This window comes from Streptomyces sp. NPDC057682, assembly GCF_042799575.1.
In the GTDB taxonomy this organism is placed as follows: domain Bacteria; phylum Actinomycetota; class Actinomycetes; order Streptomycetales; family Streptomycetaceae; genus Streptomyces.
This window is the reverse complement of the sequence record NZ_JBHVIN010000016.1, coordinates 25,053-81,257: the sequence shown is the minus strand read 5'-3', so window position 1 is coordinate 81,257 and position 56,205 is coordinate 25,053. Positions and strand designations below refer to the sequence as shown.

The 56,205-nt window shown below is 72.6% G+C and carries 52 protein-coding genes and 1 pseudogene; 17 read left to right on the top strand and 36 right to left on the bottom strand.

Annotated features, from left to right (window positions below):
* Positions 1 to 20: 20 nt before the first annotated feature.
* The 7 genes from pheT to infC all read right to left on the bottom strand — a co-directional run bounded on the left by pheT (position 21) and on the right by infC (position 7,448).
* The gene (gene pheT, locus ACFVDM_RS27510; RefSeq protein WP_383645643.1) at positions 21 to 2,531 is read right to left on the bottom strand and encodes a phenylalanine--tRNA ligase subunit beta; all 2,511 of its coding nucleotides are present in this window, start codon (positions 2,529 to 2,531) and stop codon (positions 21 to 23) included.
* Positions 2,531 to 3,658, bottom strand: a complete 1,128-nt coding sequence (gene pheS, locus ACFVDM_RS27505) for a phenylalanine--tRNA ligase subunit alpha (RefSeq protein ID WP_383645641.1) — start codon at positions 3,656 to 3,658, stop codon at positions 2,531 to 2,533. Before pheS ends, pheT begins: the two co-directional genes overlap by 1 nt.
* Before the next feature lie 124 nt (positions 3,659 to 3,782).
* Entirely contained in the window at positions 3,783 to 4,934 is a 1,152-nt protein-coding gene (locus ACFVDM_RS27500; protein WP_383645638.1) for an ATP-binding protein, read from the bottom strand.
* Positions 4,935 to 5,042: 108 nt separating this feature from the next.
* Complete coding sequence (locus ACFVDM_RS27495) at positions 5,043 to 5,885, bottom strand: TrmH family RNA methyltransferase (RefSeq protein ID WP_383645634.1); 843 nt, start codon at positions 5,883 to 5,885, stop codon at positions 5,043 to 5,045.
* Positions 5,886 to 6,013: 128 nt separating this feature from the next.
* Positions 6,014 to 6,397 (bottom strand): 50S ribosomal protein L20, encoded by a 384-nt coding sequence (gene rplT, locus ACFVDM_RS27490; protein WP_003970214.1) that lies wholly within the window; start codon positions 6,395 to 6,397, stop codon positions 6,014 to 6,016.
* 106 nt (positions 6,398 to 6,503) lie between these two features.
* The gene (gene rpmI / locus ACFVDM_RS27485) at positions 6,504 to 6,698 is read right to left on the bottom strand and encodes a 50S ribosomal protein L35 (RefSeq protein ID WP_003970213.1); all 195 of its coding nucleotides are present in this window, start codon (positions 6,696 to 6,698) and stop codon (positions 6,504 to 6,506) included.
* Between the two features lie 120 nt (positions 6,699 to 6,818).
* On the bottom strand, positions 6,819 to 7,448 hold the full coding sequence (gene infC / locus ACFVDM_RS27480) for a translation initiation factor IF-3 (RefSeq protein WP_383646147.1): 630 nt from the start codon (positions 7,446 to 7,448) through the stop codon (positions 6,819 to 6,821).
* 387 nt (positions 7,449 to 7,835) lie between these two features.
* On the opposite strand from infC, the gene ACFVDM_RS27475 reads away from it, so the two are divergent.
* Positions 7,836 to 8,198: a DUF1844 domain-containing protein gene (locus tag ACFVDM_RS27475; RefSeq protein WP_383645630.1), complete on the top strand. Its 363-nt coding sequence runs from the start codon at positions 7,836 to 7,838 to the stop codon at positions 8,196 to 8,198.
* A gap of 78 nt (positions 8,199 to 8,276) precedes the next feature.
* Here ACFVDM_RS27475 and ACFVDM_RS27470 read toward each other — a convergent pair whose 3' ends face one another.
* Positions 8,277 to 9,005 (bottom strand): SseB family protein, encoded by a 729-nt coding sequence (locus ACFVDM_RS27470; protein WP_383645627.1) that lies wholly within the window; start codon positions 9,003 to 9,005, stop codon positions 8,277 to 8,279.
* An 86-nt stretch (positions 9,006 to 9,091) separates the two neighbouring features.
* Here ACFVDM_RS27470 and ACFVDM_RS27465 point away from each other — a divergent pair, with 86 nt between their 5' ends.
* The gene (locus ACFVDM_RS27465) at positions 9,092 to 10,021 is read left to right on the top strand and encodes a serine hydrolase (protein ID WP_383645624.1); all 930 of its coding nucleotides are present in this window, start codon (positions 9,092 to 9,094) and stop codon (positions 10,019 to 10,021) included.
* 171 nt (positions 10,022 to 10,192) lie between these two features.
* Here the strand turns inward: ACFVDM_RS27465 and mycP are convergent, their stop codons facing one another.
* Together mycP and ACFVDM_RS27455 are read right to left on the bottom strand one after the other, a co-directional pair.
* Complete coding sequence (gene mycP / locus ACFVDM_RS27460) at positions 10,193 to 11,392, bottom strand: type VII secretion-associated serine protease mycosin (protein WP_383645621.1); 1,200 nt, start codon at positions 11,390 to 11,392, stop codon at positions 10,193 to 10,195.
* Positions 11,389 to 12,315 carry a hypothetical protein gene (locus tag ACFVDM_RS27455; RefSeq protein ID WP_383646142.1) on the bottom strand — a complete coding sequence of 309 codons (927 nt, stop codon included), beginning with the start codon at positions 12,313 to 12,315 and terminating at the stop codon, positions 11,389 to 11,391. The genes mycP and ACFVDM_RS27455 overlap by 4 nt, the downstream gene beginning before the upstream one ends.
* A gap of 1,338 nt (positions 12,316 to 13,653) precedes the next feature.
* On the opposite strand from ACFVDM_RS27455, the gene ACFVDM_RS27450 reads away from it, so the two are divergent.
* Positions 13,654 to 14,856, top strand: a complete 1,203-nt coding sequence (locus ACFVDM_RS27450; RefSeq protein ID WP_383645618.1) for an amino acid deaminase/aldolase — start codon at positions 13,654 to 13,656, stop codon at positions 14,854 to 14,856.
* Positions 14,857 to 14,884: 28 nt separating this feature from the next.
* Here ACFVDM_RS27450 and ACFVDM_RS27445 read toward each other — a convergent pair whose 3' ends face one another.
* Complete coding sequence (locus ACFVDM_RS27445) at positions 14,885 to 15,805, bottom strand: DUF2510 domain-containing protein (RefSeq protein WP_383645615.1); 921 nt, start codon at positions 15,803 to 15,805, stop codon at positions 14,885 to 14,887.
* A gap of 30 nt (positions 15,806 to 15,835) precedes the next feature.
* Positions 15,836 to 16,975 (bottom strand): hypothetical protein, encoded by a 1,140-nt coding sequence (locus ACFVDM_RS27440; protein WP_383645614.1) that lies wholly within the window; start codon positions 16,973 to 16,975, stop codon positions 15,836 to 15,838.
* 158 nt (positions 16,976 to 17,133) lie between these two features.
* Between ACFVDM_RS27440 and ACFVDM_RS27435 the strand changes: the two genes are divergently transcribed.
* The 4 genes from ACFVDM_RS27435 (at position 17,134) to ACFVDM_RS27420 (ending at position 21,365) form a co-directional block, all read left to right on the top strand.
* The gene (locus tag ACFVDM_RS27435; RefSeq protein WP_383645612.1) at positions 17,134 to 17,955 is read left to right on the top strand and encodes a hypothetical protein; all 822 of its coding nucleotides are present in this window, start codon (positions 17,134 to 17,136) and stop codon (positions 17,953 to 17,955) included.
* A 12-nt stretch (positions 17,956 to 17,967) separates the two neighbouring features.
* Positions 17,968 to 19,365, top strand: a complete 1,398-nt coding sequence (locus tag ACFVDM_RS27430; protein WP_383645611.1) for an ethanolamine ammonia-lyase subunit EutB — start codon at positions 17,968 to 17,970, stop codon at positions 19,363 to 19,365.
* Entirely contained in the window at positions 19,365 to 20,114 is a 750-nt protein-coding gene (gene eutC, locus ACFVDM_RS27425; protein WP_383645608.1) for an ethanolamine ammonia-lyase subunit EutC, read from the top strand. Before ACFVDM_RS27430 ends, eutC begins: the two co-directional genes overlap by 1 nt.
* Positions 20,115 to 20,300: 186 nt before the next feature.
* Entirely contained in the window at positions 20,301 to 21,365 is a 1,065-nt protein-coding gene (locus tag ACFVDM_RS27420; protein WP_383645605.1) for a class I SAM-dependent methyltransferase, read from the top strand.
* A gap of 16 nt (positions 21,366 to 21,381) precedes the next feature.
* Here the strand turns inward: ACFVDM_RS27420 and ACFVDM_RS27415 are convergent, their stop codons facing one another.
* Together ACFVDM_RS27415 and ACFVDM_RS27410 are read right to left on the bottom strand one after the other, a co-directional pair.
* Complete coding sequence (locus ACFVDM_RS27415) at positions 21,382 to 22,341, bottom strand: aminoglycoside phosphotransferase family protein (protein ID WP_383645602.1); 960 nt, start codon at positions 22,339 to 22,341, stop codon at positions 21,382 to 21,384.
* A 63-nt stretch (positions 22,342 to 22,404) separates the two neighbouring features.
* Entirely contained in the window at positions 22,405 to 23,337 is a 933-nt protein-coding gene (locus tag ACFVDM_RS27410) for a LysR family transcriptional regulator (protein ID WP_383645599.1), read from the bottom strand.
* Between the two features lie 71 nt (positions 23,338 to 23,408).
* On the opposite strand from ACFVDM_RS27410, the gene ACFVDM_RS27405 reads away from it, so the two are divergent.
* Complete coding sequence (locus ACFVDM_RS27405) at positions 23,409 to 24,557, top strand: TDT family transporter (RefSeq protein WP_383645596.1); 1,149 nt, start codon at positions 23,409 to 23,411, stop codon at positions 24,555 to 24,557.
* Between the two features lie 15 nt (positions 24,558 to 24,572).
* On the opposite strand, the gene ACFVDM_RS27400 is transcribed toward ACFVDM_RS27405, so the two are convergent.
* From ACFVDM_RS27400 to ACFVDM_RS27390, 3 genes are all read right to left on the bottom strand, one after another.
* Positions 24,573 to 25,118: a helix-turn-helix domain-containing protein gene (locus ACFVDM_RS27400; protein ID WP_383645593.1), complete on the bottom strand. Its 546-nt coding sequence runs from the start codon at positions 25,116 to 25,118 to the stop codon at positions 24,573 to 24,575.
* Positions 25,119 to 25,271: 153 nt separating this feature from the next.
* Positions 25,272 to 27,905, bottom strand: coding sequence for an ABC transporter permease/substrate binding protein (locus ACFVDM_RS27395; protein WP_383645590.1), 2,634 nt, complete (start codon positions 27,903 to 27,905; stop codon positions 25,272 to 25,274).
* Entirely contained in the window at positions 27,898 to 28,962 is a 1,065-nt protein-coding gene (locus ACFVDM_RS27390) for a glycine betaine/L-proline ABC transporter ATP-binding protein (protein ID WP_383645587.1), read from the bottom strand. Before ACFVDM_RS27390 ends, ACFVDM_RS27395 begins: the two co-directional genes overlap by 8 nt.
* Positions 28,963 to 29,281: 319 nt before the next feature.
* On the opposite strand from ACFVDM_RS27390, the gene ACFVDM_RS27385 reads away from it, so the two are divergent.
* Positions 29,282 to 30,190 carry a 5'-3' exonuclease H3TH domain-containing protein gene (locus ACFVDM_RS27385; RefSeq protein ID WP_383646139.1) on the top strand — a complete coding sequence of 303 codons (909 nt, stop codon included), beginning with the start codon at positions 29,282 to 29,284 and terminating at the stop codon, positions 30,188 to 30,190.
* Between the two features lie 80 nt (positions 30,191 to 30,270).
* Positions 30,271 to 31,113 carry a siderophore-interacting protein gene (locus tag ACFVDM_RS27380; RefSeq protein ID WP_383645584.1) on the top strand — a complete coding sequence of 281 codons (843 nt, stop codon included), beginning with the start codon at positions 30,271 to 30,273 and terminating at the stop codon, positions 31,111 to 31,113.
* 108 nt (positions 31,114 to 31,221) lie between these two features.
* On the opposite strand, the gene ACFVDM_RS27375 is transcribed toward ACFVDM_RS27380, so the two are convergent.
* Positions 31,222 to 31,860, bottom strand: coding sequence for a MerR family transcriptional regulator (locus ACFVDM_RS27375; protein WP_383646135.1), 639 nt, complete (start codon positions 31,858 to 31,860; stop codon positions 31,222 to 31,224).
* A 156-nt stretch (positions 31,861 to 32,016) separates the two neighbouring features.
* Between ACFVDM_RS27375 and ACFVDM_RS27370 the strand changes: the two genes are divergently transcribed.
* Positions 32,017 to 32,955: a hypothetical protein gene (locus ACFVDM_RS27370; RefSeq protein WP_383645582.1), complete on the top strand. Its 939-nt coding sequence runs from the start codon at positions 32,017 to 32,019 to the stop codon at positions 32,953 to 32,955.
* A complete protein-coding gene (locus tag ACFVDM_RS27365) occupies positions 32,952 to 33,443 on the top strand; it encodes an ABA4-like family protein (protein ID WP_383645579.1) in 492 nt (163 codons plus the stop codon). The genes ACFVDM_RS27370 and ACFVDM_RS27365 overlap by 4 nt, the downstream gene beginning before the upstream one ends.
* Positions 33,444 to 33,453: 10 nt before the next feature.
* Here ACFVDM_RS27365 and ACFVDM_RS27360 read toward each other — a convergent pair whose 3' ends face one another.
* From ACFVDM_RS27360 to ACFVDM_RS27350, 3 genes are all read right to left on the bottom strand, one after another.
* The gene (locus ACFVDM_RS27360) at positions 33,454 to 34,233 is read right to left on the bottom strand and encodes an ABC transporter permease (RefSeq protein WP_383645576.1); all 780 of its coding nucleotides are present in this window, start codon (positions 34,231 to 34,233) and stop codon (positions 33,454 to 33,456) included.
* Positions 34,230 to 35,240, bottom strand: coding sequence for an ATP-binding cassette domain-containing protein (locus tag ACFVDM_RS27355; RefSeq protein ID WP_383645573.1), 1,011 nt, complete (start codon positions 35,238 to 35,240; stop codon positions 34,230 to 34,232). The genes ACFVDM_RS27360 and ACFVDM_RS27355 overlap by 4 nt, the downstream gene beginning before the upstream one ends.
* 213 nt (positions 35,241 to 35,453) lie before the next feature.
* A complete protein-coding gene (locus ACFVDM_RS27350) occupies positions 35,454 to 36,116 on the bottom strand; it encodes a PadR family transcriptional regulator (RefSeq protein ID WP_383645570.1) in 663 nt (220 codons plus the stop codon).
* A 677-nt stretch (positions 36,117 to 36,793) separates the two neighbouring features.
* On the opposite strand from ACFVDM_RS27350, the gene ACFVDM_RS27345 reads away from it, so the two are divergent.
* From ACFVDM_RS27345 to ACFVDM_RS27330, 4 genes are all read left to right on the top strand, one after another.
* Positions 36,794 to 38,341, top strand: a complete 1,548-nt coding sequence (locus tag ACFVDM_RS27345) for a molybdopterin-dependent oxidoreductase (RefSeq protein WP_383645567.1) — start codon at positions 36,794 to 36,796, stop codon at positions 38,339 to 38,341.
* A gap of 171 nt (positions 38,342 to 38,512) precedes the next feature.
* Positions 38,513 to 39,157, top strand: coding sequence for a fasciclin domain-containing protein (locus ACFVDM_RS27340; protein ID WP_383645564.1), 645 nt, complete (start codon positions 38,513 to 38,515; stop codon positions 39,155 to 39,157).
* Between the two features lie 59 nt (positions 39,158 to 39,216).
* On the top strand, positions 39,217 to 40,206 hold the full coding sequence (locus ACFVDM_RS27335; RefSeq protein ID WP_383645560.1) for an ADP-ribosylglycohydrolase family protein: 990 nt from the start codon (positions 39,217 to 39,219) through the stop codon (positions 40,204 to 40,206).
* A 98-nt stretch (positions 40,207 to 40,304) separates the two neighbouring features.
* Entirely contained in the window at positions 40,305 to 40,754 is a 450-nt protein-coding gene (locus ACFVDM_RS27330) for an SPW repeat protein (protein ID WP_383645557.1), read from the top strand.
* Positions 40,755 to 40,899: 145 nt separating this feature from the next.
* Here the strand turns inward: ACFVDM_RS27330 and ACFVDM_RS27325 are convergent, their stop codons facing one another.
* The 12 genes from ACFVDM_RS27325 to ACFVDM_RS27270 all read right to left on the bottom strand — a co-directional run bounded on the left by ACFVDM_RS27325 (position 40,900) and on the right by ACFVDM_RS27270 (position 52,942).
* Complete coding sequence (locus ACFVDM_RS27325) at positions 40,900 to 43,734, bottom strand: DEAD/DEAH box helicase (protein ID WP_383645554.1); 2,835 nt, start codon at positions 43,732 to 43,734, stop codon at positions 40,900 to 40,902.
* Between the two features lie 44 nt (positions 43,735 to 43,778).
* Positions 43,779 to 44,687 (bottom strand): diacylglycerol kinase, encoded by a 909-nt coding sequence (locus tag ACFVDM_RS27320; protein WP_383645551.1) that lies wholly within the window; start codon positions 44,685 to 44,687, stop codon positions 43,779 to 43,781.
* Positions 44,688 to 44,704: 17 nt separating this feature from the next.
* A complete protein-coding gene (gene tatC / locus ACFVDM_RS27315; protein WP_383645548.1) occupies positions 44,705 to 45,661 on the bottom strand; it encodes a twin-arginine translocase subunit TatC in 957 nt (318 codons plus the stop codon).
* Positions 45,662 to 45,710: 49 nt separating this feature from the next.
* On the bottom strand, positions 45,711 to 46,004 hold the full coding sequence (tatA, locus tag ACFVDM_RS27310) for a Sec-independent protein translocase subunit TatA (RefSeq protein ID WP_383646132.1): 294 nt from the start codon (positions 46,002 to 46,004) through the stop codon (positions 45,711 to 45,713).
* A gap of 223 nt (positions 46,005 to 46,227) precedes the next feature.
* The gene (locus ACFVDM_RS27305; protein ID WP_383645545.1) at positions 46,228 to 46,428 is read right to left on the bottom strand and encodes a hypothetical protein; all 201 of its coding nucleotides are present in this window, start codon (positions 46,426 to 46,428) and stop codon (positions 46,228 to 46,230) included.
* Between the two features lie 44 nt (positions 46,429 to 46,472).
* On the bottom strand, positions 46,473 to 46,742 hold the full coding sequence (locus tag ACFVDM_RS27300; protein WP_383645542.1) for a hypothetical protein: 270 nt from the start codon (positions 46,740 to 46,742) through the stop codon (positions 46,473 to 46,475).
* A gap of 5 nt (positions 46,743 to 46,747) precedes the next feature.
* Positions 46,748 to 47,725: a helix-turn-helix transcriptional regulator gene (locus ACFVDM_RS27295; protein WP_383645539.1), complete on the bottom strand. Its 978-nt coding sequence runs from the start codon at positions 47,723 to 47,725 to the stop codon at positions 46,748 to 46,750.
* A 13-nt stretch (positions 47,726 to 47,738) separates the two neighbouring features.
* Positions 47,739 to 48,692, bottom strand: coding sequence for a helix-turn-helix transcriptional regulator (locus ACFVDM_RS27290; RefSeq protein WP_383645536.1), 954 nt, complete (start codon positions 48,690 to 48,692; stop codon positions 47,739 to 47,741).
* A gap of 114 nt (positions 48,693 to 48,806) precedes the next feature.
* Positions 48,807 to 49,181: an FKBP-type peptidyl-prolyl cis-trans isomerase gene (locus ACFVDM_RS27285; RefSeq protein ID WP_383645533.1), complete on the bottom strand. Its 375-nt coding sequence runs from the start codon at positions 49,179 to 49,181 to the stop codon at positions 48,807 to 48,809.
* A 44-nt stretch (positions 49,182 to 49,225) separates the two neighbouring features.
* A complete protein-coding gene (locus tag ACFVDM_RS27280) occupies positions 49,226 to 50,182 on the bottom strand; it encodes an FKBP-type peptidyl-prolyl cis-trans isomerase (protein ID WP_383645530.1) in 957 nt (318 codons plus the stop codon).
* Between the two features lie 126 nt (positions 50,183 to 50,308).
* Positions 50,309 to 51,670: a Pup--protein ligase gene (gene pafA / locus ACFVDM_RS27275; RefSeq protein WP_383645526.1), complete on the bottom strand. Its 1,362-nt coding sequence runs from the start codon at positions 51,668 to 51,670 to the stop codon at positions 50,309 to 50,311.
* A 9-nt stretch (positions 51,671 to 51,679) separates the two neighbouring features.
* Positions 51,680 to 52,942, bottom strand: a complete 1,263-nt coding sequence (locus tag ACFVDM_RS27270; RefSeq protein ID WP_383645523.1) for an MFS transporter — start codon at positions 52,940 to 52,942, stop codon at positions 51,680 to 51,682.
* A 133-nt stretch (positions 52,943 to 53,075) separates the two neighbouring features.
* On the opposite strand from ACFVDM_RS27270, the gene ACFVDM_RS27265 reads away from it, so the two are divergent.
* Positions 53,076 to 54,113, top strand: coding sequence for a LacI family DNA-binding transcriptional regulator (locus ACFVDM_RS27265; RefSeq protein WP_383645520.1), 1,038 nt, complete (start codon positions 53,076 to 53,078; stop codon positions 54,111 to 54,113).
* Between the two features lie 57 nt (positions 54,114 to 54,170).
* Here the strand turns inward: ACFVDM_RS27265 and prcA are convergent, their stop codons facing one another.
* The 3 genes and pseudogenes from prcA to ACFVDM_RS27250 all read right to left on the bottom strand — a co-directional run.
* Positions 54,171 to 55,025 carry a proteasome subunit alpha gene (prcA, locus tag ACFVDM_RS27260; RefSeq protein WP_383645518.1) on the bottom strand — a complete coding sequence of 285 codons (855 nt, stop codon included), beginning with the start codon at positions 55,023 to 55,025 and terminating at the stop codon, positions 54,171 to 54,173.
* 59 nt (positions 55,026 to 55,084) lie between these two features.
* Complete coding sequence (prcB, locus tag ACFVDM_RS27255) at positions 55,085 to 55,933, bottom strand: proteasome subunit beta (protein ID WP_383645514.1); 849 nt, start codon at positions 55,931 to 55,933, stop codon at positions 55,085 to 55,087.
* Positions 55,885 to 56,076 (bottom strand): annotated as a pseudogene (locus tag ACFVDM_RS27250) (endonuclease domain-containing protein); the annotation flags it as partial. The gene prcB and the pseudogene ACFVDM_RS27250, both read right to left, overlap by 49 nt.
* Positions 56,077 to 56,205 lie beyond the last annotated feature (129 nt).

Genomic DNA, 56,205 nt, shown 5'->3' with positions numbered 1-56,205 from the left:
CTTCGCTCTCCGCGTGGGTGCTACGCGCCGCGCAGCACCGCGCCGGTGCGCTCGGCGGCCAGCGCGACCGCCGCGTCGCGCGCGGCGCTCGCCTCGTCGACGGTCAGCGTGCGGTCGCCCGCGCGGAAGCGCAGCGCGTACGCCAGGGACTTGCTGCCCGCGCCGATCTGCTCGCCGGTGAACACGTCGAACAGCCGCAGCGATTCGAGGAGTTCACCCGCGCCCTCGCGCAGGGCCCGCTCCACGTCGGCGGCCGGGACGGACGCGTCGACGACGAGCGCGACGTCCTGGGTCGCCACCGGGAAGGTGGAGATCCGGGGCGCCTGCAGCGCGCCGTCGGCGGCCTGCTCCAGCAGGTCGAGCCGCAGCTCCATGGCGCAGCTGCGGGCCGGCAGGTGGAGTTCCTTGATGACGCGCGGGTGCAGTTCGCCCGCGTGCCCCACGAGGGTCTCCGTTCCGTCGGCCGTCACGTACAGCGCGGCGCAGCGGCCCGGGTGCCAGGGCGCGTGCCGGTCGGCGCGGACGGTCAGCTCGACACCGGCCTCCCGTGCGACGGTGCGGGCGGCCTCGATGGCGTCCGCCCAGTCCGCCGGGCGGCCCTTGCCCCACCAGCCGGCCTGCTCGCGGGCGCCCGCGAGGACCACCGCGACCTGGCGCGGCTGGTACGGCAGGGCGGCGTCGAGCGTGGCGAGCTCCTCGTCGGAGGGGCGCCGGTCGACGGGCAGCCGGACGGGCTTCGTCTCCCGGCCGGTGGGCCGGAAGACCAGGCCGGTCTCGAAGAGCGCGAGGTCGTGGCTGCCCCGGCCGTCGTTGCGCCGCAGCGCGCCGAGGAGGCCCGGCAGCAGCGTGGTGCGCAGCGAGGGCTCCTCGTCGGAGATCGGGTTGACCAGCTTGACCGTGCGGCGGCGGTCGTCGTCCGCCTCCAGGCCGAGCTGGTCGAGGACCGCCTCGCCGATGAACGGGTAGTTCAGCGCCTCGACGTATCCGGCGCCGGCCAGGGCGCGGCCGACGCGGCGGTGCAGCCGCTGGCGGTCGGTGAGCCCGCGGCCGGAGGGCGGGGTGGGGAGGGTGGAGGGCAGGTTCTCGTAGCCCTCCAGCCGGATGACCTCTTCGGCCAGGTCGTTCGGCTCGTTCAGGTCGGGGCGCCAGGAGGGCGCGGTGACCAGCAGCTCGTCCTGCCCGTAGACGTCGCAGCCGACCTCCTGGAGGCGGCGTACGACGGTCTCGCGGCCGTAGGCGACACCGGCGACCCGGTCGGGGTGGTCGGCCGCCATGGTGATGGTCCGGGGCGCGGACGGGGCGCTGATCTCGGTGACGCCCGCCTCGGCGGTGCCGCCGGCGAGCAGCACCAGCAGGTCGACGGTGCGCTGCGCGGCAGCGGCGGCGGCCTGCGGGTCGACGCCGCGCTCGAAGCGCTTGGACGCCTCGGAGGACAGCTTGTGGCGGCGCGCGGTCCGGGCGATCGAGATCGCGTCGAAGTGCGCGGCCTCGATGACGACCTCGGTGGTGTGCGCCTCCTCCGAGGCGTCGGCGATCTCGGTGTTCGCCCCGCCCATGACGCCCGCGAGGCCGATGGGGCCCCGGTCGTCGGTGATGACGAGGTCGGCGGCGTCCAGGACGCGGACCTGCCCGTCGAGGGTGGTGAGCTTCTCGCCCTGCTCGGCGCGGCGCACGCCGATCGGGCCCTCGATGCGGCTGCGGTCGTAGGCGTGCAGCGGCTGGCCCAGTTCGAGCATCACGTAGTTGGTGACGTCGACGGCGAGCGAGATCGGGCGCATGCCGGCCTTCTGGAGGCGGCGCTGCATCCAGATCGGGGACCGGGCCTCGGGCTGGAGGCCGGTCACGGTGCGCGCGGTGAAGCGGTCGCAGCCGATCGGGTCGGAGACCTTCACCGGGTAGCCGTACGCGTTGGGCGCGGGCACGTCGAGGAGCGCGGGGTCGCGCAGCGGCAGCCCGTACGCGGTGGCGGTCTCGCGGGCGACACCGCGCATCGACAGGCAGTAGCCGCGGTCCGGGGTGACGGCGATGTCGAGGACCTCGTCGACGAGCTGGAGCAGCTCGATCGCGTCGGTGCCCGCCTCGTGCTCCGGCGGGAGCACGATGATGCCGTGCGTGCCGTCGTCGCCCATGCCGAGTTCGTCGGTGGAGCAGATCATGCCGTGCGAGGTCCTGCCGTACGTCTTGCGCGCGGCGATGGCGAAGTCGCCGGGGAGCACGGCGCCGGGCAGGACCACGACGACCTTGTCGCCGACCGAGAAGTTGCGGGCGCCGCAGACGATCTCCTGCGGCTCGCCGGTGCCGTTGGCGGTGCCGACGTCGACCGTGCAGAAGCGGATGGGCTTCTTGAAGCCCTCCAGCTCCTCGATGGTCAGCACCTGTCCGACGACCAGCGGGCCCCGGAGGCCGGCGCCGATCCGCTCGACGGTCTCGACCTCCAGGCCGACCCCGACGAGCTTGGCCTGCACGTCGCGGCCGGTCTCGGTGACCGGCAGGTCGACGTATTCCCGCAGCCAGGAAAGCGGGACGCGCATCAGATCTCCATCCCGAAGGGCCGGGTGAACCGGACGTCTCCCTCGACCATGTCTCGCATGTCTTCAACGTGGTGGCGGAACATCAGCATCCGCTCGATGCCGAAGCCGAAGGCGAATCCGCTGTACTTCTCCGGGTCGACGCCGCAGGCGATGAGCACCTTGGGGTTGACCATGCCGCAGCCGCCCAGCTCGATCCAGCCCTCGCTGCCGCAGGTGCGGCAGGGGCGGTCGGGGTTGCCGACGGACTCGCCGCGGCAGACGTAGCAGACCATGTCCATCTCGGCGGACGGCTCGGTGAACGGGAAGAAGTTCGGCCGCAGCCGGGTCTTCATGTCCGGGCCGAAGAGCGCCTGGACCATGTGGTCGAGGGTGCCCTTCAGATCGGCCATGGTCAGGCCCTCGTCGACGGCGAGCAGCTCGATCTGGTGGAAGACCGGGGTGTGCGTGGCGTCGAGCTCGTCGGTGCGGTAGACCCGGCCCGGACAGACGACGTAGACCGGGGGCTCGCGGTCGAGCAGGGTGCGGGCCTGGACCGGGGAGGTGTGGGTGCGCAGCACGACTCCGGACTCGTCGGTCTTCGCGCCGTCGGCGCCCTCGACGAAGAAGGTGTCCTGCATCTGGCGCGCGGGGTGGTCGGGCACGAAGTTCAGCGCGTCGAAGTTGAACCACTCGGCCTCGGCCTCGGGGCCCTCGGCGATCTCGTAGCCCATGGCCACGAAGACGTCGGCGACGCGCTCCATGATGGTCGTCAGGGGGTGGCGGGCGCCGGCCGGGGTGCGGTCGTAGGGCAGGGTGACGTCCACCGCTTCCTCGACCAGGACCCGGGCGTCCCGCTCGGCCTCCAGCTCCGCCTGGCGCGCGGCCAGGGCCTTGGCCACGGCGCCGCGGGCCTGGCCGACGCGCTTGCCGGCCTCGGCCTTCGCCTGCGGGGGCAGCGCGCCGATCTCACGGTTGGCGAGCGACAGGGGGGAGGTACCACCGGTGTGCGCGGTCTTCGCCTGGGCGAGCGCGTCGAGGTCACCGGCGACGGCGAAGGCGGCGAACGCCTCGTCCCGCATGCGCTCGATCTCTTCCGGTTTCAGTGCCTCGACCTCGACTGGGTCGTACGACTTGTTCGGTGCCGACATCTCTTCCCGTACTTCCGATTGGCTGGTGGCGCGACCCCGCTCGACGACCGGAGGACGCAAAGGTGCCAATGGTCGAGTCTAAGGGTCACAAGATGAAGGAGGCGCCCGTGGGCCGCCGGGGCCGCTACTTCAGGTAGGCCGGCGCAGCCACGGGCAGCATAAATCGGAACTCGGCGCCGCCCCCGGGCCCGCGCCCGACCGTGATCGTGCCGCCGTGGGCCTCGACGATGCCCTTGACGATGTAGAGGCCCAGGCCGGTGCCGCCGCGCTTGCTCCCCCGCCAGAAGCGGGTGAAGACACGGCCCATCGACTCCTCGGGAATGCCGGGACCTTCATCACTCACGGTGACCGCCGTTCCCTTCTCGTCGATCGATGCCGTCGCGGGGGCCACTTCGATGGTGACGGTTCCCTCGCCGTGGCGCACCGCGTTTTCCAGGAGGTTGCCGAGGACCTGGTCGACCTTGTCGGGGTCGGCCCAGACCTGGGGCAGCGGCTGGCAGGTGCGGACGAGGAAGCGGCCGGGGTCCTGGCCGGTGGCGGTGAGGGCCTGGACGTGGCGTTCGACGGCGGCGGAGAGGTCGACGGGCTGGCGGCGGAGTTCCAGCCGGCCGGAGTCGATCCGGGAGATGTCCAGCAGTTCGGCGATCAACCGGGTGACGCGGTTGGCGTCGGCGTCGACGGTCTCCAGCATCAGCCGCTTCTGGTCGTCCGTGAAGCGTTCCCACTTGGCCAGCAGGGTGGCGGTGAAGCCCTTGACGGAGGTGAGCGGCGAGCGCAGTTCGTGGGCGACGGTGGCGATGAGTTCGGCGTTGCTGCGTTCGTTGCGGCGGCGGGCCTCGGTGCCGCGCAGGCTGATCACCAGCCGGCACACCGGTCCGGTCGGACTCTCCCGTACGTAGCGCGCCGAGACGAGGACCTCGCGGCCGCCGGGCAGCAGCAGATTGCGCTCGGGCTGGCCGACGCGGGTGGCGAGGCCGCCGTACGGGTCGGTCAGCTCCCACCAGCGGCGGCCCTTGAGGTCCTCCAGCGGCAGGACGTGCTGGAGCGGGCGGCCCAGCGCGGCCGCCGGGGACTGTGCGGTGATCCGGGCGGCGGCGGCGTTGAAGCAGATGACCCGGCCGGTCCCGTCAGCGACGACGAGCCCGTCGGGAAGGTCGTCCGGGTCCAGTGCGCGGCCGCCGGGGCCGATGCCCGCGACGGTCACCCCGTCCGGGTCCCCGGCGGGGCGTGCCACGGCCGCCCCTGTCGCCCGCGACCCGCTCATGCCGACAGCCATTTCCCGTACCCCACCTCTCGAACCGGTGCAGTGGGCCCCCGAGTCCGTCACCCTACTAGCCCGCGGTGACGGAGCGACACCCTGCGACGCCGGGGTGGAGCGGGCGGGTCAGCCCGTGGTACGGCGGGGGCGCTGGGCGCGGGCGGAGGCGTAGAGGCAGACCGCGGCGGCGGTGGCGAGGTTGAGGCTCTCGGCCCTGCCGTGGATGGGCACCCGGACGACGGCGTCGGCCAGGGCGCGGGTCTCCTCGGGCAGGCCCCAGGCCTCGTTGCCGAAGACCCAGGCGGTGGGGGTGCCCATGGTGCCGGCGTCGAGTTCGTCGTCCAGGTCCCTCTCGCCCGCCCCGTCGGCGGCGAGGATCCGTACGCCCGCCTCCCGCAGTCCTCCTACCGCCGTCTCGACGGGTACGCCGACGGCGACCGGCAGATGGAAGAGGGAGCCGACGGAGGCGCGGACCGACTTGGGGTTGTACAGGTCGACGGAGGCATCGGTGAGGACGACCGCGTCGGCGCCCGCGGCGTCGGCGCAGCGCAGCACGGTGCCGGCGTTCCCGGGGTCGCGGACGTTCGCGAGGACGGCGACGAGCCGGGGCCGGGCGGCGAGGACGGCGTCGAAGGGCGAGTCCAGGAAGCGGCAGACGCCGATCAGGCCCTGCGGGGTGACGGTCTGCGACACATCGGCCAGGACCTCGCCGTCGGCGAGGTGCACACGGGCGCCGGCGGCGAGGGCGGCGTCGACGATGGCGGTGTGGCGCTCGGCGGCCTCGACGGTGGCGAACAGCTCGATGAGGGTGGGTTCGCCGTCGCTGCCGCGGTGGTCCGCGGCCTCGCGCACGGCCTGCGGCCCCTCGGCGATGAACCTGCGCTCCTTGCCGCGGAAGTTGCGCCTGGCCAGCCGCCTCGCGGCGGCGACCCGGGGCGAACGCGGGGAGATCAGTTCGGGGGTGCCCATGTCGGCGGCGCGCCTCTCTTGCGGGACGAAAAAGGTCCGGACGAAAGGGTCCGGGGGTGCAACGCACCGGACCCGCAGACGGCGCGCGCCTGCGGGTCCGGCTCAGAAGCCAAGAAATGCGGCCTGGATCAGGCGGCCTTCGGGGCGTTGACGTCGCTCGGAAGGGCCTTCTGGGCGACCTCGACGAGGGCGGCGAACGCGTTGGCGTCGTTGACCGCGAGCTCGGCCAGGATCTTGCGGTCCACCTCGATGTTGGCGGCCTTCAGACCCTGGATGAGGCGGTTGTACGTCATGCCGTTCTGGCGGGCAGCGGCGTTGATGCGCTGGATCCACAGCTGACGGAAGTCGCCCTTGCGCTTCTTGCGGTCGTTGTAGTTGTAGACCAGGGAGTGGGTGACCTGCTCCTTGGCCTTGCGGTACAGGCGCGAGCGCTGACCGCGGTAACCGCTGGCGGCCTCGAGGATCGCCCGGCGCTTCTTGTGGGCGTTGACTGCCCGCTTGACGCGTGCCACTTGTTAACTCCTTGTAGCGGGGCCGTGGGTGTCCTCACACGGCCCGGAAACGAATTGGTCCCGGTCGGATCGAGGGCGCGTCCCGGGTGTCACCCGGAACGACGCCTCACTTGCCGAGAAGCTTCTTGATCTTCTTGGCGTCGGCCGGAGCCACGACGACCGTGCCGGTCAGCGAGCGGGTCTTCTTGGACGACTTGTGCTCGAGCAGGTGGCGCTTGCCGGCCCTCTCGCGGAGCACCTTGCCGGAGCCGGTGATCTTGAAGCGCTTGCTGGCACCGCTGTGCGTCTTGTTCTTCGGCATCGCGCCGTTCTCTCCTCGTCAGTGGCGCCCCTCTCGGTGCGGGCACCGGATAGCAGGGGCGTCAGATCTTCATGGGTTCCGGGGTGGACCCGGGGGCGCCTGGATGGCGGCCCCCGGAGGTCACGCCTCGGAAGGTGTCTCGGCCGGAGCCTCGTCCGCGGCCGGGGCGTCGGACGTACCCTGACGCTCGGCCTTGCGGGCGGCCTGGGCCTCGCGGGCCTCGGCCATGGCTTCGGTCTTCTTCTTGTGCGGGCCCAGAACCATGATCATGTTCCGGCCGTCCTGCTTCGGGTTGGACTCGATGAAGCCGAGTTCCTCCACGTCCGAAGCCAGACGCTGGAGCAGTCGGAAGCCCAGCTCGGGGCGGGACTGCTCACGACCACGGAACATGATCGTGATCTTGACCTTGTCACCCTGCTTGAGGAACCGGACGACGTGACCCTTCTTGGTGTCGTAGTCGTGCGGGTCGATCTTCGGCCGGAGCTTCATCTCCTTGATGACCGTGTGCGCCTGGTTCTTGCGCGCCTCACGGGCCTTCATGGCCGACTCGTACTTGAACTTCCCGTAGTCCATGAGCTTGCACACGGGCGGACGGGCGGTAGCCGCCACCTCGACCAGGTCGAGGTCGTACTCCTGTGCGAGTTCCAGGGCCTTGGCAAGCGGCACGATTCCGACCTGCTCGCCACTGGGACCGACAAGTCGCACCTCGGGCACGCGAATCCGGTCGTTGATGCGGGGCTCGGCGCTGATGGATCCTCCTCGGTAGCACCACGCGACCGCCTGGCGGACAGCCGCGTAACGTCTGTTTCAGACAAGACCAACCGCGCAAGGCCATGAAAAATGCCCCGCCGGGACACATGCGGGGCTCCTGGACAACCGGAACACCGCCACGGTCAACCGCGGGGCGCATCGGGCGGCTCCATCGTCCGTACGGAACGATGGGCGCCACCTGACCGGTGACCCGCCGTCCCGGAGGACGGTCAGGTGGGAGATCGGAGCCTCCACTTGTGGGCCGGGCGCATAGGCACCCAGCCGGTCGTTACACAAGGTTAGCAGCTCGCCCGTGCAAGCGCGAACCGGTGTGCGCATCCGCGCCCGGGGACGGAGGGGGCGGGCCGGGGGCCTATCGTATGGCGCATGAGTGACGCGACCCCCACCAGTGAGACCCCCGGCTTCGACGACATGGCCCGCGACATCGCGGAGGTGCCCGCCGTCGAGGTGATCGTGACGGTCGCCGTCAACCTGATGAGCGCCGCCGCCGTGAAGCTCGGGCTGACCGAGGACGGCGACGACCACAAGGACCTGGACGAGGCCCGCAAGCTGATCCACGCCCTGGCCGGGCTGCTGGACGCGAGCACCACGGAGATCAGCTCCTTCCACGCGGCCCCGCTCCGCGACGGTCTGAAGTCGCTCCAGCTGGCCTTCCGCGAGGCGTCGGTGGTGCCGGACGAGCCCGGTCACGGACCCGGCGAGAAGTACACCGGCCCCGTCTTCGGCTGAGCAGCCGCCCGTCCCGACCGTTTCCGTACGTGAGCCCCCCGCCGCACCGGCGGGGGGCTCACGGCGTACGGGGGCGGTTCAGCGCGTGAACAGGGCCTCGCCTGGTGCCGGCGCGTCGGCCGGGAGCAGCGCGAGGTCCAGTCCGCGCACCAGCCGGGCGCGCAGCACCTCGTCGGCCGCCAGGGCGCGCGCGACGCGGCCCGCCGCCTCAGCGGGGTCGGCGCCGGCGGCCAGCACCAGAGCGAGAGTGCCGTCGGCGCGGCCGGGGCCCAGATGGGCGCGGAGCACGGCGGGCTCGGCGGCGACGGCCGCGCGCACGGCGGTGGTGACGGCCGGGTCGTCGAGCGGATCGGCGCTGGTCCGGCCCTCGGCCAGGGCGAGCAGGGCGGAGCCTGTCAGTTCGAAGGCCACGGGGCCCGCGAGATCGAGCACCACGGTGTCGGCCTTCTCGTGCGCGGCGGCCTGGAGGGCCTGGTGCAGGGGTACGGCGACGGGGCGCGCCTCGGGGTCCCACAGGGCCAGTGCTGCGGTGGAGGTGAAGGCGGGCAGGGCGCGGCGGTCACCCGCCTGGAGCGTGGGCACCGCCATGTCGCTGGTCTTCTCGCGGCGCAGCCCGTTCTCGTCCTCCTCCACCTCGCCGAGGACCGCGACCACGGGAACCAGGAGCCGGGCCCCCTTGAGGGCTTCGAGCACCGGGCCGACGGCCGCGCGGTCGGTGGACCATGCGGTCAGGGCCTCGGTCAGGGCGGGGTCGGCCGAGCCGTCGTCGTCGGAGTATCCGGGGTCCGGAATGTTCTTCTGCGCCACAGGGCGAGCGTAGTGCCTGGGCTTTCTCATCCGTTCGACAGGTCGGACCCAGGCCGCTGCCAGCCTCGGTTCCTAGCGTCCGGGGCATGGCCCGTCATGCTCTCCGCCGTTCCGCCCTGTCCGTCTCCCTGACCGCCGCCCTCGTCCTGACCGCGTCGGCGGCCGGGGGCGCGTACCTGTCCGGCCGGTCGCCGCGTCAGGTGCCCGCCGCCTCGGCCTCCGTATCGTCCGTGTCGCCGGCGGCGTCCGCCCCGGCGCCGGCGGCGGAGGGCGGGGCAGTGGTGGAGGACCGGGACACGGAGCTGGCGGCGGCCCTGGAACCGCTGCTGGCGGACGCGGACGGGGAGGCGGTGTCGGTGGCCGTGCTGGACCGGGACACCGGGGTCCGCGCGGTGTACGGGGGCGGGGAGGAGACGTACGACACGGCGAGCATCGTCAAGGTCGACATCCTCGCCGCGCTGCTGCTGCGCGCCCAGGAGGAGGGGCGCGCGCTGACCTCGACGGAGCGTGCGCGGGCGGCCGTGATGATCGGGCGCAGCGACAACGACGCGGCGACCGCGCTGTTCGCGGCGGTGGGCGGGGCGGACGGTCTCGACGCGGCCAACGAGCGGTTCGGCCTGACCTCGACGAAGGCCGCGCGGGCGTGGGGGCTGACCCGGACCACGGCGGCCGATCAACTGACGCTGCTGGAGGCGGTGTTCACCGACGACGAGGACGCCGTGCTGGAGCCGGCGTCCCGGACATATCTGCGGGGGCTGATGGCGCGGGTCCAGGCCGACCAGCGGTGGGGGGTGTCGGCGGCGGGCAGCGGCGGGGCACTGAAGAACGGCTGGATGCCGAGGACCGCCACCGGACTGTGGAACATCAACAGCATCGGCCGCGTCACGGTGGACGGCCATCCCTGTCTGGTCGCGGTGCTCGCCGCCGGGCAGCGCACCAAGGAGGCGGGGATCGCGCGGGTCGAGTCGGTGGCGGAGGCGGCCGTGGGTGTGGTCCGGGCCGGGAACGACGGCTGAGCGACGCCGGGGTCGACCGCCGGGGCGGGGCCGGGCGGGCGGAACGCGCGACGGGCGAGGCGCGGTGGCGGTCGGCGGCGCGAGGCAGGACGTGGCGACGGGCAGGGCGCGGTGGCGGCAGTCAGCGGCGCAAGGCAGGACGTGGCGACGGGCAATGGGCAGTAGCGGCGGTCAGCGGCGTGGGGTGCGGGCGCGGGGTCCCCGGCCGCGCCAGAGCAGGACCGCCAGGGCGAGCAGGAGCGCGCCGAGTCCGCCCGCCACCGGGGCGAGCCAGCCGGCCGGGCCGTCGTCCGGGCGGGCCGGGGCGGGGCCGGACCCGAAGTACCGCTTGTGGTAGCCGGCGGTGGAACCGGCGTGAGTGTCCTCGGGGCGCAGCGCGGCGCCCGCCTTGATCGCGGCGGCGGGGTCGACGATGCCGTAGCCGCGTGCGTCGTCGCGGCCGCCGGACGGAGCGGCGCGCGCGGTGTCGGTGAGGAGCTTCCTGATCTGGGCCGGGGTGAGCCCGGGGTGCGCGGCACGGACCAGGGCCACGGCGCCGGAGACGAACGCGGCGGCGGCCGAGGTGCCCCACTCCACGTAGTACTTGCGGTCCGGTGCGGGGACGACGATGTCGACGCCGGGGGCGCTCACGGTGGCGTACCAGCGCCGGGTGGAGAAGGAGGCGTGGGTGCCGTACCGGTCGACGGCGGCGACCGCTATCACGCCCGGGTAGGCGGCCGGGTAGGAGATGTGGTCGCCCTTCTCGCCGCCGTTGCCGGAGGAGGCGACGACGACGGCGCCCTTCTTCAGGGCGTACTGGACGGCCGCGTCCTCACCGGGTTCGGGGTGCGCGGAGGCGCTGTCGTCGCCGAGGGAGAGGTTGATGACGTCGGCACCGTGGTCGGCGGCCCAGCGGATGCCGTCGGCGAGGGCGGTCCCCCTGGTCTTGCGGGCCTTGGCGCGGGCGGGGTCGCCGGCTTCGAGGATGACCCGGACGGGCAGGATCCGCGCCTCGGGCGCCACGCCGAGGACGCCTGCCTCGCGTCCGTCGCCGTGGCCGCGTCCGGCGATGATCCCGGCCATGGCCGTGCCGTGCCGGGCCCAGGAGCGGTCGCCGCGTGCGGCGCCGAAGCCGATCAGGTCCTTGCCGGGGAGGACCTGTCCCGCGAGGTCGGGCAGGGTTCCGTCGACGCCCGTGTCGACGACGGCGACGGTGATCCCCTTGCCCCGGGTGGTCTTCCAGGCCTTCTCGGTGTGCAGGGCGTCCAGCCCCCACTGCTGGGCCCGGATGGTGTCGGCACCCGCGGGCGTCACGGGCAGCAGGGTGAGCGCGGTGGCGGCGCAGACCGCGCCGAGGAGTCCGCGGGAGCGGGCGCGGGCGCGGCGGATCATTCGGGCTTCTCCGTGAGGTCGGCGACGGTGCGGCGCAGTCCGCGTTCGATCCGGTCGGCCACGCCCCGGGCCTCGTGGCCCAGACCGGCCTGGGCGGCGGCGGTCGTCGCGTTCGGCACCATGGCCTTGTCGGCGGGCTGCGGATCGGCGACCTTCCGCCCGTCGGCGAACCCGGAGACGGAGAACACGACGACGGGCACCTCGGTCAGCACGTGCACGGTCCAGCTGGCCCGCTGCCGGTCGCCGAACCCGGCGGCCGGGGTGTTCTTCACTGCGTACGGGCGGGGCATCAGGTCGGCGCGCGTGTCGAGGTGTTCGGTGGTGAAGCGGGTGCTCAGCGCCCGCATGCCCGCGGCGTCGGCCTCGGTGAACACCATCCCGACCGTGATCACGCTGCTGTGTGTCGCGTCGGTGTACGTCGCGCGCAGCAGCCGGGCGCAGCCGGCCTGCGCCAGGGTCTTGAGGAGCAGCGGGTCGAGCCCTTCCGCGCAGCCGCCGTCCGGCGCGACCGCGATCCGGGTCCAGACCCGGTCGGAGCGGCCCGGCCCCGCCCCGTCGCCCTTGAGCGTGGGCGGGAACAGGGTGTCGACCGGAATGCTGTGCCAGGCCGCGGCGCCCACGGTGTACGCGCTGTGCTCCGCCGGATCGGCCTCCGAGTCGCTGATCAGCCAGCTGCCGGTGGCCGCCCCGCCGATCAGCCCCAGTCCGAGGACGACGCAGACGGCCGCCGCCGCCGTCCTGAACGGGTGCCGCACCCGCACCGGCCGCAGCCGCGCGGTCCGTTCGGCCGGCGTCTCGGCGGGCACGCCGGTGTACGCGGGCCGGTACGCGTACGGCGCGGACGCGCCCCTGGCCGGCGGCCCCCCGAGATCCACCGCGCCCACGGGCCGCCGCCGGGTCGCCGGGGGCGGGGTGCGCGGCAGCGGCGGAAGCGGCGCGGCACCCGGCTGCGCGCTCCTGCCCGGGACCGGCGCCGCCGACGGCACGGGCCGCAGCCGCGCGGTGGTCTCGGCGGGCGACGGCTCACCCGCCCCGTCCGTCATGGAGGCCCGGGGCCCCGGGGGTGCGGCGGGGCCCCTCGGGGCGGGCGGCGGGGGCGACTCGGGAGGGCTGGGCACGTGTGCGGGGGCGGGTGCGGCCGGGCCACCGCTGCCGGGCGCGGGGCTCTGCGCAGGGCCGCCGGTGCCGGACACCGGGCCCTGCCCCGTCGGGGGGCGGGGCTGCGGAAGGGGCGCGCTCGCGGGCGCGGAGGCGGGCGCCCCGGAAGGGACGGCGGGCGCCGGGGCGGGCGTCGCGGGTGCGGCCGACGACGAGGCATGAGGCGCGGCAGGGACGGAGGCGGGTGCCGGAGGCACGGCGGGCGGGGCGGCCTGAGGTATGGGTTTCCGCTGCTCGTTCCCGTCGTCGGGGATACGGGCGGCGCACGCGGCGGGGGCCGCCCCGGAGGCGGGCGCGGGGGTTCCGGCCGGGGTGGGCGTGGCGGCGGACGCGGATGCCGCACTCCGGCTCGGCGCAGCGGCCGGCGACACCGGATCCGAAACGGGCCCGGAAGCTCCGGCCGGGGTAGGCGTAGCGGCGGACGCGGATGCCCGATTCCGGCTCGGCGCAACGGCCGTCGGCACCGGAGCCATAACGGACCCGGAACCTCCGGCCGGGGCGGGCGTCGCGGCGGACGCGGATGCCGGGTTCCGGCTGAGCGGGGCCCCCGGCGACACCGCAGCCGAAACGGGCCCGGAAGCTCCGGCCGAGGCGGGCGCGGGAGTTCCGGTGGAGGCCGGCCCCTCGGCGAACGCAGGGGGCAAGGGGCGGGTGGGTGTGGCGGTGGGCGGTGACGCGGGCGCGGAGGTGGCGGTCGTCGGGGCCTGGTTCGGGACGGGCGGTGCGGGCGCCGGTGCGGCGTCCGGGAAGGGCGTCGCGGCCGGAAGCCGGGCCGGTTCCTCGGCTGCCGGGGCGGATGGCGGGTCCGCGGGGGCCGCAGCGGATGGCGGGTCCGCGGGGGCCGGGGGGACGCGGGGTGGGTGGGTCGGGCGGGGTGGGACGGGAGCGCGCTGCGCCTCGGTACTCATCCGCCCCCCTGGTCCGTTCCGTACCGCCCGTGCGATCCGCCCGCACGGACAGGCGCGTCGCTCGCCGCGTGCCCGTCACTCTACGGGCTGCGGCGGCCCCGGTGGGAGCGGGCGCGGTGCCGGCCGGTCCGGGGCGGCCGATCTGCGCGGATCGTCCCCCTACCCAGCGGTACGGTCGTCTGGCAAGCTGCGGCCATGACTGCCCGTGCCGCTGACCGGACCCGTTACAACCGGGCCACCGCCCATCTCGACGCCCCGATCGCCGTCGTCGACCTCGACGCCTTCGACGCCAACGCCGACGACCTCGTCCGACGGTCGGCGGGGAAGCCGATCCGGGTGGCGAGCAAGTCGGTGCGGTGCCGGGCACTGCTGGAACGGGTGCTGGCGCGCCCCGGGTTCGCCGGGATCATGTCGTTCACGCTCGCGGAGTCGCTGTGGCTGGCGCGGGCCGGCTTCGAGGACGTGCTCCTCGCCTATCCGTCGGCCGACCGGGCGGCCTTCGCCGAACTGGCCGCCGATCCCAAGCTGGCCGCCGCGGTGACCGTGATGGTGGACGACCACGCGCAACTGGAGCTGATCGACGCGGCGCGGGCCGGGGGCACCGAGGAGATCCGGGTCTGTCTGGAACTGGACACCTCGCTGCGGATGCTCGGCGGCCGGGTCCGGATCGGCGCGCTGCGCTCCCCGCTGCGCACCCCCGCGCAACTGACCGAGCTGGCCAGGTCGGTGGCGCGCAGGCCGGGGTTCCGGCTGGTGGGGCTGATGGCGTACGAGGGGCATATCGCCGGGGTGGGCGACTCGGTCGCGGGGCGGCCGCTGCGGTCCCGGGCGATCCGGCTGATGCAGGCCACCGCGCGCAGGGAACTGGCGGCCCGGCGGGCCGAGGTGGTGCGGGCGGTCCGTGCCGTGGCCCCGGACCTGGAGTTCGTCAACGGCGGCGGCACCGGCAGTGTGCAGCACACCGCGGCGGAGGAGGCGGTCACCGAGATCGCCGCCGGATCGGGCCTCTACGTGCCCCGGCTCTTCGACAACTACACCTCGTTCAGCGCCCGTCCGGCGGCCCTGTTCGCGCAGCCCGTGGTGCGGCGGCCCGGTGTGGGCGTGGTGACGGTGCTCGGCGGCGGCTATCCGGCGTCCGGTGCGGCCGGCGCGGACCGGCTGCCGGTCCCGTATCTCCCCGAGGGGCTGCGCTACGACCCGCAGGAGGGGCCCGGCGAGGTGCAGACCCCGCTGCTGGGCGCCCCGGCCGACGATCTGCTGATCGGCGACAAGGTGTGGTTCCGGCACGCGAAGGCCGGGGAGCTGTGCGAGCGGTTCGACACCCTGCACCTGATCGAGGGCGACCGGGTGACGGCGACCGCGCCGACGTACCGGGGCGAGGGCCGCACCTTCCTCTGACCCTGACGGTCCGCCGTCCGCCGGCCCGTCAGGGGGCGATCGAGCTGCCGACGCCCCCGTCGGTCGCGGTGTCGCCGATCGGCCGGATGCCCCGGGTGAGGGTGTCCATGAGGGCGAGCGGCGGCCCGTCCGGGCCGGCGTCGAACGCGTACCGGACGACGACGGGCGACTCGCTGCCGACCGCCGAGGGGAAGGCCGTCGACTGCACATAGCCGCCCGGTCCCTTGCCGGTGAGGACCCGCCAGCGCACCCGGTAGCCGGTGCGGCCCGCGACGGTCACCGGGCCCGCGGCGATCTGCCGGTGCGAGGTGATGCCGCCGTGGATCCGGCGTCCGACGACGTCCTCGTCGTACGCCCGGTTCGCGGCCTCCACGATGTCCTCCTCGGCGATGGCCCGGGGCGTGGTGGCGTCGGTGTTGCCGGCGGTCCGGGTGGTCACGGTGCCGTGGTAGCAGAACGACGAGGAGGCACCCGGGCAGTCGTAGGAGCCGGTGGTGCGCATCGTGAGCATCTCCTCGACGGTCTTCTCGGGGCGCTCCCAGCCGGCGGGGATCGGCAGCGTGATGCCGTTGAGCTGGTCGACGAGGACCGCCGGGTCCGATGCGTCGGGCGAGCCGTCCGGGGCGGGGCCGGACGCGGTGTCCGTCCCGGTCGGCGCGGGCCGCGGCGCGGTACTCGCGGACCCGCTCGCGACAGGGGTGTCGCCGTCGTCGCCGGTCAGCAGCACCGCTCCGGTCACGGCGGCCCCGACGACCACCGCGGCGGCGGCCACCACCGCGACGGTCCGGACGCCACCGCCGCGCGGCGCCCCCGGGGCCACCGGCACGGGTGCGGGCACGGACGCGGCGCCGGGGCGGACGTGGGCGGTCCAGGCCGCGCCGTCCCACCAGCGTTCGGTGCCGGGCGCGGCCGTGTCCGGGTACCAGCCGGGCGGGGTCGGGTAACTCATCGCTCCACCTTAGGACCTGCCCCAGGCGGGTCAGCCGCCGGTCGCGGGGCGGGAGGCGGCGGTGCGCGGGGCGGCGTAGCGGCCGCGGAACCGGGCCCAGCCGGTCCGGGCGCGGCGGGAGGGCGCGGCCTCCTTCACGGGAGCCGCGCCCTTCACGGGAGCCGCCCCGTGCAGGGGCGACGGTTCCTTCACGGGCGGTGGCAGTTCCTCGCGGGCGGCCGGTTCGGGGGTGTGCAGCTCGTCGAACCGGCGCCACCCGTCCCAGGTGCGGATGTCCGCGTCCACCCGTGGTTTGAGCGGGGCGAAGCGGCCGAGTTCGAAGTCGTCGCCGCCCAGGTCGAACCAGCGCTCGCCGAACACCTCGGTCCCCAGTCCGCCCGCCTTGGCGGTCAGCCGGACGAGCATCCGCACCGATTCGGCGCCCGCCAGATCCGTGCCCTGTATCCGGGTCATCGGCAGAGTCGGCACCGCGGCCTCGACGGGGATCCAGATGGTGAAGGGGGAGCCCCGGTCCATGACGAACCAGTTCCGCTCGTCCGCCGGCCGGCCCTGCTGGTCCAGCACCCGCAGCGGCTGCTTGTAGAAGACCGGGGTGCCGTCGTGGGGCGAGGTGCGCAGGTACCAGAGGTAGACGCGGGCGGTCAGGTCGATGATGGAGAGGTTCTCCATCCGGTTGTAGAACCGCACGGCGATGATCCGGTCGTCGCTCCCCGCGTGCGCCTCGGCGAACTCGCGGGCGTCGGCCTGGTGGGCGTAGCTGAGACTGACCTTGCGGCGCCAGACGAAGGGCCGTACCGAGAAGAGCTTGATGAAGACGACACCGATGAGGGTGGCGGGCACGACGGCGCCGATGACGGAGGCGACGGTGGAGAGGACCTCGTGGGCGGTGTTGCCCTCCTGCGGGCTGAGGTTGTCCGTGCCCACACAGGCCCGCAGCGACTGGAGGGTGAGGATGAGCATCTCGTGCCCGTCACCGAGCCGGTCCGCGAGGCCGCGTGGCGAGTTCAGCGTCAGCGTCAGACCTGCGGCCATCGCGGCGGACAACAGCACGAGGCCGCCGATGGCCAGGGCGAACAGCATCGGCACGGTCCGTTCGGCGATCCACCACCGCAGCGAGGTACGGAAACGCGGATGGCCCCGCCCGCTGATCATCGCTCGCGTGAGCATCATCAATGAGCCCCCCGTTCAAGCTACTTGGGCCGTGAGGCGTCAATTCTAGTCACGTCGGGCGGGACTTCCGGGCGGCGTGCCCGCGCGTTCACCGCCGTTGCCGTCGCCCTGTGGCAAGCTCGCCCCAGTCGACCGTGTCGCCGATAAGGAGAAGCAGGGTGCTGAACCGTTCGCTGCAAGCCCTCGGCCTTGCCACCGTTCCCGCCAAGGCCCCGCTCACCTATCCCGGACGCCCGATCACGGAGCCGTCCCTCCTGCACCAGGGGTGTCTGCTGCAACTGGAGGCCGACGACGGCCCCGTCCACGGCTGGAACGTCCTCACCGACGACGGGCCGGTCCCGCTCGACGACCACCTCAAGGCGGAGGGGCTGGCCCCGCTCGCCGAACGGCACCCCGCGGTCTCGGTCGGTTCCAACGCCTCCCCCGCCCAGCTGAACAACAAGCTGGTGAGCCGGGGCCTGTCGGGGACGGTCCCGATGGTGCCGGTGAGCACCCGGGGCATCTCCATCGGTATGTGCGCGCACATCTACCCGGCCGGTTACGTGGCGACCGCCCCGTTCGCCGACCGGACGGCCGAGCGGACACTTGCGGTGACCTGGCTGGACGACGACCAGCTGAAGGCGGTCGACGAGACCGAACTGCCCTTCTACACCCGGGTGGTGCTGCCCCGGGAGGCGTACCCGATGCGGCTGCCGAACGGGACGCTGCTGGACGAGGCCCATCTGTACACCAGCGCGATGGGGGTGCTGGCCGGTCCGGACGGGGCCCCGCGCCCCGCCCAGGGCGACCAGGCCGCCCTGCTCGGCGAACTGCTCGCCGCCTCGCCCCGGCTGCGGGAACTGCTCGGCCCCGATCCGCAGTCCTGGGTGGAGCGGGCGACGGAGGACGCCGCGGTGCGGGACGAGGGCACGCAGGTCTTCCGCGACGAGGGCTGGGTCGTGATGCTCGACGATTTCACGCCGTACGCCGTCGGCGTCTGACCGGTCCGGCCGGTGACGCGTTACGCGGCCTCGGTGGGCCCCGCCGGATTCCGTTTCCCCGATCTGCGCACGGTGCTGGGCCGGGCCTCCCCCGCCCGCTCGGGGGACGAACTGGCGGGGCTCGCCGCCGGCAGCGACGCGGAGCGGGTGGCCGCCCGCCGGGTGCTGGCCGATGTACCGCTGCGGACCTTCCTGGACGAGGCGGTCGTCCCGTACGAGGACGACGAGGTCACCCGGCTGATCGTGGACACGCACGACGCGGCGGCGTTCGCCCCGGTCGCCTCGCTGACCGTGGGGGGCTTCCGCGACTGGCTGCTCTCCCCCGCCGCGACCACGGAGGCGCTGTCCGCCCTGGCGCCGGGCGTCACCCCCGAGATGGCGGCCGCCGTCAGCAAGCTGATGCGCAACCAGGACCTGATCCAGGTGGCGCGCCGGTGCACGGTCGTCACCCGGTTCCGGAACACCATCGGGCTGCCCGGCCGGCTGTCGGTGCGGCTGCAGCCCAACCACCCCACGGACTCCCCACGCGGTGTCGCGGCCTCCGTGCTGGACGGGCTGCTGTACGGCTGCGGCGACGCCGTGATCGGGATCAATCCGGCCTCGGACGCGCTGGGCGCCGTCGTCGATCTGCTGCGGCTGACGGACGACATCCGGCAGCGGTACGAGATCCCCACCCAGAGCTGTGTGCTGGCGCACGTCACCCAGACCCTCCGGGCCATCGAGCGCGGGGCCCCCGTCGATCTGGTCTTCCAGTCGGTGGCCGGGACCGAGGCCGCCAACCGCGCGTTCGGCGTGGACCTCGCCCTGCTCGGCGAGGCGCACGCGGCGGGGCTCTCCCTGGAGCGGGGCACGGTGGGCGATCACGTCATGTACTTCGAGACCGGCCAGGGCAGCGCGCTGTCCTCGGACGCGCACCACGGCGTGGACCAGCAGACGCTGGAGGCGCGGGCGTACGCGGTCGCGCGCCGGTTCCGTCCCCTGCTGGTCAACACGGTGGTCGGCTTCATCGGTCCGGAGTATCTGTACGACGGGAAACAGATCGTCAGGGCCGGTCTGGAGGACCACTTCTGCGGGAAGCTCCTCGGACTGCCGATGGGCTGCGACGTCTGCTACACCAACCACGCCGAGGCCGACCAGGACGACATGGACACCCTGCTGACGCTGCTCGGTGTGGCCGGGTGCACCTTCGTGATGGGGGTGCCGGGGGCGGACGACGTGATGCTGAACTACCAGAGCACCTCGTTCCACGACGCCCTGTACGTACGCGAGACCCTGAATCTGCGCCCCGCGCCGGAGTTCGAGGCCTGGCTGGAGCGGATGGGGATGTACGACGACGCGGGGGCGCTGCGGAGCCCGGTGCCGCACTCCGGGCTGACGGCCGGGATGGCCGCGATGATCGAGGGGGCCTGATGGACGGGGAGGTCCCGCCGGAGCTGTGGGAGCCGTTGCGCCGGCGCACCCCGGCCCGGATCGGGCTGGGGCGGACCGGGGCGGGGCTGCCGGTCGGCCGGCTGCTGGAGTTCCAGGCGGCGCACGCCCTGGCACGGGACGCCGTGCACACGCCGGTGGACTTCTCGGCGCTGCGGGCGGGGCTGACGGGGCACCGGGTCGTGGAGGTGCGCAGCGCCGCCCCCGACCGCGCCACGTATCTGCGGCGTCCCGATCTCGGGCGGCGGGTGCGTCCGGACGATGCGGGGCTGCTCTCCGGGGTCCGGGCGGACGAGCTGGTGTTCGTCGTCGCGGACGGGCTGTCGGCCACGGCGGTCGGGGCGCACGCACTGCCGCTGCTGAAGGAACTGCGGCCGCTGCTGGGCCCGTTGGGCACCGCCCCCGTGGTGCTGGCGTCCCAGGCGCGGGTGGCCCTCGGTGACGAGGTGGGAGAGCGGACCGGTGCCCGGCTCGTCGTCGTCCTGATCGGCGAGCGCCCCGGGCTGAGCGCCGCCGACAGTCTCGGGGTCTATGTGACGTACGGGCCCCGGGTGGGCCGCCGGGACTCCGAGCGCACCTGTCTCTCGAACATCCACCCGCCCGGGGGGCTGGGCCACCGGGCGGCGGCGGTGGCGCTCGCGAACCTGGTGGAGCGCGCGCTGCGGCAGGGCGCGACGGGGCTGGCGCTGGGCGACGCGGCGCTGGGACCGGCCTCGGGCGACGGGGCGTGAACGGGCGGCGCGGCGGTTCGGTGGTCCCGCGGTAAGGGCGGTGGTCCCGGGCGGCCGTGGTCGCCCCCGCGGCGTAGCGTGGCGGACAGGAGCGTATCCGTCGCCGTCTCGTCGGACCGCCGGCCGTGAGCGCGCCGGCCGCCTGTCCCGCCTCCCTCCCGCGGCCCGGCGGCGAAAGGAGGAGCGATGACCGTGACAGCACCGGACAAGGTGAAACAGGAGGCGTTCGCGGGCCGCATGGTCCAGGTGGTCAACGACACCTGCCTGGGGCTGATGGCGGGGCTGGGGCACCAGAGCGGTCTGTTCGACACGATGGCCGGCCGGGCGCCGGGCACCAGTGCGGAGATCGCGGAGGCCGCCGGGCTGAACGAGCGCTATGTGCGGGAGTGGCTGGGCGCGATGGTCGTCGGGGGCGTCGTCGACTACGACCCCGGGGACGGGACGTACGCGCTGCCGCCGGAGCACGCGGCCTCGCTGACGCGGGCGGCGGGCCCCGACAACCTGGCCCGGATCGCCCAGGACTTCGGGATGATGGGCGAGGTGGAGCAGCAGGTGCTGGAGGCGTTCCGCACCGGGCGCGGGCTGCCGTACTCCGCGTATCCGCGGTTCCAGTCCCTCCAGGCCGAGGAGTCCGGGGAGGTCTTCGATCTGGCCCTGGTGAACGCCATCGTGCCGCTGGTGCCCGGTCTGCCCGAGCGGCTGCGGGCCGGGATCGAGGTGCTGGACATCGGCACCGGCCACGGCCACGCGGTCAACGTGCTGGCCGGGGCCTTCCCGGCGAGCCGTTTCCAGGGGATCGACATGTCCGAGGAGGGCATCGCCGCCGCGCGTGCGGAGGCCGCCGCGCTCGGACTGGGCAACACCGCCTTCGACATCGGTGACTGCGCCGAGGTGGACGGTTCCTACGATCTGATCACGGCGTTCGACGTCGTCCACGATCTGGCCCGGCCGGCGCGTGCGCTGGCCGCCGTCCACACCGCGCTGGCCGCGGACGGGGTGTTCCTGATGGGGGACATCGCGGCGTCGAGCCGTCTGGAGGAGAACATCGACCATCCGCTGGGCCCGGCGCTCTACACGTTCTCGGTGTTCTACTGCATGAGCGTCTCGCTGGGCGAGGGCGGTGAGGGGCTGGGCACCGTCTGGGGCGAGCAGACCGCCCGGAGGATGCTCGCCGAGGCCGGTTTCCGCGACGTGGAGACCCGGCGGGTGGAGGGCGACATCCTGAACGTGTACTACGTGGCGCGGCGCTGAGCGGTGGCCGGCGGGGTCAGCCGTCGAGGCCGGACCCCGGCCGGCGCCGCAGCCAGTCCAGCGCGGCAGCGCCCTGTGCGGCCTGGAACGCCCTGACGGTGGGCAGGCCCGGCGGGTCGGGGCGCAGTGCGTGCGCGACGAAGTAACCGGCCAGTGCCGCGAGGACGGCGGTGACCCCGGCGGGTTCGGCGTCCCGGCCGAGCGGGTGCGCGGTGAAGACCGCCTCCGGGTCGGGGCCGCCCTGGGCGGCCACGCTCGGGAGCATGGCCAGCAGGTCGAACCAGGGCGCGGCGCGCCGGGCGTGCGGCCAGTCGACGAAGACGACCCGGTCCTCGGTGAGGAGGATGTTGTCGGCGCGCAGGTCGGCGTGGACGAGGGTGTCGCCGGTGGCGGGTGCCGCCCAGCCCGCCTCCAGGTCCGCGAGGGTGGCGAGGTGCCGGGCCGCCCAGGGGTCGAGGCGGGTGGTGTCCCCCGCCGCGTGCAGGCTCCGCCAGCCGGTGAACATCGAGTCCTCGCGTACGGCGATGTCCGGCGCGTCGAAGGGGGCGGGGGTGAGGAGCGTGCCGAGCCGGGCGACGGCGTCCAGGACGCGGTCGAGTTCCGCCCGGTCCCAGGGGACGCGGGGCTGGTGTCCGTCGATGTCCTCCAGCACGAGCGCGACCGTGGTGCCGTCGTCGTACGAGCCGAGGAGCCCGGGTACGGGGGCGTCCGGCGGCAGGGCGGCGGTGTTGCGGGCCTCCGCGCGGTGCAGACCGGGGCTGCCGGGGTTGGTCTCCGCGCTCACCGCCTTGACGAAGGCGCGGCGGCCGTCCGCGAGGCGGACCCGGGCGGCGACGCCCGGCGAGAATCCGCCGTTCTGGGTGCGGGCCTCGACGACGGGTGCGCCGAGGATGTCCGTGACGGCCTCGCGTACGACGGCGGGCAGATCGGCCCAGTGGTGGCGGAGGCCTTCGGCGGGCGGGGCGGTGACGGTCATGGGCCCATCCTTCCGGTGCGGCGGCCGGACGGGCCAGTGGATTTCGGCGGACTCGGGCGGGGCTCAGTGTGCGGCCGGGCCGGACCGGGTGAGGGAGAGCAGGTCGCGGGCGGGTCCGGTGGGGCGGTGGCCGGAGGGCCAGACGGCGCGGAGCTGGCGGCGGAGCCGGACACCGGCGATGGGCACGGTGACCAGGCGGCGGGCGGAGAGTTCTTCGCCGAGGGCCAGTTCGCTCAGGACGCAGGGGCCGGCGCCGCTCTCCGCGGCGCCCTTCACGGCGGTCGTCGAGGAGAGTTCGAGCAGCGGCGGGGCGAGCGGGCCGTGGACGGCGAGGGCGGCGTCCAGGACCTGGCGGGTGCCGGAGCCGTGCTCGCGCAGGATGAGGGGGGTGGCGGCCAGCTCCCGGGGGGTCAGCGCGGTGCGGCGGCGGGCCCAGGCGTGCGCGGGGGCGACGGCGACGACCAGGCGGTCGTGGGCGATGACGGTCCCGTCGAGCCCTTCGGGGACGGACAGGCCCTCGACGAAGCCGAGGTCCGCCTCGCCGCTCGTCAGCCGGCGGGCGACGGCGGCGGAGTTCCCGGCCAGCAGGGAGACGGCGGTGTCCGGGCGGGCGCCGCGCAGCGCTATCAGCCAGCCGGGGAGCAGGTATTCGGCGATGGTCAGCGAGGCGGCCACCCGCAGCCGGGAGTCGCGGCGGTCGCGCAGCGCCTGGGCGCCGGCGTCGAAGGCCTCGGCGGCCTCCACGACCCGGCGGGCCCAGTCGGTGACGAGCGCGCCCGCGTCGGTGAGCCGGGAGCCGCGCGGCGAGCGGTCCAGGAGGGCGAGGCCCAGGTGCCGTTCCATCGAGCGGACCCGGCTGCTGGCGGCGGGCTGGGTGATGCCGAGGTCCCGGGCGGCGCGGCCGAGGCTGCCGTGGCGGGCGACCGCGAGGAGGAGTTCCAGGGCGCCGAGGTCGGGGACGCGGTGGGACAGCGGTGCGGACGGCTCACTGGACATAAACCCACCTTATGACCTCATAGGGCGGGACTCCCTGGTGGGGGACGATCCGGGCGCCGAAAATCGATGGCATGGCCACCTTTCCGCGCACGCTCCCCGCTCCCCCGCCCTCCGGGACCGCCCGCCGCCCGGCGCTGCGGCACTTCGGTCCCAACTGGTACGCCACGGTGATGGGCACCGCCATCGTGGCGAGCGCGGGCGCCACCCTACCGGTGGACGTGCCGGGGCTGCGCCCGGTCTGCGCCCTGGTCTGGGCGCTGTCCGCGCTGCTGCTGGCCGCGGTGCTCACGGCCCGCGCCGGTCACTGGGCCGCCCACCGCGACCAGGCCCGTGCCCATCTCCTGGACCCGGCGGTGGCACCGTTCTACGGCTGTCTGTCGATGGCGCTGCTCGCCGTCGGGGGCTCCGGGATGGTGGTGGGCCGGGATCTGATCGGGCACGGGGCGGCCCTGGTGCTGGACGTGGTGCTGTTCACCGCGGGCACGGTGACCGGTCTGGTGGCCGCCGCGGCGATCCCGTACCTGATGATCACGCGTCACCGCACCGAGCCGGGGAGCGCGTCCCCGGTGTGGCTGCTGCCGGTGGTGGCGCCGATGGTGTCGGCCGCGCTCGGGCCGCTGCTGGTGACGGAGCTGCCGGCCGGCCAGGGCCGGGAGGCGCTCCTGCTCGGCTGCTACGCGATGTTCGGGCTGAGCCTGCTGGCGACGCTGGTGATGCTGCCGTTGGTCTTCGCCCGGCTGGTCCACCACGGTCCGCTGCCGCTGGTGCTGACGCCCACGCTCTTCCTGGTGCTCGGTCCGCTGGGCCAGTCGACGACCGCGGTGAACGCGCTGGCGGATGTGGCGCCGGGCGCGGTCGGGGCGCCGTACGCGGAGGCCCTGGGTGCCTTCGCGGTGCTGTACGGGGTGCCGGTGATGGGTTTCGCGCTGCTGTGGCTGGCGCTTTCGGTCGCGCTGGTGGTGCGGGCGGTACGGGGCGGGATGACGTTCGCCATGACCTGGTGGGGCTTCACCTTCCCCGTGGGAACGTGCGTCACGGGGGCGTCGGGGCTCGCCCGGCACACCGGTCTGGTGGCCTTCGAGTGGCTGGCGGTGGCGCTGTACGTGCTGCTGGTGGCGGCCTGGGCCGTGGCCGGGGTGCGGACCGTGCGCGGGCTGCTGGACGGGGCGCTGCTCGCCGCCCCGCGTCCGCCGGCCCCGCTCGCCGTCCGTACGGTCTGACCGGGCGCCGGAGGCTCAGCGCCGCGGGTCGAAGGTGGCGTCGATGTGCTCGGCGACGGCGACGAACAGCAGCCGGGTGCCGGGGGCGGCGGCCCGCCAGCGGTGGCGCACCCCGCCCGAGAGGAACAGCGTGTCGCCGCGCTCCAGCCGGTAGGCCTGTCCCTCGGCCTCGACCTCGGCGGCGCCCTCGACGACGTACAGCACCTCGTCGTTGCGGTGCTGGAACTCCCGGCCGGGGTCGATCTCGCCGGAGAACTCCACGGCGGTGAGCTGGTGGCGTCCGCGCACCACCCGGCGCACCCCCTCCTCCTCCGCGCCGCGCACCACGTCGACGGCGCGGGCCGAGTCCGCCGCGGCGCGCAGCCGGGCGGTCGTGGTCTCCAGCGCCTCGGCGACGCGGTCGAGGGAACGGGGGCTGGGTCTGGCCCGTTCGTTCTCGATCTGGCTGAGGAACGGCACGGACAGGCCGCTGCGGGCGGCGACGGCGGCCAGGGTCAGTCCCAGGGACCTGCGCTGTCGCCGGACCGCGGCACCCACCCGGAGTGTTTCCTTCTCGTCCATGTCCCGCTCCCTCCCGACTCGCCATCCTCCCGGTTGCCAGCACCTTACGCACTCCGTTGCGCGAGGACGGCGGGTAATGGCGGGTCCGGACACGCCGGAAGGGGTGGGCTCCGCCGTCGGCGGTGCCCACCCCTTCCTTCGTCCGGGGGCCGGTCAGCTCTGCGGCGCCAGGGTGTCCGCGATGCCGGGGTTCTCGTCCATCCAGGCGCGCACCGCTTCGGCCTCGTGGCCGGTGCCGCGCTTCTGGATCTCGTTCTCCAGTCCGGCGAGCTGGTCCTCGCTGAGCTTGAAGTCCTTGAACCACTCGGTCAGCCGCGGGTACAGCTCCGGGAACTGCTCGGAGGCGATGGTGTGCAGGCGGTCACCGTCGCCGAAGGCCTTCTTCGGGTCCTTCAGCTTGGTCATGGAGTACTCGCTGTACGCCCAGTGCGGGGTCCACAGCAGGACGGCGATGGGCTCCTTCTTGGCGTACGCCCGCTTCAGCTCGGCGAGCATGGCCGGGGTGGAGCCGTCGAGGACCTTGTACTCGTCGTCCAGACCGTAGGCCGGGAGCACGTTCTTCTTCAGGTTCTCCATCGTGGCCGTGCCCGGCTCGATCCCGACGATCCGGTTCTTGAACCGCGAGCCCTTGCCCTTGAGGTCGGCCAGGGACTTCACGTCCTTGACGTAGTCGGGCACCGCGACCTCCAGCGAGGTCGGGCCGTACCAGGAACCGATGTCGGTCAGCTTCGTGCCGTACTTGTCCCAGTAGTTCTTCTGGGTGTACGGGAGCCAGCCGTCGAACTGCACGTCGATCTGGCCGCGGGACATCGCGGCGTACATCGGGCCGACCTCGAACTGCTTCAGGTTGATCGTGTAGCCGCGCTCCTCCAGGACGGCCTTCCACAGGTACGTGGCGGCGATGTCCTCCTCCCAGGGGAACCAGGCCATCTCGATGGGGCGGTCGCGCTCGTCCTTGCCGTTCGCGCCCTTCGCGGCGGCCCCGGCGACCGGGGTCCAGGCGTCGGCGGCGTCCGGGTTGGCCTTCAGCCAGGTGCGGACGGCCTCCTGCTCCTTGCCGGAACCGCTCTTCTGGATCTGCGCCTCCAGACTGGTGAGCTGGTCCTCGGTCATCTTGAAGTTCTTCAGCCACGCCCCGACCTCGGGGTTGTCGGCCGAGAAGCCCTTGCGGGCCAGCGTGTGGATGCCGTCGCCCTTGCCCCAGAGGTTCTTGGGGTCCTTGAGCTTGGTCAGCTCGTACTGGTTGTACGCCCAGTGCGGCGACCAGAGCGGAACGACGATCGGTTCCTTCTTGGCGTACGCGCGCTTCAGCTCGGCCAGCATGGACGGCGTGGAGCCGTCGACGACCTTGTACTCCTTGTCCAGGCCGTAGCCCGGCAGGATCTTGTCCTTGAGCAGGCCCGACTCACCGGCGCTCGGCTCGATGCCGACGATCCGGCCCTTGAAGTCGGACGCCTTCCCCTTGAGGTCGGTGAGCGATTCGACGCCCTTCACGTACGAGGGGACGGCCAGCTCCAGCGAGGTGGGGCCGTACCAGGAGCCCATGTCCTCCAGGCGGTCCTTGTACTTCTTCCAGTACGCGGCGTGCGTGACCGGCAGCCAGGAGTCCGTCTCGAAGTCGATCTGGCCGCCCGCCATGCCCGTGTACAGCGCGCCGGCCTCGTACTGCTTGACCTCGACCTCGAAGCCGCGCCGCTCCAGCAGCTCCTTCCACAGGAACGTGGAGGCGATGCCCTCGTCCCAGGGGATGTAGCCCATGCTGATCTTCTTGCCGGCACCGATCTTCGCCGGGTCCGAGCCCGCGGTGTCGTCCGTGCCGGAGGATCCGAACAGGCCCATGCCGCCGGCGACGAGGGCGAGGACCACGACACCGACCACGGCCACGACGGGCTGCGGGCGGTGGTTCCACACCTTGAGTCCGCCGGCCATCGCCTGCGCCTTGGCGACCGCGCGCCGGCCGAGCGGGGAGACCTCGCGGCCCAGCGCACCGGTCATGCGGTCCAGGTACATCGCCAGGATGACGATGGAGACGCCCGCCTCGAATCCGAGGCCCACGTCGACGTTGCCGATGGCGCGGTAGACGGAGCCGCCGAGGCCGCCGCCGCCGACCATGCCGGCGATGACCACCATGGACAGGCCCAGCATGATGACCTGGTTGACGCCCGCCATGATCGTGGGCAGGGCCAGCGGCAGCTGGACCCGCAGCAGGGTGTTGCGCGAGGTGGTGCCGAAGGCCTCGGCCGCCTCGACGAGTTCGCCGTCGACCTGGCGGATGCCGAGTTCGGTCATCCGGACGCCCGGGGGCAGCGCGAAGATGATGGTGGCGATGATCCCGGGGACCACGCCGACGCCGAAGAAGATGACGCCGGGGATCAGGTAGACCATGGCGGGCATGGTCTGCATGAAGTCCAGGACCGGCCGGATCACCGCGCTGACGGCCCTGGACCGGGAGGCCCAGATCCCGAGCGGGACGGCCAGCACCAGCGTCACGATCGTCGCGACGAGCACCAGGGTGAGGGTGTCCATCGCCTCGTCCCACAGCTCGACGGAGTCGATGAGGGCGAAGCCCGCGAACGCGAGGACACCGGCGAGCAGACCGCGCAGCCACCAGGCGATGACGGCGACGATGCCCGCGAAGAGCAGCGGGGCGGGGGCGGAGAGCACGGCGGCGATGCCGTCGAACATGCCGCTCACCACGGAGCTGATGGCGTCGAAGAGCCAGGACAGATGGGACTGGAGCCAGTCGACGGCGGAGTCGACCCAGTCGCCGAGGTGGAGCCTAAACACCGGCCACCTTCTTCGTGGAGATCGGGGCGGACGGCGTGGCGTCGGCGGGGGTCATGGGCTCGCCGAGGACGGCGAGCAGACGCTCCCGGGGGACGACACCGACGAGCTCGCCCCGGTCGTCGGTCACGGCCACCGCGACCCTGCTGCGCGAGCAGGGCGTGAACAGCTCGATGATCGGCGTGGACTCGGTGACGGTGGCCGGGGTGGCCCGCAGCACGTCGTCCGCGCTCCGCAGCTCCTTGCCCTGGTCGCACAGGGTGCCCATGACGGTCTGCGTCTCGGCCATGATGGCGCCGGCGGTCAGCACCCGGGTGCGGTCCACGTCCTGGGTGAAGGAGGCGACGTAGTCGTTGGCGGGCGTGACGAGGATGTCCTCGGCGGTGCCCAGCTGGACGATCCGGCCGTCGCGCATCACGGCGATGCGGTCGCCGAGGCGCATGGCCTCGTTGAGGTCGTGGGTGATGAAGACGATGGTCTTCTTCAGCCGCTTCTGCAGCTCCAGGAGCTGGTCCTGCATATCGCGGCGGATCAGCGGGTCGAGTGCGCTGAACGACTCGTCCATGAGCAGCAGATCGGCGTCGGTGGCCAGCGCGCGGGCCAGGCCGACGCGCTGCTGCATACCCCCGGACAGCTCGTCGGGCCAGGACTTCTCCCAGCCGGCGAGGCCGGTGAGCTCCAGTGCCTCGGTGGCGCGGCGCTCGCGCTCGGCGCGCGGGACGCCCTGCACCTCCAGGCCGTACGCGGCGTTCTCCAGGACGCTCCGGTGGGGGAAGAGCGCGAAGTGCTGGAACACCATGCTGATCTTGGTGGAGCGGACGTGGCGGAGCTCCGCGGGGCTCAGGGCGGTCAGGTCCTGGCCGTCGAAGAGCACCTGGCCGGCGGTGGGCTCCAGCAGTCCGTTGAGCATGCGCAGCAACGTGGACTTGCCGGACCCCGACAGACCCATCACGACGAAGATCTGGCCGGGCTCCACGGTGAACGAGGCGTCGATCACCGCGGCGGTCGTTCCGTCGGCGCGCAGCTCCTCGCGGTCCGTGCCGCTCTCCAGCTTTTGCACGGCTTGATCGGGTCGTCTGCCGAACACCTTGTACAAGTGCTCGGCCTGCAGCCTTGACACATACACCTCACGCGTTGAACCGAATACGCTCTGCCACCCCCTCCGGCAGACCGTGGAGCGGTGCGGGTTCGGCCCGCATGGCACATGCATTAGTTGAAAATGCGACGTGGTTCGCTCCGATGCCGCGCCTGCCCCCGCTTACACGGAGCAAACACAAGAGTGAGTCAGGTCACAGAAGAGCGGCCTTGATCCGGGAACCGCGTCCGGGGGAGGCGGTGTCGGTGGGGTGCGGCATCATCGGGGTGTGACGCGACGCCTGATGCTCCTCGACACCGCCTCCCTCTACTTCCGCGCCTACTTCGGCGTCCCCGATTCGGTGCGCGCACCGGACGGGACCCCGGTCAACGCCGTGCGCGGACTCCTGGACTTCATCGGCCGGCTGGTGCAGGACCACCGCCCGGACGACCTCGTGGCCTGCTGGGACGCGGACTGGCGTCCGCAGTGGCGGGTCGACCTGATCCCCTCGTACAAGGCGCACCGCGTCGCGGAGGAGACGGACCGGGGTGTGCCCGACGAGGAGGAGACGCCGGACACGCTGGCCCCGCAGGTTCCGGTGATCGCCGAAGTGCTGGACGCGCTCGGCATCGCCCGGGTGGGCGTCGCGGGGTACGAGGCGGACGACGTGATCGGGACCCTGACGGGCCGCGCGACCGGCCCGGTGGACATCGTCACGGGCGACCGGGACCTGTACCAGCTGGTGGACGACGCCGGGGAGGTGCGGGTCCTCTACCCCCTGAAGGGCGTCGGCACCCTCCAGCTGACGGACGAGGCGTGGCTGCGCGAGAAGTACGGGGTGTCCGGCCCCGGGTACGTCGACCTGGCGCTGCTGCGGGGCGACCCGAGCGACGGACTGCCGGGGGTGCCCGGGATCGGCGAGAAGACGGCGGCGAAACTGCTGGACGCCTTCGGCGACCTCGCGGGAATCATGGCCGCTGTCGACGACCCGGCCGCCAAGCTCACACCTTCGCAGCGCAAGCGGCTCGACGAGGCCCGCGACTACGTGGCGGTGGCCCCGAAGGTGGTCCGGGTCGCCGGGGACGTCCCGCTGCCCGCGTTCGACGCCACCCTGCCCACCGCGCCCCGCGATCCGGCCGCACTGGACGCGCTCGCGGAGCGGTGGGGGCTGGGTGGGGCGCTTCAGCGTCTGCTGTCCACACTCGCCGTCTGAGGTGTTAGCTTAGGTAACCCTAAGACTGATGGGCCGTTCGGGGTTCCTCGGTCCGGTTACCGGCAGCAGGGAGACCACCCGTGGCAGAACGACCGGCACGCCAGGCACCCCGTGCGCGGGGTGCGGAGGTCCTGCGCACCGAGCGGATCACCCCGCACATGGTCCGGGTGGTGCTCGGCGGTGACGGCCTCGCCGACTTCGCCCTCTCGGGCTTCACCGACCACTACGTCAAGCTGTGCTTCGCGCCCGAGGGCGCGACGTACGAGCACCCCTTCGACGTGGCCCGCATCCGCGAGGAGTTCCCGCGCGAGCTGTGGCCCACCACGCGTACGTACACGGTGCGTTCCTGGGACCCGGCCACCCGGGAGCTGGCCATCGACTTCGTGGTCCACGGCGACGAGGGCCTGGCCGGTCCGTGGGCGGCGCGTGCCGTTCCCGGCGACCGGGTGACGTTCCTGGGACCGGGCGGCGGTTACGGCCCCGAGGCCTCGGCCGACTGGCATCTGCTGGTGGGCGACGAGAGCGCGCTGCCCGCCGTCGCGGTGGCGGTGGAGCAGATGCCGCCGGGTGCGGTGGTGCACGCCTTCCTGGAGGTGTCCGACGCCTCCGAGGAGCAGAAGCTCGCCACGCCGGACGGCGTCGAGGTCACCTGGCTGCACCGCGGCGAACGCCCGGTGGGCGAGGCACTCGTGGCCGCCGTACGGGAGCTGGAGTTCCCGGCGGGCGAGGTGCAGGCCTTCGTCCACGGCGAGGCGGGCTTCGTGAAGGAGATCCGCCGCCACCTCCGCCTGGAGCGCGGCGTTCCGCTGCCTCGGCTGTCGATCTCCGGCTACTGGCGGCTCGGCCAGAACGACGACGCCTGGCGCTCCGTCAAGCGCGCCTGGAACGAGCAGGTGGAACGCGAGCAGGAGAACGCCGCCTGACCCACGCCTCCCCCCTCTCGACGCCCGCGCCCCGGTTTCCGTACCGGGGCGCGGGCGTCGCCGTACGCGGGAAGACGCGAACGACCGTGCGGGTGCCCGCACGGCGCCTCAGTCGCCCGCGCCCTCGCCGTAGGCGCGCACCGAGGCGTTCACATGGGCGAGGCGGCGCAGGGCACCGAACATCGCCTCGCCCAGGACCGTGCCGACGACGACGCTCTCCACGAGGTCCTCCCGGGCCACCCGCCGCCCGACGTAGTCGAGGTCGGCCCGCGCGATCTCCTCGGCCGCGGTCGCGTAGACGTCGAGCAGTTCGACGAAGCCGCCGTGCCCGGCCCTGCGCAGCGCGACCAGCACCTCGGCGAGCGCCTCCCCGCCCGGACTCCCCGCCCCGGCCAGCCAGCCCCGGCGCTCCAGCAGGTCCGCCACATCCTCGCGCGCGTCGTCGAACTCCGGCCCGGCGTCGTCCGCCTGGGCCGGCGTCAGACGCTTCGCGGCCGCCCCGAGCACGTCGTGCACGGTCCGCACGGGGTCCGCCGTGGCCTTCAGCACCTCCCCGATGGCCGACAGCGACAGCCCTCCGACATCCAGCAGGGCGCGGATCAGCCGCAGCCGGCGCTCGTGCCCCTCGTCGTAGCTGGCCTGGTTGGGGCTGGTCAGCCGACCGGCGGGCAGCAGTCCCTCCCGCACATAGAACTTGATCGTCGGAACCGGAACCCCGGACCTGCGGCTCAACTCGCCGATGCGCACCGCGCGTTCTCCCCACTTCCTGCTTGCCAGACCGAACCCCATCATAGATAGTTCCCCTATCGGATAGCGGTAAGCTCCGCTATCTATAACTCCCTGGGGGGACCTATGCCTCAATGGCGTACCTGGCACCGTCCGTTAGTTCTCTTCGCCGCTTCCATGGTGGTCATGACGATCGTCTCGGCCGTCGGCCTGCTGGTCGACGACCGCGTCCTGGCGGGGGCGGCGATCTGGGCCAAGCCCTTCAAGTTCGCCGTGTCGTTCGTGGTGTACGCGCTGGCGCTGGCGTGGATGCTGACGCTGCTCACCCGGGGCCGACGCATCGGCCGGTGGGCGGGGACGGTGGTCGCGGTGGCCAGCCTCGTGGAGATGGCGATCATCACGGGGCAGGTGGTCCGGGGGAAGCGAAGCCATTTCAACCACGCCACACCGTTCGACTCGGCACTGTTCGACGCGATGGCCGTGACGGTCGTGGTCCTCTGGGCCGGCACCCTGGTCATCGCGGTCCTGCTGCTCCGGGCCCGAATACCGGACCGGGCCGCCGCCTGGGCGATACGGTCCGGCGTGGTCCTCGCCCTGGTGGGCGCGGGGCTCGGATTCCTGATGACGCAACCGACCGAGGAGCAGCGGGCGGCGGGCGACCTGGACACGGCCGACGTGATCGGCGGACACGCCGTGGGCGTCCCGGACGGCGGCCCCTCGATGCCGTTCACCGGCTGGTCGACGACCGGCGGGGACCTGCGCGTCCCGCACTTCGTGGGCATGCACGCGCTCCAGTTGCTGCCGCTCCTTCTGATGACGCTGGTGGCCCTGGCGCCGCGCTTCGCCCGGCTGCGCGACCCCCGGGTCCGCCTGCGGCTGGTGCTGGTCGCCTCCGCGGCGTACGCGGCACTCACCGCCCTGGTCACCTGGCAGGCGCTGCGCGGTCAGCCGCTCGTCCACCCGGACGGCGCGACCCTCGCGGCAGCCGCCCTGATCGTGGCCGCCACGGCGGCCGGGACGTACGGAGCGCTGCGCCCCTCCCCCGCGCCCGGACCGGACCCGTCCGGCGCCCCCGAACAGCCCTCTTCCCCTTCCGCGAAGGAGTCCGTGTCATGACCGGTGCGCTCTTCGAGGCCGCCTTCCTGCTGGCGGCGCCGTTCTGGCTGATGATGATCTTCCTGCCCGGCCGGGAGGTGACGGCCCGCGTCGCCCGGTCACCGCTGACGGTGCTGCCGGTCCTGGCCGTCTACCTGACGATGGCCCTGCCCGTCCTCCCGGAACTCTGGACGGCGGTACGCAGTCCGGACGTCGACACCTTCCGCGACCTCACCGCCCTGGCGAACGGGGCCGGGGCCGTCTGGGCACAGGTGATCGCCTGGGATCTGCTGCTGGGGCAGTGGATGTATCTGGAGGGCCGGCGGCTGGGCGTCACGCCCTATGTGATGGGCCCGTTGCTGGTGCTCACGATCCTGCTCTCGCCGTTCGCCCTGCTGGTCTTCCTCGCCCTGCGCGCGGCCCGGCTGCGCGGGGCCCGGTCCGCGTCGGCGTCCGATACGGCCGGGAGCCGGTCCGCACCCGTCCGGGACGCGGTTGCGGACCGGTGAGCCCCGGCGCTCAGACGGACTTCTGGTAGGAGCGGAAGGTGCGGGTGGACAGCCAGACGGCAACCGCGGCGAGCGCCAGCAGCGCCGCGCCCCGGCCGAGCACGAGACCCCAGTCGGGATTCCCGTTCAGCGCCGACCGGCCGGCGACCATGGCCCAGTTGACCGGGTTGAAGTCGGCGACGCGGCTCATCCACGACGGCATCTGGCTCGGTGCCATGAAGGACGACGACAGGAAGGTCAGCGGCAGCAGCAGGAAGGTGTTGATGCCGATGATCGACTCCCGCTGGCGCACCAGCATGCCGAGCGCGTTGGACAGCGCCCCGAAGATCGTCCCGAGCAGGATCGAGGCCGTGACGAGCACGAACAGCCCGACGGCCCCGCCCGGGTAGGCGGCTCCGGCCGCCCGGCCGAGCAGGATGATGACCAGGGACTGCAGCGCCGTACTGATGCCCGTCTGCACCACGTTGGCGTTCATCAGCGCGTTGCGGCTGACCGGCGTGGTCAGGAAGCGGTTGAGCGTGCCGCGCTCGATCTCCTCCAGGGTTCCCATGCCGGCCCACATGCTCGATCCGAGGGCGCTCATCACCACGATGCCGGGGATCAGGTAGTCCAGGTAGGAGGTGGTGCCGAACCCGCCGAGTTCGACGACCTTCCTGAAGAGGTTGCCGAACAGGAACAGCCAGATCACCGGCTGGATCAGCGAGATGACGACGAAGACCGGCTGACGCAGGATCTGCATCAGCTGGCGCTGGGTCATGTACCAGGTCTGGGCCAACGACTGACTGCTCATCGGACGCCTCCCGCGACGGCCGGGGCGGGAGCGGAGGCGGACGGGGCGTCCGCCTCCGCGAAGCGGCGGCCGGCGTAGCGCAGATACACGTCGTCGAGGGACGGACGGGCCACGGTGGCCGAGGCCACGCCCGTACCGGCCCGCTCCAGGGCGGCGAGCAGCACCGGGACGGCGGCGGCGCCGTCCTCGGCGCGGACGCTGACCCGGCGGCCGTCGGCCAGGACCTCGTGCACCCCGGGCAGCCCGTCGAGCACGGCGGTCGTGCCGTCGGGGACATGGGCGGCGCGCAGTTCCAGGTGGACGGCGTCGCCGCGCAGTTCGCCCTTGAGCGCGTCGGGGGTGCCCTCGACGACGACCCGGCCGCGGTCGACGATGGCGACGCGTTCGGCGAGGCGGTCGGCCTCCTCCAGATAGTGCGTGGTGAGCACGATGGTCAGCCCCTCCTCACCGGCCAGCCGGGAGATCTCGTCCCACATGGCGGTGCGGGCCTCCGGGTCGAGGCCGGTCGTCGGCTCGTCCAGGAAGAGCACCTCGGGGCGGTGGACCAGGCCGATCGCCACGTCGAGTCGGCGCTGCATCCCGCCGGAGTACCCCTTCACCAGGCGCTTCCCGGCATCGGCGAGGTCGAAGCGTTCCAGCTGCTCATCGGCGCGGCGCTGGACGGCGGTGCCGCGCATTCCGTAGAGCCGGCCCTGGAGCAGCAGGTTCTCCCGGCCGGTGGCGACCGGGTCGGCGCCGGACTTCTGGGCGACCACACCGATCGACCGGCGGACCCGGTCGGGGTGGGTGAGGACGTCGTGCCCGGCGACGGACGCGGTGCCGGAGTCCGGGCGGGCGAGGGTGGTGAGGATCTTGACGGTGGTGGACTTCCCGGCGCCGTTGGGCCCGAGGAGCCCGAATACGGTGCCGGGCGAGACGGTGAGGTCCATGCCGTTCAGCGCGGTGACGTCACCGGGATAGGTCTTGATCAGCTGCCGCGCCTCGACGGCGGGCGCACGGGTGCTCATGGCGGAGCTCTCCTGTGGTCGGCGGGGCGCACGGTGTTCCGTGCGCCCGATGGGCCGAACCGGTCCGCGTGAGTGTCGCCGGGCTATCCTGGGTGTGCCGCACCTCGATGGCCCGCACGCCCTCACGGCGTGTCCGGTCCGGGGTTCGAGACCCCGACGGGTGCTGCTGCAACAGCCCCCGCCGGGGTCTTCCTCTCTTCGCCCTCTCCCGGGTCAGTTCTCCTGGCCGGGGTCAAGGACGATGTCCTGCTCGTCGAGGTCCTTCCACTCCTCGGGCACCGCGCCCGTGTCGTGGAAGGTCCTCCACTCTTCGATGCCTTCGAGCGTGGACTCGGTCAGCTCCTTGCGGAAGCTCCTCACCCACTCCAGCTGCGCCTCGATCATGTGCAGCTGGAATTCGGTCTCGATGATGAAGATGCGGGGAAGCGTGTCACCCAATTGAGTGAGGACGCCCCGGAACGCCGCGGCCTGTACGACGAGTGTCTGCTCCCGGTCCGCCAGCAGTTCCGCCACCTCGCCCGGCGGCAGCACCGGGAGGAGGGAGAGGGCCGTCTCGAAGACGGGGAACTCGTCGGCCGGCACCGCGATCAGATCGGAGAGCCACGCGAGCATCTCGTCCCGCCCCGCCTCGGTCAGGCCGTACAACGTGCGCTCGGGGCGGTTCCCCTCCCGCTGCACGCCCGTGACCTCGACATATCCGTGCTTCTCCAGGTTCTGGACCACGGTGTAGAGCGAGCCGAAGTTGATCTTCACGCTGTGCTGCTTGCCTCGGCGGCGGAGGGTCTGGGCGATCTGGTACGGGTGCATGGGGCCCTCGTCGAGCAGCACCATGACCGTGAGCGCCAGCGGATTGCTGAGCTTGCGCCGCTTGGCCACCGCCCCCCACCCCCTTCTCCGCCATCGAATACTCGTCCACGAACATATCGCGAATCCCTTCGGAGGGTCAACCACGATGTATCGCGAATCTTCGAGGGCATGGAAGGATCGCGTTCCTGGACGCAACCGCCGCACGACCGGCCCCCGGAGCCCCGGAGGCACCGCCCGTCGCCCCGGAAGGAGACCCGCGTGAAGGAAGCCGTACGCATCAACCGACCGAAGAGGGACGACGTACCCGGCCGCCCCGGGGCGCGCCCGGACCGCACCGCGGACGCCGGCGCCCCTCCCACCGGCGTGAACGGCGCGCAAAGGGGCATCCGTTCACCGTGGGCGGCCGCACGGGACGCCGGCCCACCCCCCTGACGCGGCGGTCGAGGCGCCCGACCGGGCCGGGTCGTCCCGGGCGGGCCACGACCGCTTCGCGGTGATCGCCCCGCACATCTGGCCGTTGGGAGGCGGCCGGTGTGCGGGGCGCACTGATGTCCGCACCTCACTCGTCGGAGTGAGGGACACATCCGAACGGCGATGGGGTACGAATCCCTGTCGTGAGCGACGATCAGAAGCAACCGCCGAACGGAAGCGAAAGCGAAAGTGAAAGCGGAAACGAAACCGGGGAAGGAACCGGCCCCGACGCCGAGCACCGGGACCACCCCCCGGCGTCCCGGCCGCCGCGCCTGTTGCGTACCACGTGCGCCGCACTGGCCGGGTTGATCGCCGGATTCTGCGCCCTGGCCGTGGCCGAGTTCGTCGCGGCGGTGGTCCGCCCCGAGGCGGGTCCGGTCGCCGCGGTGGGCGGCGCGGTGATCGATCGCACTCCCCCGGCGCTCAAGGACTTCGCCGTACGGAACTTCGGCACGCGCGACAAGCTGGTGCTGGAGCTGGGCATCGTGGTCCTGCTGGCGGTCTTCGCGGTGCTCGTCGGGCTGCTGGCGCTGCGGCACCGGCGGACCGGCGCGGCGGCGGTGCTGCTCTTCGGCGGGATCGGGGCGGCCGCGGCCGTCGGCCGGCCGGAGGGCCGGCTGTCCGACGCCCTGCCGTCGGTGGTGGGCGCCGTGGTGGCGGCGGGGGTGCTGTACCTCCTCGTCGGACGGCTCGCACCGGTCCGCGCGCCCGTCCCCGGGCGGGCCGAAGACACCTTCGACCGAAGGCGGTTCGTCGTCGCCGCGGCGGTCGCGGCGACGGCCTCGGCCGGCGCCGGGTTCCTCGGCCGTCGGCTGACCTCCTCCGTCCAGGCCGGGGCCGAGGCCTCCCGGCGCGATCTGGTGCTGCCCGTACCGGACTCGCCCGCCCGCCCGGTTCCCCCGGGCGCCGACCTCCGCGTCCGCGGGCTCGGCCCGTTCACCACCCCGGCCGGCGACTTCTACCGCGTGGACACGGCTCTGGTCGTCCCGCGCGTCGACGCCGACGGCTGGCGGCTGCGGATCCACGGCCGCGGCGTCCGCACCCCGCTGACGCTCACTCTGCGGGACCTGCTGCGCCGCGAGACCGTCGAGCGCGACATCACGCTGGCCTGCGTCTCCAACGAGGTCGGCGGTCCGTACGTGGGCAACGCCCGGTGGCTCGGCGTACGACTGGCCGACGTGCTGCGCGAGGCCGGGGTGGAGCCGCCCTCACGGGGCGGGCCCGCTGATCAGTTGGTGGCCCGGTCGGTGGACGGCATGACGATCGGCACCCCGGTCGAAGCCGTCATGGACGGACGGGACGCCCTGCTCGCTTTCGGTATGAACGGGGAACCGCTTCCGTTCACGCACGGCTTCCCGGTGCGGATGGTGGTCCCCGGCCTGTACGGATACGTATCGGCCTGCAAATGGATCAAGGACATCGAACTGACGACGTTCGCCGACTACGACGCGTACTGGGTGAAGCGGTCATGGTCCGCGCAGGCACCCGTCAAGACCCAGTCCCGCATCGACACCCCCCGCCCCCTGTCCTCCCCGAAGGCCGGCCGCGTCCCGGTCGCCGGGGTCGCCTGGGCCCAGCACCGGGGCATCTCCCGGGTCGAGGTCCGGGTCGACGACGGCCCGTGGCACACCGCACGCCTGGCCGCCCAGGACAGCCGGGACACCTGGCGCCAGTGGGTGTGGGACTGGCCGGCCACGTCCGGCCGCCACACCCTCCAAGTCCGCGCGACCGACGGCACCGGGGCCACCCAGACCGCCCGGCGCACGGACACCGTGCCCGACGGAGCGACCGGTCACCACACGGTGGTGCTCGACGTGTCCTGACGGACGTACCCCACCCCTCCGGGCACGGCCTCCCTGATCCGACCCGTCCGACCCACCAGCCAAACGATCAGCCAAACGATCAAACGAAAAAGCCAACCGCTCAATCGACCAAACGATCAAGTGATCACGCAAAGCGAAGATTCGCTCACGCAGAGCGAAAAGGAGCACATCATGAACGTCCTGCACACCCGTCGCGCCGCCGTCACCCTGACCGCCGCGCTCGTCCTTCCCCTGGCCCTGACGGCCTGTTCCGGTGAGTCGGAGGACAGCGCCGCGGGCTCCGAGGCGAGCTCGTCCAAGGCTTCCGCGCCCGCGTCCGAGGCCGCTGTCGATCCCATGAAGGCACCGTTCGGACCGGGCTGTTCGGCGGTGCCGAAGAGCGGCGCGGGGTCGTTCAACGGCATGGCCGCGGACCCGGTCGCCACGGCCGCCTCGCACAATCCCTCGCTGTCGACCCTGGTCGCGGCCGTGAAGAAGGCCGATCTGGTCGACACCCTGAACAACGCCCGGAACATCACCGTGTTCGCCCCGACCGACGCGGCGTTCGCCAAGGTCCCGAAGGCCGACCTCGACAAGCTCCTCGCCGACAAGGCAGCGCTCACCAAGGTGCTGACGTATCACGTGGTGGGCCGGAAGCTGACGCCGGAACAGCTGGCGCACGGCTCCTTCGGCACGCTGGAGAAGAGCGAACTGAAGACCTCGGGCTCGGGCGTGGCATACACCGTGAACGACACGTCCAAGGTCGTCTGCGGGAACGTGCCGACCGCCAACGCGACCGTGTACCTCGTCGACACCGTGCTCATGCCGACCGACTGACGCGCACGGATCTCCCCTGCGACGGCCTACGGAGGACCGAACCTCCGTAGGCTGCCCGTATGAACTCCTCGCACAGACGGGACCGAGCGGCGGGCACCGTGGTCGGATCGGCCGTGGGTGACGCGCTGGGAGCACCGTTCGAGTTCGGGCCGCCGGGGGTCTACAGCGCCCGCTTCCCCGACGGCGCGGGCACGATGTGCGGCGGCGGGGGCTGGGATCCGGGCGAGGCGACGGACGACACGCAGATGGCGGTGCTCGTCGCGGAATCCCTCCTGGAGTGCGGCGGCCTGGACCTGCCCGACCTCTTCGCCCGGTTCCAGCGGTGGGCGGCCGGCGATCCGAAGGACATCGGCCTCCAGACGGAGGCGGTCCTGACCGGTGGGGACCCGTGGAACCTCGCGGCGGCACTGCATTTCCAGGTCAACGCCCGTGCGGCGGGCAACGGTTCACTGATGCGCGCCGCCACCTCCGCGGTGCGCTTCGCCGCCCCGGACCGTCCGGCCGCCGAGGCGCGGGGTCCGACCATGGAGGCCGCCCGCCGGATCGCCGCCCTCACCCACGGGGACCGCGCCGCCTGGGAGGGCACCGCCGTGCTGCACGAGCTGGTCCGGGTGGCGCTGGGCGGCGACGACCCGCTCGCCGCCGTTCCGGACGCACTGGCCTGTGTGGACGCCGCGCACCGCGAACGGTGGGCCACCGTTCTCGCCGCCGACTGGCGGCCGGAGTGCGCGACGGAGTTCAACGGTGCGGTGTGGCCGTGCCTGGGTACGGCGCTGTGGGCGTTGCGCACGACGGGGTCGTACGAGGAGGCGCTCGCCTCGGCCGTCGACGTGGGCGGGGACACGGACACCGTGGCGGCGGTCACGGGAGCGCTCGCCGGGGCCGTGTACGGTCTCGCGGCCATTCCCGCGCGCTGGACGGAACCCCTGCACGTCCCGCTGCCCGGGTACGGCGACCGCGTGCTGCGGACGCCGGAGCTGGTCTCCCTGGCCCAGCAGCTGGACGACGCCGCGACCGGTGCGAATCCTGCGGATATTCCGACGCCTTGACTCTGCACATAAGGGACATATAAGAGCAGAATGGCAGAGCAGGCCGCTTGTCGAACAGAGCAGCACCGAGGCCTGCGCGACCGAAGGAGACGAGCTTCATGTCAAACGTCTCGCATGTCGGCCATGACATGGCCGGACATCCCGATGTCTCCGAAATGCGCGACCGCTACGACCGGATGATGGGCGGGCGCGATGTGGCGCTCGTGGACGCCCCGGTCTTCCTGGTCGGTCTGTACTGCGCCGTCTCGCCGTGGGTACTGCACTTCACGACCTCGCAGGCCCCGCTGGTGACCCACAACCTGGTCATGGGCATCGCGATCGCCGTGCTGGGACTCGGGTTCACCGTGATGCCGCAGCGCATGTACGGCCTGAGCTGGGCCATCTGCGCCATGGGCGCCTGGATGATCATCTCGCCGTGGGTGGTGGGCAGCAGCCCCGACACCGGCGTCGTGCTCAACAACGTCATCATCGGCGGTCTGACCGCCCTGCTGGGCCTGGTCTGCGCCGGTGCGTCCATGAGGAGCGGGAGCAGGCACGCCAAGACCTGACGTCCGGACCCGCGCCCCGCACCCGCCGCGTCCCCGGACGCACGCCGTCCGGGCCGGAGAAAGGATCCACGATTCCGCACGACCGTCGGCCGGCCCGCACAGGGACCGGCCGATCGGCGTACCCGAGGACCCGGGGCCCGTGGGCTCAGCCCACCGAGCTGTACGCCACCACGCCCCGCAGCACCTCGTCCACGGCCTTGCGCGCGCTGCGCGCCACCGAACTCTCCTCGCGCGGCGCGGCGGCGGCGATCTGCCCGAGCACATCGATCACCTGCTTGCACCACCGCACGAAGTCACCGGCCGGCATCTCCGCCTCGCGCAGCACCTCGTCCAGGCTCCGCCCGGAGGCCCACATGTAGACGGCCCAGGCGAATCCGAGGTCGGGCTCGCGCTGGCCGACCCCCTCCGCCTGGTTGATCTTGAAGTCCTCCTCCAGGGCGTCGAGCCGGCCCCAGATGCGGACCATCTCGCCGAGCGCGGTCCGCGCGGGCCCGGACGGCAGCTTCGGGGCCACCGCGTCGTCGGACTGCCGCGCCTCGTACACCAGGGCCGAAACGCACGCGGCCAGCTCGGCCGGGTTGAGCCCCTCCCACACCCCGGCCCGCAGGCACTCGCTGGCGAGCAGGTCCAGCTCCCCGTAGAGCCGGGCCAGCCGCCGGCCGTGCTCGGTGACCTCACTGCCCCGCAGATAGTCCAGCTCGGTCAGCAGGGCCACGATCCGGTCGAAGGTGCGGGCGATCGTGTTCGTCCGTCCCTCGATCCGCCGCTCCAGCTGCCGGGTGTCGCGCTGGAGGCGGTAGTAGCGCTCGGCCCAGCGGGCGTGGTCCTCGCGCTCGTCGCATCCATGGCACGGGTGCGCGCGCAGCTCGGTCCGCAGACGGGCGATCTCGCGGTCGTCGGCAGCGGCGGACCGCTGCCGTCGGTGCCGGTCCGGCACGATGTGCCCGGCCTTGGTCCGCAGGGCGGAGGCCAGATCGCGGCGCGACTGCGGCGAGCGGGGATTGAAGGACTTCGGGATCCTCATCCGCTCCAGCGCCTCCACCGGCACCGGGAAGTCGATCGATGCCAGCCGCTTCACCTGGCGCTCCGCCGTCAGCACCAGGGGCCGCGGCCCGTCGTGGTACTCCGTGCCCCGGTGTCCGTGCCCATTGGTCCGTCCGCCCGGGAGCCCCGGGTCGAGGACCAGCGCCAGACCGGCGAACTTCCCGGTCGGGACATGGATGACATCGCCCGGCTTGAGCTTCTCCAGCGAGGCCGCGGCGGCCGCGCGCCGCTGGGTCGCCCCCTGTTTGGCCAGCTCCGTCTCGCGGTCCTTGAGCTCGCGGCGCAGCCGCGCGTACTCCTCGAAGTCGCCGAGGTGGCAGGTCATGCCCTCCCGGTACCCCTCCAGGCCCTCCTCGTTCTTCTGGACCTGGCGGGAGATCCCGACGACCGAGCGGTCCGCCTGGAACTGGGCGAAGGAGGTCTCCAGCAGCTCGCGCGAACGGTGTCGGCCGAACTGCTGGACCAGGTTGACCGCCATGTTGTACGAGGGGCGGAAGCTGGAGCGCAGGGGATACGTCCGCGTCCCGGCGAGTCCGGCCAGTCCGCCCGGGTCCATGCCACGCTGCCAGAGGACCACGGCGTGGCCCTCCACGTCGATGCCGCGGCGTCCGGCCCGGCCGGTGAGCTGGGTGTACTCGCCCGGGGTGATGTCGGCGTGCTGCTCGCCGTTCCACTTGACGAGCTTCTCCAGGACCACCGAGCGCGCCGGCATGTTGATGCCGAGGGCCAGGGTCTCCGTGGCGAAGACCGCCTTGACGAGGCCGCGGACGAACAGCTCCTCGACGACCTCCTTGAACGTGGGCAGCATGCCGGCGTGGTGCGCGGCGATGCCCCGCTCCAGGCCTTCGAGCCATTCGTAATAGCCGAGGACGTGCAGGTCCTCGGTGGGGATGGACGCGGTGCGCTGTTCGACGATCTCGCGGACCAGCCGCCGCTTCTCCTCGTCGTTGAGGCGCAGCCCGGCGTGCAGGCACTGCTGGACGGCGGCCTCGCAGCCGGCCCGGCTGAAGATGAAGGTGATGGCGGGCAGCAGCCCCTCGGCGTCCAGCCGGTCGATGACCTCGGGCCGCGAGGGGGTCCAGATCCTGCTGCGCTGGCGCCGCTCGCGCTCGCGGTCGGCCTCGCGGACCATCTTCCCACGGCGGCGTTCGCGCGGGTTGTACCCGCGCTGGTTCTCCATGCGGGCGAGCCGGACGAGGTCGGGGTTGACCTCGCGGCGTCCCGCGCCGCGGCCGCCGTGGTCGCTCTCCTCCTCGAAGAGGTCGTACATCCGGCGCCCGGCCAGCACGTGCTGCCAGAGCGGGACGGGGCGGTGCTCGGAGACGATCACCTCGGTGTCGCCGCGGACGGTGTCCAGCCAGTCGCCGAACTCCTCCGCGTTGGACACGGTCGCCGACAGGGACACCAGCGTGACCGACTCGGGGAGGTGGATGATCACTTCCTCCCAGACGGCGCCCCGGAAGCGGTCGGAGAGGTAGTGGACCTCGTCCATGACCACGTGACCGAGGCCGTCCAGCGCCTGGGAGCCCGCGTACAGCATGTTCCTCAGCACCTCGGTGGTCATGACGACCACCGGTGCGTCGGCGTTGACGCTGTTGTCCCCGGTCAGCAGGCCGACCCTGTCCGCGCCGTAGCGCTTGACGAGGTCGGCGAACTTCTGGTTGGACAGCGCCTTGATCGGCGTGGTGTAGAAGCATTTGCGGCCCTGGGCCAGGGCGAGGTGGACGGCGAACTCGCCCACGATCGTCTTGCCCGAACCCGTCGGGGCGGCGACGAGCACACCCTTGCCGGCCTCCAGCGCCTTGCACGCCTCGATCTGGTAGGGGTCCAGATCGAACTCGTACATCTCGCGGAACGGTCCGAGCGCGGTCGCCCGATCGGCGGCCCGGAGCCTGGAAGCCTGGTATCGCTCAGCTGGTGAGAGGTCTTCTGTCATCTTGTCCACGAGCCTACCCGCCGCCTCCGACAGTGACGCGATCTTTATCGGGCGGTCGGAGGCACCGCACCGAGCACCCGGGCCGCGCCCGGCACACAGGTGGCGGCGACCGGCAGCGGGCCGAGCGGTTCGCCGTCCGCGTACGCGGTGACGCCGACCGCCTCCAGTTCGACGGAGGCGGCCCGGTGCACGGTGACGACGGGGTGGTCGAGGTGCGTCCCCTTGTAGACCCGGGGGAAGACCTTGAGGAGGGTGGTACGGCTGCAGTCGCCCACCACGGTCACGTCGAAGAGGCCGTCGTCCATGACGGCGTCGGCGCAGATCCGCATCCCGCCGCCGTAGGAGGTGCCGTTGCCGACGGCGATCAGCGTCGCCTCGATCTCCCGGACCGGCCCGCCGTCCAGCCGGACGCGGTAGGCGGTCGGGCGGAACGCGGCGAGTTCGGCGAGGATCGCCAGGTCGTACTTGAAGCGCCCACCGATCCAGCGCATCCGGTTGCCCCGGTCGTTGACCCGGGAGTCGAAGCCGGAGGCGAGCACGGAGCCGAACCACCGCTCACCGGTCCGGCCGAGGTCGATCGTGCGCACCGTGCCCTGTTTGAGGGCCTCGGCCGCCAGCCGTCCCGCCGCGGCGGGATCCCGTATCGGCAGGCCCAGGGCGCGGGCGAAGTCGTTGCCGGTGCCGACGGCGACGACACCGAGCGGGGTCGTCGTCCCGGCGACGGCCTGGAGGGCGAGGGACATCAGTCCGTCCCCGCCGACGGCTATGAGCGCGCCGGTTCCGCCGGCCACGGCCTCGCGGGCCCGGCGCAGGGCGTCGTCCGCGTCCTCCCCGAGGACCGTACGGACGGAGAATCCGGCGTCCCGCAACGCGGAAGCGGCCGGCTGCGCGGCACGCGCGCCCCGGCCGCTTCCCGCGGTGGGATTGACGAAGAGGGTGATCTCGCTGGTCACCCGGGGGACCTTACCGGTCAGGTGATGTCGTCGAAACCGTCTCGCCGGGAGGACCGTCCGCCGTCCCGTTCCCCGTCGGCCTGCTCGGGCAGCGAGGCGGAGACGTGCTCCATGTCGCCGAGGTCCGAGGGCGTGAGGTCCAGATCGGACGCCTCGTCGTCGTCCAGTTCGGCATCGGGGTTGCCACGGCGCCGACGGCTGTCGTTGACCATGCAGATTCCGAGCGCCAGGAAGTACAGCAGCACGATCGGCGCGGCCAGCGTGATCATCGTGAGCGGGTCGCCGGTCGGGGTGGCGACGGCCGCGAAGATCGTGATGCCCATGACCATGGCGCGCCACCAGGAGGCGAGCCGCTTGGCCGAGAGCACCCCGGTGAAGTTCAGCAGGACCAGCAGGAGCGGGAGCTCGAAGGCCAGACCGAACACGATCACCATGCGCGTGACGATGTTGAGGTAGTCGTCGACGGGCAGCAGGTTGGTCGTGTTGTCCGGGGTGAAGCCGAGCAGAACCTCCGCGGTCTGCGGCATGAGGACGTACGCGAGGGCGGCGCCCACGAGGAACAGCGGCACTCCGGCGCCCACGAAGCTCAGCGCGTACTTCTTCTCGTGCTTGTGCAGGCCCGGGGCGAGGAACGCCCAGAGCTGGTAGAGCCAGACCGGGGTGGAGAAGACCACACCCGCCATGAGGGAGACCTTGAGCGCGATGGAGAACGGACCGACCAGGCCGTTGACCGTCATCTCCGCACAGGGCCGACCGTTGACCTGCTTGTGCTGGCCGTCGGCGCAGCCGACCGATCCGAGGATCGGCCGGATCAGGAAGTCGATCAGTTCCTTGTAGAAGAAGGCCGTGATCGATGTGATCACGATGACCGCCACGACCGAGATCAGCAGTCGGTTACGCAACTCTCGCAGGTGATCAGCGAGGGGCATCCGCCCCTCGCTGTCCTTCTCCTGCTTGCGGGCAGACTTGAGCAACCCACTTCCCTCGTCTCGTGCGGCAGCTTCCGGGAGGACCCGTCGGCGATCAGCTCTGGGTGGTGGGCTTCGGCTCGCTCACCGGGCGGGAGCTGGTGACGTCGCCGGGGGCGGCCTGGATCGTACGCGCGGCGGGCTGCTGGGCGCTCTGGTCGGCGGCGGCCTCGGTGGTGGCTGTGGCCGCGGGCTCGTCGTCCTTGCGCATCGCCTTGGCCTCGCTCTTCAGGATGCGGGCCGACTTGCCGAGCGAACGGGCCATGTCGGGAAGCTTCTTGGCACCGAACAGCAGCAGAATGACAGCGATGATCAGAACGATCTCGAGAGGCTTCAGATTGCCCATGATGTGCTTCCTTCTCGCTGAGGCGGCTGGAGGTGGGCTCACTGCCCTTGGCCGGACACACGTCCGACCCTTCGCTGGCAGCGATCGTAACCCGCGGGAGTAAACGCGAGGCAATGCCCGTGCATACTTTCGTAGCGGCCCGCACCTCCCTGCCTGGGCCGTTCCGAGCAGCCTACCTCCCGGAACGGGGAAACTGGAGGCCGCGTCCACGGGCGGGACAGCACGGCTAGGAGCGGTTCTGCCCGCTTCCGGCGGCGAGATCGACGGCCGCCCGTTCCAGGTCCTCGGCCGCCCGGTTGATGCGCTCGGTGGTGGCGGCCACCTGCCGGCCGAGGCGCTGTGCCTCGACGAAGACCTTGACGGCCAGCACGCCCAGAACGGCGATCCCGAGGAATCCCAGGGCGATGGCGAGCATGGGCCAGAACATGCGCGGAGCCTCGATGTGTCTCGTGTACGGAGTCGGATGGGCCGTCAGACACCGGGGTGCAGGCGGAGCGTGCGCACCCCGCCGCCGGTGAGGAGTTCCACTATCCGCTCCCCCGCCGGCCGGCGGACCGATGCCTCGCAGGAGGGGCAGGTGAAGGAGTAGAAGGTGGTCCGGCTGCTGGCGCCGATCGCGAGCCGGAACTCCGCGGCGGCCAGCTCGAACCGGGCCCGGCACTCCGGGCACGCCGCCTTGAACCGCACCGATTCGGGCACGACGACCGTCGGCACGGCCGGGACGTCCGACACCACAGGCATATGAGTCATCGCTCCTCGGTCGTCCCCCGGGCCGGTTCGTCGTACGCGGCGAGCGCCGCACGGGCCGCGTCCCGCGCGCTGCGGGCCAGCTCCGGCGGCGAGACGATGCGTCCCTCCCGGCCGAGCCGCAGCGCCAGCCGGCGCAGCGACGCCGGGTCGGGGGTGCGCAGCGTGATCCGCAGCCCGCCGTCGGGCAGCTCCTCCGCGCGGTCGTGCGGATAGTACTCGGCGACCCAACGGCCGCCGGGGCCGACCTCGACCACGACCTCCGGGTCCTCGGCCGCGGGCTGGACCAGCCCCTCGGACAGGTCCCGCAGCTCCAGCTCCGGGGGCGCGGCGGGCTCGTCGAGAAGCCGGATCTCGGCGACCCGGTCGAGCCGGAAGGTCCGCCGGTCCTCCGAGGAGCGGCACCAGGCCTCCATATAGGTGTGCCCGACGGCGAACAGCCGGATCGGGTCCACCTCGCGCTCGGTGAGCTCGTCGCGGGCGGGAGAGTAGTAGCGCAGCCAGAGTCTGCGGCGCTCCGAGATCGCCCGGTCCACGTCGGCGAAGACGCCGCCCTCGGACTCGAAGGTGACCGAGAGCCGGGAGCTGGCGGCGCCCACCTCACCGGCGGCGGTCTCCAGCTTGGCGGTGGCGCGCAGCAGCGCCTGGCGGTCGCTCTCGCGCAGTCCGGGCAGGGTGGCCACGGCGCGGGCGGCGACCAGCAGGGCCGTCGCCTCGTCGGCCGCGAGCCGCAGCGGCTCGGCGACGTCGTCGGGGTTGTGCCACCAGATCCGGTCGCCGTCGGTGTCGATGTCGAGCAGGTCGCCGCCGCGGAAGCTGGTGCCGCACATGGGCAGCACGTCGAGGTCCGAGATCAGTTCGTCCTCGGTGATCCCGAAGGCACGGGCGACGTCCTGGACGTGGGCGCCGGGGCGCTCGCGCAGATAGGTCACCAGGGAGAGCATCCGGCGCGTCTGGTCGATGGCGTTCGCGGCCATGAATACGGTCCCCTCAGTCCTTGGCCACGGCGCGCAGCCGGTCCACCACGTCGGCCCGCAGGTCAGCGGGTCCGGTCACGACGACGTCGGGGCCGAACTCGACGAGCCAGGCGTCCAGACCGTGTCCGTACGGGATCTCCAACTCCTCCCACCCGTCTCCGAGTTCCCGGACCGATATGGCCCGTGCCCGCAGCGGGTAGCCGGAGTCGGCGCGGAGCCTGATGAGCGCGGTGCGGGTGGCGGTCTCGCCGGCCCAGCTCTCGACGGTCTCGCGGACGGTGACCACGTCGGGGACCTCGGCGGTGAAGGCGCCGGCCCGGGAGCGGACCTTGCCGCTGATCCGGGAGAGCCGGAACACCCGCTCCGCCCCGCGGTCGCGGTCCCAGCCCGCCAGGTACCAGTGGCCGCGCCAGCACTCCAGCGTCCACGGTTCGACGTGGCGCTGCTCGGGACGGGCGGCGTTGGCCTTGCGGTAGTCGAAGGTGACCGGGCGGCGGTCGCGGCAGGCGAGCATCAGGGGTTCGAAGGCGGCCTCGTGGACGGGGATGCGCGGCTCCAGGGCGCTGTGCACCTCGTAGGTGTCCTCGGTCTCCGGCATGCCGGCGGCGCGCAGCTTCTGCAGGGCGCCGCTGGCGGCGCCGGCGAGCCGGGCCTGCTGCCACACCTTGGCGGCCAGTCCGAGGGCGGCGGCCTCCTCCGCGTCGAGCGTGATGGGGGGCAGCCGGTTGCTGTCGCGGCGGGCGAGGTAGCCGGTGTCGCCGTCCAGGTTCTCGACGGTCTCGATGACCAGTCCGAGTTCGCGCAGATCGTCCTTGTCGCGCTCGAACATCCGGTTGAAGGCGTCGTCGGAGGCGGCTTCGAGGTAGGCCTCGATGGATCCGCGCAGCTCGCGCTTGCTGAGCGGGCGCCGGGTCCCGAGCAGACACAGTGCCAGGTTCATCAGCCGCTCGGCCTTGGCAATCGCCATCGACGCCCTTTCTGTTTCGCTCTACGACCGTCGACCGTACCGCTCCGGCGTGCCGGGACAAAAGCGAGGGCCCGCGCCTTGCGGCACGGGCCCTCGGAGCGGTACGGGCGCCGGTCAGACGGCGACCAGGTCGCAGACGAAGATCAGCGTCTCGCCCGGGGCGATCGCGCCGCCGCCGGCGCCGCGGTCGCCGTACGCGAGGTGCGCGGGGATGGTCAGCCGGCGGCGCCCGCCGACCTTCATGCCCTGCACGCCCTGGTCCCAGCCCTTGATGACCTGTCCGGCACCGAGCTGGAACTCGAGCGGCCGGCCGCGGTTCCAGGAGGCGTCGAACTCCTCGCCGGTGGAGAAGGCGACTCCGACGTAGTGGACGGAGACGGTCTGGCCTGCCTTGGCCTCGGCGCCCTCGCCCACCCAGATGTCCTCGATCTCCAGTTCCGTCGGCGCCGGGCCTTCCGGGAAGTCGATCTCCGGCTTGTCGATGCTCACTGACTGGCTCCTCTTTACTGATGAACTGCTCAACCGGGACAGTCTTACATCTTCGCGAGGACGTCCACGGCGAAGACCAGCGTGGAGTTCTTGGGGATGCTCTGCTGCTCCTTGTCGCCGAACGCCTGGTCCGGCGGGATGACGAGGAGCACCCGGCTGCCGATCTTCTTGCCGATCAGCCCGTCCTTGAGGCCCTTGAGCGTGACCTGGGCCAGCGGGAAGGTCTGCGTCTTGCCGGTCGCGTAGGTGCTGTCGAAGGTCTTTCCGTCCTTCCACAGCAGGCCCACGTAGTTCACGATGACGCTGTCGGTCTCCTTGATGACGTCGCCCTTGGACTCCAGGACGTAGTTGGAGACGAGCTTCTTCGGCGGGTCCGTCTTGGTGGGGATCTTGACGGTGGGGGCCTTGCCGTCGGTGTTGGTGCCGACCTTGGGCAGGGCCACGTCGGTCTGCGGGACCTCGGTGCCCTTGGCCGACGTGGGGATCTGCTGCGCCTTCAGGACGTCGACGACGAAGACGAGGGTGGCGTTGGGCTTGATGTCGCCCTGGCCCTGGGCGCCGTAGCCGAGGTCCGGCGGGATGACGAGCTGGACCCTGCTGCCGACCTTCTGGCCGACCAGGCCCTTGTCCCAGCCCTGGATGACCATGCCTGCGCCGAGGGTCAGGTCGAACGGCTGCTTGCGGTCGAAGCTGTTGTCGAACGGCTTGTCGGAGTCCCAGGACTGGCCCAGGTAGTTGACCTGGATCGCGTCGCCGTTCTTGAGCGTCGCGCCGTCCCCTTCGCTGATGACCTTGGTCTTCAGCTCCTTGGGCGGGGTTCCCGTGCCCTTGGCCAGGGTGGGCTTCTCACCGAACTTCGCGCCCGCGGTGATGGCGGGGAAGCCGCCCTTGGTGGGGGCGGACGCGGAGGCGGAAGCGGAGTCGGAGCCCTTGTCGTCGCTGCCGCAGGCCGCTGATACCAGCAGCAGGGGGACGACGAGAAGGCCGGCAAGTCGGCGCACTGGTTCCTCAGATCTCAGACGACACATTAGGGGGTCCCCGACACTCTAGGGCGTGCGCCGGGCCCCGTACGAGGAACGTACGGGGCCCGCGTCGCGCGTGGGGCCGGGGGACGGCCCGGAGTGGTCTCACATACCCGCGATCAGCTTCTCCACTCTGTCGTCGACCGAGCGGAACGGGTCCTTGCAGAGCACGGTGCGCTGCGCCTGGTCGTTGAGCTTGAGATGGACCCAGTCGACGGTGAAGTCGCGGCGCTGCTCCTGGGCCCGGCGGATGAAGTCGCCGCGCAGGCGCGCCCTGGTGGTCTGCGGGGGCACGGACTTGCCCTCGAAGATCTTCAGGTCGTTGCAGACGCGGGCCGCCTGCCCCTTGCGCTCCAGGAGGTAGTAGAGGCCTCGGCGGCGGTGGATGTCGTGGTAGGCGAGGTCTATCTGGGCGACCCTCGGGTTCGACATCGTCATGTTGTGCTTGGCCCGGTACCGCTCGATGAGCTTGTACTTCATGACCCAGTCGATCTCGGTGTCGAGCCGGTCGAGGTCCTGGGCCTCGATGGCGTCGAGCGTACGGCCCCACAGTTCGAGCACGCGCTCGACGTTGCCGGTGCGGATGCCGCGGCGGTCCACGAAGTCCACGGCCTTCTCGTAGTACTCGCGCTGCACCTCGATGGCGGAGGCCTCGCGGCCGCTGGCCAGGCGGACCTTGCGCTGCCCCGTGATGTCGTGGCTGACCTCGCGGATCGCCCGGATCGGGTTCTCCAGCGTCAGATCGCGCATCACCGTGCCCGCCTCGATCATGCGGAGCACGAGGTCGGTGGCCCCGACCTTGAGGAGCATCGTCGTCTCGGACATGTTGGAGTCGCCGACGATGACGTGGAGACGGCGGTAGCGCTCCGCGTCCGCGTGCGGTTCGTCGCGGGTGTTGATGATCGGACGCGAACGCGTGGTCGCGGAACTGACACCCTCCCAGATGTGCTCGGCACGCTGGCTGACGCAGTAGACCGCGCCCCGGGGGGTCTGCAGCACCTTGCCCGCGCCGCAGATCAGCTGCCTGGTGACGAGGAAGGGAATGAGGATGTCCGCGAGCCGGGAGAATTCTCCGTGCCGGGCCACGAGGTAGTTCTCGTGGCATCCGTAGGAGTTTCCCGCGGAGTCGGTGTTGTTCTTGAAGAGATAGACGTCGCCCGCGATTCCCTCCTCGTGCAGGCGGCGCTCGGCGTCGACGAGCAGGCCTTCGAGAATGCGCTCACCGGCCTTGTCGTGGGTGACCAGTTCGGTCAGGTTGTCGCATTCGGGGGTTGCATATTCCGGATGCGATCCCACGTCGAGGTAGAGGCGGGCGCCGTTCCGCAGAAAGACATTGCTGCTGCGGCCCCATGACACAACACGGCGGAAGAGGTAGCGCGCCACTTCATCAGGGGACAGTCGGCGCTGTCCCCTGAACGTGCACGTGACGCCGTACTCGTTCTCCAGCCCGAAAATGCGGCGGTCCATGACTGAACATTACGCCTGATGGCCCGAGCTGAAACCGGGTTCGACGGCACCGTTTCGATCATTTTCCGATCCTCGCACCGCGACGGCGGTACGCCCGGGAGCTGCGAGGACCTTTCCGGTGGCCAGCAGGACGAGCAGCGCGGCCACTCCCCCGGCGCCCGCCACGGCGAAGCTCCACGAGGTCCCGCCCAGTTCCACGGCCGGGCCCGCCACGGCCGTGCCGGCCGCCGCGCCCACCCCGAAGGTCGTCACCAGCCAGGAGAACGCCTCGGTCACCGTGCCGCGCGGGGCGTGCCGGTCCACCACGATGAACGAACAGGCGACGGCGGGGGCGAGGAACACCCCGGAGACCGCGGCCAGCACCGTCATCGCGACCGGCCCCGGGGTCAGCACCAGAGGCAGATAGCCGAGCGCCAGCAGCGCCACGATCACCCGGAGCCGGCGCTCGGGCGCCCCGGACCACTGCCGCGCCCCGTACACGGCCCCGCCGATCAGCGCCCCCAGCCCCAGCGCCGCCATCAGCCAGCCGTAGACGGACTCGCGGCCCTGGTCGTCGGCGTAGGCCACGCCCGCGACGGTGATCGAGCCGAGTGCGAGCCCGACGAAGAAGAACGAGCCCAGCAGGGCCAGCAGCCCGCGCGAGCGCAGGGCGCCGAGCCAGTGCGCCTCGCGCGGGGCGGAACGCCACTCCCGGGAGGGCCGGGAGACGACGACGGAGAGCGCGCCGAGGACGCCTATGGCGTTGATGACGAGCAGGGCGGCGGCCGGGGACCAGAGGGAGACCAGCAGGGTCACCAGCAGCGGTCCGACGGTGAACATGACCTCCTGGGCCACCGCGTCCATGGCGTACGCGCGGTGCACCCGCTGCTCCTCGCCGCCCAGCACACTCGGCCACAGGGCCCGCAGTCCGCCCTCCAGCGGCGGGGTGAAGAGGCCGGCCACGACCACGGCCGCGTACGCGAGCGGCAGCGTCCCGAGCCCGGCCGCGGCGAGGAGGGCCATGCCGAGGGCGGAGACGACGGCGGCCGGGAGCTGGACCCTGGGCTGCCCGTACAGGTCGACGGCGCGGCCCAGCAGCGGCTGGCCGACCGCCGTTGCCAGGCCGTAGACCGCGGCGAGCGCCCCCGCGAGGGCATAGCTGCCGCCCTCGGCGCGGGTGAACAGCACGATGGCGATGTTGGCGGTGCCGTTCGGCAGCCGGCCCACCAGGGTGCCCGTCAGCAGCCGGGCGGCGTGCCGCGCCCGGAGGATGTCCAGATATCCCGCGGCCATGGCCCGCCCCTCTTCCTGGGAGCGCCGGTCGGAGCACCCGAAGTTTTACGTATAACTTCCGGGTTCATACGTACCATGAGGCCAGTCCGCAGGTCCACCTCAGCGCGCCTGCCCGAGCGGTCCGGAGGCCCGCGTGACCACCCCAGCACCGCCCGGCCCGCCCCGCCCCACCAGCCGCGACGTGGCACGGGCCGCCGGTGTCTCCCAGGCGACGGTTTCCCTGGTCCTCGGCGACAAATGGCGCGGCCGGGTCTCCGAGGCCACCGCGGGACGGGTGCGGGAGGCCGCCCGCGGGCTGGGCTACCGGCCCAATCTCGCCGCCCGGAATCTGCGGCTCGGCCGCACCCGCACCGCGCTGCTCGTCGTCCCCGCCCTGACCAACGAGTTCTTCGCCCGGGTCTACACGGGCGCCGCCGCGGTCGCCGCCGCCCATGAGTTCGGGGTCGTCCTCTACCCCTCACCGGACGGGATCGGCCCGGCCCGGGACCCCTTCGCCTCGGCCCGCGCGGCCCTGGACGGGGTGATCGCCTCCTCCATGGCGGCCGACGCGCTCGGCGCCCTGCACGGGGCCGGACTCCCGCTCGTGATGCTCGACAGCGATCCGGCCGCGCCCGGCCCCGCCGCCCGGGTCAACCTGGACATCGCCGACGGCATGCGGCAGGTGATGGACCATCTCCTCGGGCTCGGCCACCGCCGCTTCGTCCACCTCGCCTCGGCGGTCGGCTCCTGGACCTTCGCCGTCCGGGCCCGCGCCCTGCACGAGGCAGTGCGCGCGGTCCCCGGCGCCGAGGTCGTCACCGTCCCCGCCGCCCTGGACGTCCGGGCCGGACGGCGGGCCGCCGAGGAGGCGCTGGCGGGCCCGGGACCGCGCCCCACCGCGCTGGTCTGCGACGACGACATCCTGGCCGCGGGAGCCTGCAAGGCAGTCAGGCGGCTGGGACTGCGGGTCCCCGACGACCTGTCCGTCACCGGCTTCGACGATCTGGCCCTCGCCACGGCCGTGGAACCGGAGCTCACCACGGTGCGGCTGCCCGCCGAGGAGGTCGGGGAACGCGGGATGCGCGCCCTGCTGGCCGTGCTGGACGGCCGTCCGGCCGAGACCGGCGGCCTGCCCGTGCGGCTGGTGGTCCGGGGCTCCAGCGCGGCGCCACCGGCCCGCCCCACCGCATGACGGTGCCCCGGCCCGCCGGAAGGGCGGACCGGGGCACCACGGGCCGGGGCGGGCCGGCTACTCCACGTCGCCGCCCGAGTCGGTGGACCCGCCTGCGTCGGGGGCGGCCTTCTTCTTGTCCGTGCCGCCGGACTCCGGCGTGGCCGCGGAGGTGTCCGCGCCCTCGCCGTCCTCGGCGTCCGACGGCGCGTCCGTGGGCGTGGAGCCCGCACCGTCGGCCTCCAGCAGCCGGGCCAGCTGCCGTCCGACGATCCGCTTGAACTTGCGCTGCTGCGGTCGCGTGCGGTCCAGGACCGCGACCTCGAGACGCTCCGCGGGGATCTCCCGCTCGCTTCCGTTGGGATCGCGGGAGAGCGCCTGCACCGCGAGCTTCAGCGCCTCGGCGAGCGACATTCCGTCACGGTGCCGCTGGTCGAGGAAGGTGCTGATCTGCTCGGCGTTGCCGCCGACCGCGACCGAGCCGTGCTCGTCCACGATGGAGCCGTCGTGCGGCAGCCGGTAGATCTGGTCGCCCTCCGGCTGGGCACCCACCTCGGCGACCACCAGCTCCACCTCGTACGGCTTCTCGGCCGCACTGGAGAAAATGGTGCCGAGCGTCTGCGCGTAGACGTTCGCCAGTCCACGCGCCGTCACGTCGTCGCGGTCGTAGGTGTATCCGCGCAGATCGGCGTAGCGCACGCCGCCGATGCGGAGATTCTCGTACTCGTTGTACTTTCCGGCGGCGGCGAAACCGATCCGGTCGTAGATCTCGCTGAACTTGTGCAGCGCACGGGACGGGTTCTCGCCGACGAACACAATGCCGTCGGCGTACTGCAGCACAACCAGGCTGCGACCACGGGCGATGCCCTTCCGGGCGTATTCCGCCCGGTCGGCCATGGCCTGCTGAGGTGAGACATAGAACGGCGTCGACACCGGCTATCCGTCCCTTTCTGTCAGTGGCAGGAGCATCGAAGAAGCCAGGGAACGGGGCGTCAGAGCAGCGCGGCGCGGGGGCCGTCGGGGTGTTCCAGCCGGCGTTCCAGAATCGAGCGGGCGATCTCCGAGGATTCCGCCTCGGGCAGCCTCCGGAAACCCTCCTCGGTGATGACGGTGACGATCGGATAGATCCGCCGGGCGACGTCCGGGCCACCGGTCGCCGAGTCGTCGTCCGCCGCGTCGTACAGCGCCTGCACGACCAGCGTCAGCGCCTCCGCCTCCGTCAGGTCCTCGCGGTAGAGCTTCTTCATCGAGCCCCGGGCGAAGATGGAGCCGGATCCGGTCGACGCGTAGCCGACGTGCTCCTCGGAACGCCCGCCGGTGACGTCGTAGCTGAAGATGCGGCCCCGCTCGCGGTCCACGTCGTACCCGGCGAAGAGCGGCACCACGGCCAGCCCCTGCATGGCCATCGCGAGATTGCTGCGGATCATGGTGGAGAGCCGGTTGGCCTTGCCCTCCAGGGAGAGCTGGGCGCCCTCGACCTTCTCGAAATGCTCCAGCTCCAGCTGGAAGAGCTTGACCATCTCCACGGCCAGACCCGCCGTACCGGCGATGCCCACCGCCGAGTACTCGTCGGCCGGGAAGACCTTCTCGATGTCGCGCTGCGCGATCATGTTCCCCATGGTCGCCCGCCGGTCACCGGCCAGGACGACGCCGCCGGGGAAGGTCGCCGCGACGATCGTCGTGCCGTGCGGCGCCTCGACGACCCCGCTGGTGACCGGGAGCTGCCGGTTGCCCGGAAGCAGCTCGGGCGACTGTGCGGACAGGAAGTCCATGAAGGAGGACGATCCAGGCGTCAGGAAGGCTGCTGGTAGACGCCCGGTGCTACGAGTGTTGGCTTCCACGCGTTTCCCTCCAGGTAAGCGATGGCCCCGCGCAAGGTGTCAGGAGCGTCTGCCAACTTGCCTACGGCCGAATTGCAGTTGAAGCACCGTATGCCACGGACCCTACCCGTCCGAGGGCGGTGATCCACATGTGTGGCGGAGGCATTCGGACCGATCACCCGGTGCGCGCCGTGGGGGGGGGGGGGGGCCCCCCCCCCCCCCCCCCCCCCCCCCGCCCCCCCCCCCCCCCCCCGCCCCCCCCCCCCCCCCCGCCGGGAGACCCTGGGGAAAAA

Coding starts and splice junctions, on each gene's coding strand:
- ACFVDM_RS27355 (WP_383645573.1), bottom strand. CDS start 35,240: ATGAGCACCCGTGCGCCCGCCGTCGAGGCGCGGCAGCTGATCAAGACC.
- ACFVDM_RS27270 (WP_383645523.1), bottom strand. CDS start 52,942: ATGGCCGCGGGATATCTGGACATCCTCCGGGCGCGGCACGCCGCCCGG.
- ACFVDM_RS27465 (WP_383645624.1), top strand. CDS start 9,092: ATGGCCCGTCATGCTCTCCGCCGTTCCGCCCTGTCCGTCTCCCTGACC.
- mycP (WP_383645621.1), bottom strand. CDS start 11,392: ATGATCCGCCGCGCCCGCGCCCGCTCCCGCGGACTCCTCGGCGCGGTC.
- ACFVDM_RS27290 (WP_383645536.1), bottom strand. CDS start 48,692: ATGGCGATTGCCAAGGCCGAGCGGCTGATGAACCTGGCACTGTGTCTG.
- ACFVDM_RS27475 (WP_383645630.1), top strand. CDS start 7,836: ATGAGTGACGCGACCCCCACCAGTGAGACCCCCGGCTTCGACGACATG.
- ACFVDM_RS27440 (WP_383645614.1), bottom strand. CDS start 16,975: ATGATGCTCACGCGAGCGATGATCAGCGGGCGGGGCCATCCGCGTTTC.
- ACFVDM_RS27335 (WP_383645560.1), top strand. CDS start 39,217: ATGAACTCCTCGCACAGACGGGACCGAGCGGCGGGCACCGTGGTCGGA.
- rpmI (WP_003970213.1), bottom strand. CDS start 6,698: ATGCCGAAGAACAAGACGCACAGCGGTGCCAGCAAGCGCTTCAAGATC.
- ACFVDM_RS27500 (WP_383645638.1), bottom strand. CDS start 4,934: ATGGCTGTCGGCATGAGCGGGTCGCGGGCGACAGGGGCGGCCGTGGCA.
- ACFVDM_RS27400 (WP_383645593.1), bottom strand. CDS start 25,118: ATGGACGAGAAGGAAACACTCCGGGTGGGTGCCGCGGTCCGGCGACAG.
- ACFVDM_RS27410 (WP_383645599.1), bottom strand. CDS start 23,337: ATGTCCAGTGAGCCGTCCGCACCGCTGTCCCACCGCGTCCCCGACCTC.
- pheT (WP_383645643.1), bottom strand. CDS start 2,531: ATGCGCGTCCCGCTTTCCTGGCTGCGGGAATACGTCGACCTGCCGGTC.
- ACFVDM_RS27300 (WP_383645542.1), bottom strand. CDS start 46,742: ATGCCTGTGGTGTCGGACGTCCCGGCCGTGCCGACGGTCGTCGTGCCC.
- ACFVDM_RS27370 (WP_383645582.1), top strand. CDS start 32,017: ATGGTGGTCATGACGATCGTCTCGGCCGTCGGCCTGCTGGTCGACGAC.
- eutC (WP_383645608.1), top strand. CDS start 19,365: ATGGACGGGGAGGTCCCGCCGGAGCTGTGGGAGCCGTTGCGCCGGCGC.
- ACFVDM_RS27405 (WP_383645596.1), top strand. CDS start 23,409: ATGGCCACCTTTCCGCGCACGCTCCCCGCTCCCCCGCCCTCCGGGACC.
- ACFVDM_RS27420 (WP_383645605.1), top strand. CDS start 20,301: ATGACCGTGACAGCACCGGACAAGGTGAAACAGGAGGCGTTCGCGGGC.
- ACFVDM_RS27340 (WP_383645564.1), top strand. CDS start 38,513: ATGAACGTCCTGCACACCCGTCGCGCCGCCGTCACCCTGACCGCCGCG.
- pheS (WP_383645641.1), bottom strand. CDS start 3,658: ATGTCGGCACCGAACAAGTCGTACGACCCAGTCGAGGTCGAGGCACTG.
- ACFVDM_RS27330 (WP_383645557.1), top strand. CDS start 40,305: ATGTCAAACGTCTCGCATGTCGGCCATGACATGGCCGGACATCCCGAT.
- ACFVDM_RS27360 (WP_383645576.1), bottom strand. CDS start 34,233: ATGAGCAGTCAGTCGTTGGCCCAGACCTGGTACATGACCCAGCGCCAG.
- ACFVDM_RS27305 (WP_383645545.1), bottom strand. CDS start 46,428: ATGTTCTGGCCCATGCTCGCCATCGCCCTGGGATTCCTCGGGATCGCC.
- ACFVDM_RS27415 (WP_383645602.1), bottom strand. CDS start 22,341: ATGACCGTCACCGCCCCGCCCGCCGAAGGCCTCCGCCACCACTGGGCC.
- ACFVDM_RS27295 (WP_383645539.1), bottom strand. CDS start 47,725: ATGGCCGCGAACGCCATCGACCAGACGCGCCGGATGCTCTCCCTGGTG.
- ACFVDM_RS27385 (WP_383646139.1), top strand. CDS start 29,282: ATGCTCCTCGACACCGCCTCCCTCTACTTCCGCGCCTACTTCGGCGTC.
- ACFVDM_RS27365 (WP_383645579.1), top strand. CDS start 32,952: ATGACCGGTGCGCTCTTCGAGGCCGCCTTCCTGCTGGCGGCGCCGTTC.
- ACFVDM_RS27450 (WP_383645618.1), top strand. CDS start 13,654: ATGACTGCCCGTGCCGCTGACCGGACCCGTTACAACCGGGCCACCGCC.
- ACFVDM_RS27325 (WP_383645554.1), bottom strand. CDS start 43,734: ATGACAGAAGACCTCTCACCAGCTGAGCGATACCAGGCTTCCAGGCTC.
- ACFVDM_RS27495 (WP_383645634.1), bottom strand. CDS start 5,885: ATGGGCACCCCCGAACTGATCTCCCCGCGTTCGCCCCGGGTCGCCGCC.
- ACFVDM_RS27445 (WP_383645615.1), bottom strand. CDS start 15,805: ATGAGTTACCCGACCCCGCCCGGCTGGTACCCGGACACGGCCGCGCCC.
- pafA (WP_383645526.1), bottom strand. CDS start 51,670: ATGGACCGCCGCATTTTCGGGCTGGAGAACGAGTACGGCGTCACGTGC.